Here is a 57,671-nt window from a genome sequence, read left to right on the forward strand (position 1 = left end):
TGCTGCGCTATTAACCCGTGTCGCAGGTCTATCAACCACCATGGCACAAAACATCGTGAACTACCGCGATGATAATGGCCGCTTCGAAGCACGCACTACTTTAAAGAAAGTCGCTCGTTTAGGACCAAAAGCATTTGAACAATGTGCTGGGTTCTTGCGAATTATGGATGGTAAAAACCCTCTTGATGCCTCATCAGTGCACCCAGAAGCTTACCCTGTCGTTAAGGCCATTGCAGAAAAAAACAGTAAAAAAGTTCAAGGGCTAATTGGTGACAGTCAGTTCCTCCAAGGCTTGAAAGCCGTTGACTACATCAATGATACTTTCGGCTTACCTACCGTCACCGACATCATCAAGGAATTGGACAAACCCGGTCGAGATCCTCGTCCCGAGTTTAAAACCGCCACCTTTGCTGACGGGGTAAACAAGGTTTCTGACTTAGAAATCGGCATGGTTTTAGAAGGCGTGGTTTCTAACGTTGCCAACTTTGGTGCCTTTGTTGATATCGGCGTGCATCAAGATGGTTTAGTGCATATTTCCGCACTAACGGATCGCTATGTATCCGACCCTCGTGAAGTGGTAAAAGCGGGCGATATTGTAAAGGTTAAGGTAATGGAAGTAGATGCACAACGTAAGCGAATTGCGCTTACCATGCGCCTGACTGACGAACCCGGTCAAGATAACCGCAGCCAACGTAGCGGCAGTGAGCGACCAGCGCAAAATCAAAAGCCTCGTCAACAGGCTTTAAGAGACAATGCCCGCAATCAAAACCGTCAAGATTCGTCGAACGCCCCAATGGGTGGCGCATTTGCTGCGGCGTTTGCTAATGCGAAGAAGAAATAGAGCAGAATACAGAGTCGTCGTAATGCTCAACTAGAAGCTAGACCGCTTCGCTGCTAGAAACAATAAAAGCAAAGAGCAAAGAGCAAAGAATCAGCGCCTGCTGTTTTTTTTGCTCTTTTTGTTTCTAGTAAGCGAATCGTATTCTGTATTCTCCGCTTACTCTATTTCTTCGCTTTTTTAAACGTATAGTTACCCTTTATTTTCCGCCATAACCCAAACACGTCTGTTCTAGGGAAGATGGCAATACGACGAATTTGTTGTAAGTCTTGGTGAAAAGCCAATGGGCCTGAATTAGTTGCAACACTAAATGGATAACCCGCTTGCTCTGCCAACTGTTTAGTTTCTTCGCTTAAGTCGCCGTAGGGGTACGCAAAAGAAAATAACAATTTCCCAATCAACTCTTCCAGTTGTCGTTTATTTTCTTCAATTTCATATTGTTGTTGCTCTCTTCCCAGTTTGCTCAACTTAGGGTGAGTCAAAGTATGACCACCAATCTCAACATGACCAGAGTCAACCATCGCCTTTAATTGCTCAGCACTCATCAGCGGTACTTTGTTGTCAGGTTTATCCACACCTTCAACATCCCAGCGATTAAAGTCCTCTCCTGTCACCGCATATACCACGGCTTTAAAGTCATATTTTTTCAATAGTGGTAGCATTAGGTGATAGTTGTCCTCATAGCCATCATCAACTGTAATCATAATATACCGCTTACCAGCCTCTAAACGATGCAAGACTCCGTTATCAGCGAAATCGGCAAAGGTTAGCGTTTCAAAACCCATTCTTTTGATCAACTTAAAATGCTTTTCCAGCATATCAACGTGCAAATATGTGCCATTTACCCCCGCTCCACTCCCGTCACGAATAAAGCGGTGATACATAATTACTGGCATTTCACTTTGCAACTTTTCAACTATCACATCTTGATAAATATATTCAAGATGATCGACAACCTTAGATAAATCATAGTGAGATCGAATCGTATCTGATACACCACTTTGACAATTTGACTCCAATAACGCTTGTTCAACTTGATGACTAATAATGGAGAAATCGATATCCAAATCTTTAGGGCCGATATCACCAAAATTAGTCGCCATCGCCTGAACTACATTATCGTTAGTCACCACACCGATAGAATTTGCTTCACCTATTGCAAACGTAGGACGTCCGCACAGTAAAGACTCCATAGCAACCCGACCAGCACCGATAACAAGGTCGGACTTAGCCAGCATCGTAGGAACATCATCGGTATAGCCCGTAAATTCCACCTGATTCAAAAATGGCTTAAATCGTTCTGTAACCGCGCTACCAGTGACGACCTTTATATGGTTTTGCTCACTATCAAGACACTCGCTCAATAACCGAAAACACAGATCACCTTTTGGCCCGCTAAGTCGACCGATAATTGTAATGATAGGCTTGTCGTTGGTAGGTGTCGGCATTTGTTGAAACTGAGTTGTTTCAATACCGTTACGACTTACTTTTAGCTGCGATTCAGGTACATCCAATTCTTGAATTAGTTGCTGGCGTATAGCTTCACAAACTGGGAGTGCTTTATCTCCCATAGCATGAAAATGCTTACGAGAAGCATGCACAGGTTGGCGCCCATGTACCGTTGTAACCATTGGAGTTCCAGTCAGCTTACAAGCAATATGACAACTCCAACTTGAAGCGCGTGAATGGGCATGAACCAATTGAATGTTATGTTTTTTAATAAGATAAACCAAATACCCTACATGCCAAAAACGACGAACAATACTACGCTTGTTGAAGCGTAACTTAAAAAATTCACCTTGATACGGTTTGGTCAAGGTATCAGAAACATAAAACACATTATGCCCACGCGATGTTAGTTCATCACCTACTGTCGTCGCGTAAACTTCCGCTCCCGTAACCTCTAACTGAGACAATGCCATTAAAACATTCATATCTTTATACCAAATCCATCAAATTTTGTAACTTCGATACCCTACCATCAGAGCATTCCAATCGTTTTGCTGCCAATGAATAGCGCGCTTATTAAGTTCTTTATTAAACGAGCGCTGTAAGCGATCTAAGTTTGAGGTTTTCCACTGCTCGCTGCCTTGTTTAGCGCACTTATCAAAATCAATAATCCATACTTTGTATTCGCTATCGAGCAAAATATTATGGATATTAAGATCGGTATGGTTCACGCCTGCATTGTGCATCAAGCGAATTTGTTCACCTATACTGCAATAGGTTTCTGCTGATAAGTTTGAATCTTGTAAAATGGTCACCAAATCTCGTGCGTTGGCGATTTTTTCACTCAAGATATCGGCTTGATAACAAACAGTACGTTTCTTTGCGATAGCCGCAATTGGCCTTGGCACATTCACACCTGATTCTCTTAAGTGCTTTAGTAACAACAACTCTTGATAGCAGCGAGTGGTCTCCCAACCAGTAAACCAATAGTGGTCTTTCACCAACTTACCAAACAGCCCGCCACGGCGATAATGCCTAAGAGCAGCCTGCATACCATCGAGTTGTACAAACCACGTAGTTCCGCGACCTTGCGCACTCCCGACCACCTTACCCAACCGCTGCCAATGCTCACCCTCAAAATGCTCAGACGTTGGATTAATGATAAGTGAAGCGTCATACCAGATGATCTGCTTATGTGATTCGATAGATTGAAGCATGGCTCTTGGTCAATTAGATGAGTATGAGGGTATTGTACAGGTTAGAAGCGGAAGGCGGAAGGCGGAAGGCGGAAGGCGGAAGGCGGAAGGCGGAAGGCGGAAGGCGGAAGGCGGAAGGCGGAAGGCGGAAGGCGGAAGGCGGAAATGATTTTCGAGCAAATACTGATAATATCAACTCTTTTCCTCTGCCTTATGCCTTATGCCTTATGCCTTATGCCTTATGCCTTATGCCTTATATAGCTTAAATCGGTTTTGTGCACACTACGTAATAGCAATGACTTCTGACGGGTTATGTGGAGCAACCGAATGACCATAATGATATTTAATGACCGTTCTGCGCTTTTCCATTCGCCCTTCTTTTATCGCAGCGTTAAGTACACTGGGCGGTAGTTTAAATCGCATGGTGTAACCTAAGCCTTGTTGCTCACTGTATGTTTGTAGCGCTATCAACTCGAACAATCGCTCAAGGGGACTTTTTGGTTCTGTGTGAAACTCTTCTTTTTCGTCTAAGTCATATTCGGGGTGTTCAGACGGATTCCAAGCTGCTCGCTTACGACGCTTTTCTTCTAACGTCGCTTTACGTTCAGGGTTGGATTTCGTCAAGTGGACCGTTGGTGTTACCGGTTCCCGAATCTTATTATCCCTTGCTGCTTGTTCAGTTTGCAGATTAACCGACGGGGCGATCAGTGGAACACTGGCGCTGGTCGGGGTTACTACCATAACAAACCTCCCTAAGATGCATGACATCCACACTGTCTAGGCTCAGTAGGTTCACTTACCCAAACAGTCTCAATAACTCACGCCAGTAATTCGTTACCTTTGCGTGCTACCTGGTTATCTTATCGGCAACCTGCCTGTTTTATTTATAGCCGAATTGTATAATTTGCGCACAAAATGTCTCTAATTCTGTCATAAAAGGCGCATGAGACGATTCTAAGAAGACAAACTGCTCACTGGTTTCATGAATGCGATCGACCGTACTGGCCACCTTTATTGGTACGAGTCCGTCTAAGCGACCATATAAGCGCAAGAAAGGTTTTTCTATGTGGGCCAGTTGATCTCGTAAGTCTACTTCTGCAAGCATTTTAAGCCCTGCAATGAGGGCGTCTTGATGAGGCAATGGCCTTGCCAGTACCGCCCGCTTTAATTGTTTCACATCTTGACGAGCAGAAGGGCTACCCATAGCTTGCAGCGCCATAAAGCGCTCTACTGTGGTTTCAAAATCTTCGACTAGTTGTTCGGTAAACGCACTCAAAACATTAGGCTGAATACCACGCCAAGGCTTATCTGCGGCGAACTTAGGTGAACTGGCAACCGTAATCAATTTATCCACACGTTCAGGATGATGAATCGCAATGTGGGTCGCGACTAAACCACCGAGCGACCAACCAAGCCAAATTGCAGTGTCAGGCGCTTGAGCAAGGATCAACTCCGCCATGCTTGCCATATCTTCGCAAGGGTAATCGCCACTGTGGCCATAGCCGGGCATATCGACAACATGAACCGTAAACTGCTGGGCCAGCTTTTCTTCTACTTGATGCCAAACCGCGCCATTCATCCCCCATCCATGCAACAAAACCAAATCAGGGCCGTTGCCTGTTGTCTGCCAATATAATGGTGCGGTCATGATCTCTTCCTTTGATACTTATCTGGTTCAAAACACATCGTTGATTTTTCAATAGTATCAAGAAGTGCATTAATTGGGAGGTCGAACATGACAAAATGGCTTAGGAAAACCATACATCGCAGCTTTAAAAGTCATTGCCATTTATGTGGCCTTAGCATCGAGTCTAGCTATAGCCAAGGTAGGTGGTGCCAACACTGTCGTACTTTATTTAACGCGGAGCCTAGATGCGCGACTTGTGGGCTGCCGAATATCATAAATGTCGAACGCTGCGGTCAATGCATTTCTTCACCTCCACTATGGCACCGCCTTTATTGCGTTGGCGATTATCAAGCGCCCCTATCCCACTACGTTCATCAAATGAAATTTAATCGTAAATTTTGGTATGCGAAAGAGTTAGCAGAGTTATTAGCGCCACGAATTACAGAACCCGCTCAGGTTATTACTAGCGTCCCTCTTCATTGGCGTCGCCAACTTCTCCGAGGGTATAATCAAAGCGATCACCTAGCAAAAGCACTGTGTGAACAGTTATCGGTGCTTAACCGATACGATCCCAACCTTTTTGTACGAACTCGGCCAACAAAAACTCAACGAGATTTAAGTAAAACAGAACGGCAAATAAATTTAGCTCGCGCCTTTAAACTCAAAACTCCCCCAAAAACAAACCACGTAGCGATTGTTGATGATGTGGTCACGACAGGCAGTACCATCCGACATTTATGTCAATTATTGCTTGAAGTTGGTGTCGAAAAAATCGATATTTACTGCATATGCCGGACTCCTGAACCTAGCTAAGATCCATTTCTTGCCACATCTAGCGGTAAAAACACTGGATCGAAAGCGCAACAGGAGTAAAATAAATCGAATAGTTTACAAAAACACTCAGGTATTAGTCGTGTCGAATTCCATTATAGTTACAGAAAATGCTCAAGTTCACTTTTCTAAGCTGTTAGAACAGCAACCTGAAGGCACTAATATCCGTGTCTTTGTGGTAAACCCAGGTACTCCAAACGCGGAGTGTGGCGTCTCTTACTGCCCACCAGAAGCCGTTGAAGCTTCTGACACAGAATACCCATTCAGTGCTTTCTCTGCTTACGTTGATGAGCTAAGTCTTCCTTTCTTGGAAGATGCAGAAATCGACTACGTAACAGACAAAATGGGCGCTCAGTTAACACTAAAAGCACCTAACGCTAAGATGAAAAAAGTGTCTGATGACGCTTCGTTGGTTGAGCGCGTTGAATACGCCATCCAAACCCAAGTTAACCCGCAACTAGCAGGCCACGGTGGTCACGTAAGCTTAGTTGAAATCACTGAAGATGGCATTGCTATTGTTGCATTCGGTGGTGGTTGTAATGGTTGTTCTATGGTTGACGTGACGCTTAAAGAAGGCATCGAGAAAGAACTGCTTAACCAGTTTGTTGGTGAACTATCAGCGGTACGTGATGCAACAGAGCATGACCGTGGTGAGCATTCTTATTACTAGGAAGTGCTAAGTGCTAAGTGCTAAGTGCTAAGTGCTAAGTGCTAAGTGCTAAGTGCTAAGTGCTAAGTGCTAAGTGCTAAGTGCTAAGTGCTAGATAAAATCAAAAGAAAAGCCAAAGCAAGATATTCTTACTTTGGCTTTTTTGTTTCTTGTCGGTATAGCGCATGCTGCGCTCACCTTTATTCCTGAACTAGAATTTCATTCCATGGCAGTTCTGTATCACCTAACACAATGAAGTTAGGATTTTCTAGTGTTTCTCTTAGGTTATACGACAGCGGCTCAAGTTGAGTATTCAGTATTTTCCCACCGGCTTCAGTGACAATACACTGCGTTGCTGCGGTGTCCCACTCTCCTGTTGGTCCCAGACGAAGGTAACAGTCAGCCGCCCCCTCTGCGACCACACACGCTTTGAGTGCCGCAGAGCCAAGTGGCATCAGCTCATAGTTCCAGTCTGCTGACATACGACGAGTAATGTTGTTGATGTCTTGTCTACGGCTAATGGCCATAGCAATTGATCGACTATCGGGCCCATGCTTATGTACTGCAATCGGCACGCTTTCATCAAGATCAGGGATCTTCCATGCACCTTGGTTATGGTAAGCATAATAAGTCACGCCAGAAACCGGAGCATATACCACACCCATGATCGGTTGGTTATTCTCAACCAAAGCAATAATCGTCGCAAAGTCTCCACTGCGAGCAATAAACTCTTGGGTACCATCAAGCGGGTCGACTAACCAATAGCGATCCCATTGAGAGCGCTTAGCCAAGCTAATATCGGCATCTTCTTCAGACAGTACTGGAATGTCTGGCGTCAATGCGCTGAGCTGCTCCATGATTTGCTTGTGCGCGGCTAAATCGGCACTGGTAACAGGCGTTGCATCCGCCTTGGTGTATTCTTTGTATTCTTTGTTTTCGTAGATCTCTAAAATCAATTGTCCAGCCGCACGAGCGATCTGTATAACGTCTGGGATCAGGGGGGAGAAATCTTGCGCCATCTTGTGCTCCTTACTTTGCCACTTGAGCCAAATAACGTTGTGCCAGCATTAAGGCCGTAATGCTTCGCGCTTCACTGAAATCTAGGTGGGTAAGCAAATCATCCGCTTGCAGCAAAGGCCAGCGAACTAATTGCAATGGCTCGGGCTCATCACCTTGTAGGGTTTCCGGATACAATTCTTGAGCAACAAACAATGTCATACAGCTTGAAAAATATGACGGAGCCAATACCACTTCTTTAAGTGCAATCATACTGTTTGCACCAAAACCTATTTCTTCTTTTAATTCACGTTGTGCGGCTTGTTCTGCTGATTCTCCCGGATCAATTAATCCTTTAGGAAAACCCAATTCATAGCGGTCTGTTCCCGCAGCGTACTCACGCACCATGAGCAAGTCACCTTGTTCTGTGACTGGTACTATCATCACCGCATGGCGCCCACTTGGCTTCATGCGCTCATAAGTGCGTTCTTCCCCATTAGAAAACCGCAAATCTAAAGACTCTATAGTAAAGAGTTTAGATTGAGCCACGGTGTTTGTAGCTAAAATTTCAGGCTTTTTAAGTTTTGCCATGTTATTTCCACTGTGCGCTAAATCGATAACTCAATATAGCATCAATTTATAAATCTATTTTAACACTGATGCAATAGTATCAATGCCGATCTTAAAGCTGTTTCTCTCACACCAAGAGCGTTAAAAAAAACCAGCTAAAGTGGGACTCGTCCTGCGTAATTCAGTTTGTACTGGCCTTGGCTATTTGGCGATCCTAGCCACTGTAACTGCCCCCTCATCCCCGCAGGAAAAGTTGCTCCTGGCTTAAACCAACCACTAGCTTTATAGGTCATATCTGGCGATAAGCTAGCTTCAAATTCGCTGCTTAACTGGTCGTTGTTTTGCCCACCTTTTGCTACGAGCTGGCTACTTTGGCATTGTATATTCGCAACGATTGGCCCAGCTTCTAATGCCCCTAATGGGCTATCTACTCGGCTTTGATTCCACACCACACTGCCCTGCGCACTCTGACACCAAGGTTGTGCATAAACAAAATGCTTGATGGCAACTTCTAACTGGCCGTCAACATCAATTGGTACTGGTAAAGTCGCGAACATTAACGCTTTTTCAGCTGGCATCGCCGCTAAGATATTTTCACCGTAGAAACCAGAAAGGCCTATGCCAACATTACCTTTGCCAGTAAGCTTAACGCTACTGCCACGACCGAACCTTAGCCTGAACTCCGCTTTGGCTTTTAACAATTGGCTTGGCTGAAAATCCCAGGTTAATTGCCCATAAGTACGCCCTTGCCAATGCACATTTTCTACTTGCCCTTGCCATACCGTACCCTGCACACCGGATAAATTAAGGCCACGAACCTTTGGCATATTGTCCACCAGCAACCCTGCTGGTAAGTGGGCCACTAAACTGGCTAACAGCACTACGACAAAAACCGAAATGTAACCAATAATACGTTTCAACTGATTTGCTCCGCTTTCATTTATTCGACTCGCTTTAATTGCAGTCTGTTAACTTCTACTTGCCCCAACGTTTCGGTACGGCTCAAATCTAAAAACTCCACATCAATGCCTTGCTGAGCTTGAATGTAAGCCAACCAATTGACTAATTGATTAAACGGAATGGGCTGAATCCACACTTGTAGACTTTCTCCGCGAGGTTGCATTCGAATCAACTCCACCTTGAATCGAGCGGTCGATGACGAAACGACTTGATTCAGTGGTTGAGTCGACGGGCTGGCTGACGAGCCATTCGCACCTCTTAAAGACACAATGGCATTGGCAGAGTTTTTCACCCATACCAACAACTGTTGCTCAGACTGAATTCGCGCTTTGGCGTTTTCTGAACGCTGATCGAGCGGTGATACTACCCCCCAATACAAGGCACCCAACAGCAGAACAATGCTACCACCTAGTACCATACGCTGCTCTCGTTGTGAAATAGAGTTCCACCATGCGATAACTTGATTCATGATTTTCTCCTAATCACATAGCTGCCGAACACGTCTGCTCCATTGCGATTCAACTGGCCTTGCTCAACACTAAAATGCTCAGATAATTCGCTTCTCACTGCTTCAAAAGATTGAAAGTCTTTGGCTTTGGCTTGAATTCTAATTTCATTACGCGTGCCGTCGAACCTCATACTGATCACTTCCATCGACTCCACTATAGTGAGCGATTGAGGTAATTGAGCAAGCCAAACCAATAAAGAATCTTGAGTCTGACCACCAGACAGGCGTGATTCTTCCGTGGTCATTTGTCTTTTAAGGTAACTCACGGTCGGGATTTTACGTTTGCCCGGAAATACGTCGCGGAAAATACGTTCACTTTCGGCTCGGTATTGCGCTGCTTGCTGTTCATAAAGCTGAACTTCAAACCAATTTTGAGCCACCATGACCGTTAGCAACAACACGGCAGCGACCGCAACTTTCTGCCACACTTTCCAATGCTTTAACCAAGAAGACGTTGCTTTAAACTCACCCGTCAGCAGGTTCACTTTAGAAAGCAGTGCGCCTTTGGTCAAAATGGCCATCACTAATTCGGCGTCACCTTGTTGCCAGTCGCCACTTAATTTCTCATGGTTTTCCGGTCGTGGTGTGTAAGCCGTGATCGTCACATCATGTTGAATCGGTGCGACTTCGTCTTGTTCATCAGTGTCATCTGATTCTTCAACCCGATTGTATTTTTCTTTAGGTAACACCGACGTCCATGCTGGGTCGTCCATGATGTTGAGCCAGTCGCTCTCTAGCATAAAACCCTGGTTTTCACCGGAGCGAAACAGCCATTGTTGCTCTATTTGCACCGCCGATACTTGCTGCCCAGCTAAGGCTTTGTTTTCTAAAAGGGGCAGAGCTAAGCAATCAGGTAATGCTTGTTTTACGTGAATACCATGCTTTTTAAAGGTCTCTAGCCAGTTTGCAAGGTAGTCTCGTTTCACAGCAGAAAATGACGCCAAATTGCCGGACTTTGCCAACACATTAAAATGCAGTTCATCGACATCTTCTGCAACATCGTCCTCGACTAAAAATGGCAACATAGCCGCCAATTGACGAGATGCACCCGCCGGTAATTCTATCTGCTTGATCAACACATCACTGCTGGGGATCAACATAATCGTTGGACGTTGTTTAGCGTATTCGCTCAGCTCACCAAGCTGCTCTGTGCTTTGCAATTCGCCACTGGCTATCACTTCTTGCTGGCTCACAGACCAGACTAGCCATTGAATTGGCTCGCATGCCTGACTATTTAGCCTGACGGTCAGAAACTCGCTCACTCATTCCTCCAAATCGGCGACGTACGATCACCGTTTTCTTTTTATCTTTGCTATAAAGCAGGCTACGTAATCTCACTCGTGATTGCTCAACTAAGATTTGCGCATCGACTTCAAAATACTGACTGTCCACCGACAAATAAGGCTTTGCCAATTTCCGTGTGTTTTCATTAACTGAACTGACGCTTGCTTCTGCTAAAAAGTCATCGACGCTTTGCCAACCATCATACTTACGGTTATTCACTAACTCTTTGGCATTTTGTTCACTTAAATAAGGCTGAAACAATGCAACTAAAATGGCCGACTGTTTTTCGTCTATCGTATTGACGTTCAACTTCCATTCTTTGGTCGGCAACGCACAAAGCAATGGCGACATATTATGCATAATTTCATTGCTGACTTGATTCACAGCTCGAAATTCACTGCTATCTGCGATGAACCCATTGGGTGCTAAATACGGTGGCTGCATGCTTTCATAGGTGCTGTCTTCTGCACCAGAATTCGACTGTACCGTGCTATTGCTATCAACGAACTCCCAACTAGAGTCTGAAATCACTTCTGACAAGTAAGGCTCTACACCTTGCTGCTCCAACAAAGATCGCAGCACTTTCACCAAATAAGGGCTTTGGTTATCGGTATTGTTATTCATATCGCTGGCTAACACATTGAGGTTAAAGCACGCTTGTTTGTCCACAACTTTACCAATCGCTTGCCCGTAATCGAGGGGATACTGCTGTTCTTCAATCGCCCATGGTTGGCTCAAGTTAATGGTGTCGTTGTCTTTATAACTTTGTTCGATACCTGCTTTTGCTAATGCTTCCACACCAACGCTATACCAATATGCTTGCTGGTGATTCACTTGGCTGGTTGCACGCTTAAAGTTGGTAAACAGCCGCTCAGACATGGTCGCCGCAATGGCCGTCATCACCGCCAACAGCAGTAACACCATGATGAGTGCAACACCGGATTGCTTGTGTCGCCCAGTATTTGGGTAACTTTGACGATTATTAGCTCTCATCGTCAGTCTCACTGCCTTTGGCTTCAAGCTCGCCAGCTGGCGTTAAGTAGATTCGCTCGACTTCGCCGTAATCTTTGAGCGTCAGTACAATAGAAACCGCCGCGGGTAATGCATTGGCTTTGGTCCACTCTTTAAGCCAGGCGCTGCCATCATAAAAAGTGGCGCTCATCGACTCAACGTCCTCTAATATCGGCCTAAAAATGGGTTCTTGCCCTGCGGGCGTATCCGCGTATCGCCACCACACTCGTTCTAGCTTTTCGTCACGGACTCGATAGCCAACTTTGGTGACTTCGCCCCGTGGAAATATCTGTTGTGGGTTCTGCCAGCCCAAACGAGAAAATACGATGCCCTTACCATCCGAATCTAATAGGTAATCACCGTATTGCAGTAATGTTTTCGATGCCGCTTCGCCATCAGTACGATGTTGACGCACCGCCATTTGACGAAAGTCATTGTCCATAAATACCAACGATCGCTGTAGCTGTTGCAATCGTGTTGTCTTTTCCAGTGAGAGCTCATTACTGCGCTGCACCTGATTCACCACTTGATAAGCCGCCATGCTCAGACTAGCAAACACGGTTATCGCCACCAGCACTTCAATCAGTGTGAAGCCTTGACTGAATTTTCGTTTTTTCATTGAGCGCTTAAGGTGCGACATAACTGCGCACCGTCACTAAACTGCTTTTGTATGCTTTGTCTTTACCCACCGATACGTCGACCGCATTGATGATGCCAAGCCCAGTATTAATTGGAGTAACTTTCCAATACCAGGTTTGGCCAGCCAATTCCGACTGACCTTTTTTTTCAGACTTAGGCGCACTGCCTAGCATGACTTTTGCCATTTGATTGTCCACGACCATAGCCGCAAAGGTCTTTTCTTCTAAATAAGCCAAAGTATTGATGTGCTGACTAACCGAACGCACCACGCTGATTGCTGCGGTTGCAAAGATCGCTAACGCCACCAGCACTTCAATCAAGGTCATGCCTTGATTGGCTTTTTTGTTCCCACGAGTTCGGTGCTTAAAAGCCATTTTTTGACTCCTCTGCATCCAAACTTTCACCCGGGGCATGCAAGGTTATGAGCCCAGCCTCCGAGACTTTAATTCGCCAGCCATCTTGGTCTTCATTACCTACATTAGGGTAAAAAGACAAAACAAACGGGGTGATTTCTCCGCTAGATAGCACCATGACTTGAGGTGGCGGCAAATTTTTCTTTTTCTTTTCTTCATCAGCGAACATGTCTTCATCAAACAGACCGCCGGGCTTAAACAGCCTCTCGTCTTGCGCCCAACCTTCATCGCCCATACGCAAAGAGAGTGCGAGTTCTGGCTCTAGCTCCATTTCACTGTAAGTGGGGTTGTCGTCGACCAGTTGCCAGCCATCAAGATTTAAGTACATGAAGCGATAGCGACCTTTCACATCGTCCGCCCATAAGCCGTAATCCTGGCCATTGAGTACTGCGTCTTCGTTCAACAATTGCAGGCGTTGATACAAACGGTATGCTTGTTCACTGGCAATATCTTCATTACTTTCAGGCAGGTTCACGATGACCGCCACCGCACTCAATGAGAGCAGTACCAGTACCAGCATGATTTCTATTAGGGTAAATCCCTTTTGTACGACTCGCATAACCTGCCTTGGTAAGGCCCCGTAAACGAAGCCCATTATTATTACTGGAAGTCTTGCATGTTCCAGTTGCCAATATCCGCTTGAGCGCCTTCTCCGCCTTCTTGAGCGTCTGCGCCTAGAGTAAAGATATCGATGTTGCCATTATCACCAGGGCTCAAGTATTGGTATTCATTACCCCATGGGTCATTTGGCAAACGTCTGATGTAACCATCATTTCGGTAGTTACGCGGCTCTGGGCTTGCCGATGGCTTAGAAACCAACGCCTCAAGACCTTGATCCGTCGTTGGGTATACGCTGTTATCTAACTTATACATATCCAGCGCGTTCTCGAGTGCAACGATGTCAGTGATCGCTTTTTGTTGATCCGCTTTTTCTTTGTTGCCTAACAAGTTAGGGACAACAACACTCGCCAACACGCCAAGGATCACTACCACTACCATGACTTCAAGTAGCGTAAAGCCAGACTGTTTTTTATTCATTTTATGATTCATTTTTCCTCCGAACGAAAAGCATCATGTTTCAAAACGACATGAGGCCAAAAATATTGTGTAGAAGTTCTAAAAGCTAAGTTCTAAAAGCTAAGTTCTAAAAGCTAAGTTCTAAAAGCTCGATGAAAGCAAAGGTGGAGAAGCGAAGCAATGTCGCAAAGCGTTTTACCGAAGATAAACTCTAAGTATTCAACGTCAATAACTTAGCGCTTCTTTTTTAATGCTTAGCTTTTCGTGCTTCGAATTTCGCTTTTATCTCTTAGTACTTCCTGACACCAAATTGTTCAATTCCAATATCGGCATCAAGGTTGCGATCACGATAAACAACACGATGCCAGCCATAAATACGATCAGCAAGGGCTCGAATATACCCAAGGCCATTGCCACTAAGGACTCAAAATCTCGGTCTTGATTATCCGCCGCTCGTGTCAGCATTTGTTCTAGCTCACCACTTTGTTCACCACTGGCAATCATGTGTAACATCATGGGTGGGAACAGCTTGGTTTGTTCTAGTGATTTACGCAGACTGGCGCCTTCGCGCACCTTATCTGCAGCAATCAATACCTGTTCTTTCACGTACTGATTGCTCATTACATCGGCCGCAACTTTCATACCATCCAGCAATGGAATGGCACTTGAAGTACAAATAGATAAAGTACGTGCAAAACGAGAGGTATTGAGCCCTCGTGCTACTTTGCCTATTACCGGTAAGTACAGTATTCGCCTGTCCCACGCTAAACGGAACTTAGGGCGGCGCAATGCAACTTTCAGCAACATAATGAGGCCGAGAATAACCAGCACCAACACGATGCCCCAGTTCTGCACAAAATTACTGGCAGACAATAAGATTTCGGTCGATGTCGGCAGCTTTTGCCCCATTTGAACAAACTGGTCGACGATTTTTGGCACGACCGTCGCAAGCAAGAACGCCACCACGCTGACCGCAATTAACGTCAGCATGACAGGGTAAATCAGGGCTTGTTGCAACTTAGAACGCATTTTCTGACGATTTTCAGCGTAGTCTGCAAGACGATCTAATACGGTGTCTAAGTGACCGGATTTCTCTCCAGCCGCAACCATCGCTCGGAATAAATCATCAAACACATGCGGGTAGTCGCCTAAGCTGTCTGATAAGGTGTAGCCTTCAACAACGCGAGAACGCACCGAGACCAGCATGGTTCGAATGCGCGGTTTGTCGCTTTGTTCAGCAACGGCTTTAATGCACTCTTCTAAAGGCATCCCGGCCTGCACAAGCGTTGATAGTTGACGAGTGATCAAAGCCAACTCGTTGGTGCTGATGCCACGCTGAAAGGTGAATCCACTCGCACTGGCTTTTGCTGCCTTTGCTTTGGTTTCAATCACTTCAACGGGAATAAGCCCTAACTCTTTTAGTTTCTGGCGCACCTGACGAGCGTTATCACCTTCGATCGCCCCTTTTTTCTGTTTGCCTTTTGCGTCAAGCGCTTTGTATTCAAATGCTGCCATTAGACTTCCTTGGTGACTCTCATCACTTCTTCAAGTGTGGTAATCCCTTGGCGAACCTTTTTCAATCCATCATCCCTAATCGTCGGGGTGTTGTCTCGAATGGCTTTTTCAATGCTTTGTTCACCGGCTTCATTGTGAATCAGTTCTTGTACCGCATCATCAATCACCAGCATTTCATGAATACCGGTTCGGCCTCGATAGCCTTTATGATTACAGTGTTCACAACCCACCGCTTTGTATAATTTCAATTCTTCTTTTTTCTTTAATCCGAACAGTTTTCTTTGCGTCTTATCCGCCTTGTACGGTTCTTTGCAGTTTGGGCATAAAGTACGAACAAGCCGCTGAGCTAAGACACCCAATAACGAAGATGAAATAAGGAAAGGTTCAATACCCATATCACGTAAGCGAGTGATAGCACCTACAGCGGTATTGGTGTGTAGGGTCGACATCACCAAGTGGCCAGTCAGTGAGGCTTGTACGCCAATTTGAGCGGTTTCGAGATCTCGAATTTCACCGACCATCACCACATCCGGATCTTGACGCAAAATAGCACGCAATCCACGAGCAAAGGTCATGTCCACTTTTGGGTTCACTTGTGTTTGTCCGATGCCATCGATATCAAATTCGATCGGATCTTCTACTGTTAAGATGTTGCTTTCAGTGCTATTGAGCTCTTGTAGCCCCGCGTACAGAGTGGTCGATTTACCTGAGCCCGTTGGGCCTGTGACCAAAATAATACCGTGAGGACGTTTTATCAGGCCTTGGAATGCCACATGATTTTCAGGTGTCATGCCTAGGCTGTGTAAATCTAAGCGGGTGGCGTTTTTATCCAGCAAACGCATGACCACTCGTTCGCCATGAGATGATGGCATGGTAGATACACGTACATCGACCGCTCGGCCACCAATACGCAAAGAAATACGACCATCTTGTGGAACGCGTTTTTCAGCAATATCCAGCTTCGCCATGACTTTTACACGAGAAACCAACAAAGGTGCTAACTTACGGCTAGGCGCTAAAACTTCACGCAAAACGCCGTCAACACGAAAACGAATAGAAAGTGACTTTTCGAACGTCTCAATGTGAATGTCCGATGCCCCTTCTTTAATTGCTTCACCTAACATGGCGTTGATCAATTTGATGATGGGCGCATCGTCTTCCGATTCTAAAAGGTCTTCATTTTGCGGTAACTCTTCCGCTAACGAGAAGAAGTCGTCATTGTCGGCGCCGATGTCTTCCATCAGTTGACGCGCTTCTGATGAATCACGCTGATACAACTCCGTCAGCTTCACATCAAACTCAGCCAAACTTAATTCAACCGGCGTAAACTTGCCTTGGCTCACTCGACGAACTTCGGTCAATGTGGCCAAATTCAAAGGGGCAACATAGTACAAGCTCGGTACTTGCTCAGGATGTTCAGAGCTTTCCATTGCCACTTTATGACGGTTAGCAAAGGCAAATGGCAACCGAATATAGTTACCAGAAACCACTAAAGTGTCGGCCATTACTTCGCCTCCAACTGCTCGATAAAGGCTTGAATTTCAGCAGGATGTTGAATGTCATCACCGAACTTAGGCAAAACAGGAATGTTTGAATCATCCATCAGTTTCAACCCTTGATCGGCTTTAAATAATTGCTCAGCACGAATGTAGTTGTATTTACGCTGGCTAATACCATCTGCTGTCACGCCATCACGGATGATGGTTGGTTTAATGAAGACCATTAGGTTTTTCTTCTCAACCTGGGTGCTGGTCGACTTAAACAAATGGCCAAGTACGGGTATATCACCTAGGAATGGGATTTTAGATTCACTTTCTAATGCACGCTCATCAATCAAGCCACCAAGCACCAGCATTTGACCATCTTGTACCATGACAGATGTGTTTAACTGACGTTTAGCAAAACGTACATCAACGGCACCTTGTGCGCCCAAAACGTTTGATACTTCTTGCTCAATGACCAATTGCACCGAGTCGCCTTCGTTTATTTGTGGCACTACTTTCAGCTTAATGCCCACTTCTTTACGTTCAACGGTTTGGAATGGATTACTGTTGCTAGAGCTTGCGGTTGAACCTGTGATCACAGGAACTTCTTCACCAACTATGAACGACGCTTCGCCGTTATCCATTACAGTAATACTTGGTGATGAAAGAATATTGGAATTTGAATCGCTGGAAACGGCACTAATAAGGGCTGTCCAGTCACCAAGCATCACGCTCACTGCTGCGCCGTTAACGCCACCTAAAGCGGTAGCGAGCGCACTATAGTCACCTTTTGTTGTCGTGGTTTCGTTTCTTAAGAATTTACCATCAGAATCATAAACCGCTTTGACAGTTTCTGTATCTTTGGCTTTTTCCATACCTACCATGACACTACCAATTGGCGCTCCAGTATTAGAATACTGAATCATAGCACCGGTGCTCATGTTGCCCCATTGAACACCCAAATTCGCACCGTCGCCTTCGGCCATTTCAACGATCATCGCTTCGATCAGAACTTGAGCGCGGCGAATATCCAATTGAGCGATCACTTCTTCAAGTGCCCCCATGATATCGGTTGGCGCCGTTAGCACTAACGCATTGGTGCCTTTGTGCGCGGCAATCATCACTTCATCTCGTTTCGTTGATGATTTACTGCTGCTACTTTTGCCCGCTTGTAGGTTTTCAGATACACCTTTGAGCACTTCTACCATGTCTTCCGCTTTTGCGTACTTAAGGTAAACAACGCGGTTATTGCCCTTTGATGCCATTTCTACATCAAGTTGTTCGATTAACTTTTTGATGCGCTGACGAACTTGTGGGTCACCAGAAATCAAAACGGAGTTCGTGCGGTCATCGGCCACCAATTTAGGCTGTAAAAAGGCAGGGGTATTTTTCGCATCGGTCGATTTATTCAAGGCTTCGACGATTCTCACCATTTCCGCTGCTGAAGCATTTTCTAGCTCAACGACATCAATGCCTTTATCACCAGCACGGTCGACACGTTCAATGATTTCAGCAAGTCTATTAACTACCGCTGCTCGTCCTGTAATCAAAATGATGTTGGCTGGGTCGTAGTGCACTACGTTACCCGCACCGGCATTATCATTTAGCTGTCGAAGCAATGGCGAGAGTTCTCGCACGGAAACATTACGAACCGCGACAACCCGTGTAATAACGGCATCACCTTCTACACGTGTTTCATCGCCCACGACGGGAATCGCTGCAATTTTGGCGTCTTTATCACGAATGATTTTTAGAACGCCGTTTTCCATTTCAACTGCAGCAAAGCCGTACACTTCCAAAACGTTTAGAAAAAAGTGGTAGTACTGCTCTTCATTTAACACATCGTAGCTGCGCACATCAATATTGCCTCGAATTGCAGGGTCAACAATGATGGTTTTTTCTAAATTACGTCCAACGATATTAATGAATTCTTTAATATCTGTGCCTTTAAAGCTGGCGCTGAATTCATTTGCCATAATAGGCGAACAAACTAAGCTTCCTGCTAACAGCCATGTGCCCTTGTTAAACCAACGTTTCACTTTTTGCTCCTGATACATCGACTTGAATGGTGGCCACTCAAGTTAAAATTCAATAAATATGTCGTGCTGCTGACCATTGCGATCTACGGTTAAATTTAACTCGGTAAGATCTGAAATGGATTGCCATATTTTGCCCATGGCAGCAGGATCACTTAAGTCGGCGCCATTCATTTGGGTGGCGATGTCCCCTTGCTTTAACCCGACAGAATCAAACAGCTCTCTGTTTTTTCCTGGGCCCACACGGTAACCCACCACTCGGCCATCTTTTTTTACTTGAGACAAACGAATGTATTGCATAATTTGCTGAGGATTTTGTGTAATTTCACGACGAATTTGTTCAAGTTGTTCTGCGGGAAGCCCTGTTGATTGAGCAGATTTAACCGGTTGATGAGCCTGAGATTCAGAGAGCTTGCTGTACTTCACACCTTCAAGCATCAGGGTTTCATCTTGACCTTGGTTTTCTATGATCACACGATCAATCATGACCACTTTCAACACAGCTCTTGTGCCATCAATGGTTTCACCGATGCCATAAGTATTCTGTTTGCCGCGATTAGCCACTACCGCCAAACTTTTATCACCAGAACTACTTGCAACCGCCCCTACTAAAACGAGGTTTAGACGTGTCTTTGGTGCATCAACCACTTGCTGTACTACGGGTTTCGGCGCCGCTTGTTGCGAATAGTGACCAAACAGATGCGCATCCAACAAACGAGTAACCGCTTGCTGTTGACCTTGGCTGGCCACATTAGACGAAGAATGGCCATTCACAGGGATAGGAGTCCAGCGTGTAACTTGCTGATCTTGATAAGCCAAGCCCCATGCTAATTGCCCCACCAGCCATGCCGATAAAGCAATAAACAGTAGAGTGAGCAATAAGCTAATTTTTCCTTGCGCTTGAGTTGCGAATTCGATGGCTTTGTTCGCGGTGCGATTAAGTTGAAATTTCTGCACCAATTGAGAAGGCATTAGCGGCGCTCCCTGTCCCCAGATAAAACTTATAAAAATTTAGCTCGCCAGCGTACACAAAGGCTTTGGCTATGTCATATTAATTTACAATTCGGAGGCAATAAGCGAGCTGCATGCCTCATTCCGTCCACTTTCCATTCCGTTTCCGTCACGAATGAAAGGTTGAATTTCGTATTATTCGTCACCATTATTTATTTCAGTAATGAAGTCAATCGTTAGAGGCCTGATTTAACTATGAGTTCAAATAGTAATGCCGTAAGGCTAGATAAATGGCTTTGGGCTGCCCGTTTTTATAAAACACGCTCAATCGCACGAAATATGGTTGATGGCGGCAAAGTCCATTATAATAAGCAGAGATCAAAGCCGAGCAAGATAGTAGAGCTTGGTGCCATTGTGCAACTCAGACAAGGCAACGAGGAAAAAACCGTCGTCATTGAAAAGATTTCCGATCAACGACGTGGGGCTCCTGAAGCGCAAACTCTTTATAGAGAAACCGATGAGAGTATCGCCAAGCGCGAAGAAGACGCTCAGAAGCATCGCCTTAACGCGTTGCATAGTCCAAGCCCAGATCGACGTCCTGATAAAAAGCAGCGTCGAAATATCATTAAATTTAAACAGCAATAAGCCGGAGCCCATCGCATGGCCAACAACCTTTTGCATCGCTACCTATTTGACAACCTATCTGTTCGTGGCGAATTGGTACAATTGGACGACACATACCAACAAATTATTTCAAGCAAAGAATACCCAGCGCCGGTAGAACGACTTCTGGGTGAATTGCTTGTCGCAACCACACTCTTAACAGCGACTTTAAAGTTTGAAGGTTCTATTACTTTGCAATTGCAAGGTGATGGCCCTGTCTCTATCGCTGTGATTAATGGTGACCACGATCAAAAAATTCGTGGTGTTGCTCGCTGGGAAGGCGACATCGCAGAAGACGCGACTTTGCATCAGCTCATGGGCAAAGGTCACCTCGTGATCACAATTTCACCAAAAAAAGGTGAACGCTATCAGGGTGTGGTCGGTTTAGAAGGCGAAACACTTTCTGAAGTGCTTGAAGGTTACTTTGAACGCTCAGAACAACTAAAAACACGCCTTTGGTTCCGTTTAGGTGAGTTTGATGGCAAACCACATGCCGCTGGTATGCTACTTCAAGTGATGCCAGATGGCACAGGTACACCGGATGATTTTGAGCACCTAGAGCAGCTGACTAACACCGTAAAAAATGAAGAACTTTTCAGCTTGCCTGCCAATGAGATTCTTTACCGTTTGTATAATCAAGAAACGGTTCAACTGTTTGATCCGCAACAAGTTGAATTCTTTTGTGGCTGTTCAAGAGAACGTAGCGGAGCGGCGATACTGACTGTAGCACGTGAAGAGCTAAACGACATTTTAGCCACTGAAGGATCAGTTTCTTTACATTGTGATTACTGCGGCACGAATTACGCGTTCGACGAAAAAGACGTATCAGCATTGTTTATAGATGCCGATAACAACAGTGGAACCGTGCATTAATTAAACATTTTTAATAAGCCAGTCAAAAAACGATTAAAGCCAGCGTAACGCTGGCTTTTTTTGTTATTTACCTCACAAAATCACACACTTATCGATATCATTTGTGCACTTATTTTTTTCAAAGTATTAATTCTTTTGATCTAGCGCAAAGGTTTGCTTTGCCTATAAAATGGACAAGCTAAAACTGTGAACAGGGTTATGATTCCCCAAAAAATTCAGGGCTATTCTTTGATGCATATCCCTGTTTTATCTTAGTCCTGTTGTTAGCATGGTGAGCAGATAAAAAAAATTATTACAAAATCCCTACAAAAAAATATCCTACAAGGAGCACCTATGACTGTTATGGAACATACTAAGGCTGCACAACTAGATCTAACTAAATACGGTATTAACGGCGTAACTGAAGTTCTTCGGAACCCAAGTTTTGACCAACTATTCGAAGAAGAAACGCAACCAGAGCTAGAAGGCTACGAGAAAGGCGTAGTGACTGAGCTGGGTGCTGTTGCTGTTGATACAGGTATTTTTACAGGTCGCTCACCAAAAGATAAGTACATCGTTAAAGATGAAACCACTGCCGATACTATGTGGTGGTCTGATCAAGGTAAAAACGACAATAAACCTATCGACTTGAAAGTATGGAATGAGTTGAAGCAACTCGTGACAACCCAGCTTTCCGGTAAACGTCTTTTTGTTATTGATGGCTATTGTGGCACCAATGACGACACACGACTTAAAATTCGTGTCATTACAGAAGTAGCGTGGCAAGCGCACTTCGTGAAAAATATGTTCATTCGTCCTACTGAAGAAGAGCTCGTAACTTTTGAACCTGATTTCGTTGTGATGAATGGCGCAAAAACCACCAATGAAAAATGGCAAGAGCACGGGCTTCATTCTGAAAACTTCACGGTGTTTAACCTAACGGAAAAAATGCAGTTGATCGGCGGTACTTGGTACGGCGGCGAAATGAAGAAAGGCATGTTCGCTATGATGAACTACTTCCTTCCTCTTCGTGATATTGCGTCTATGCACTGTAGTGCTAACGTGGGTGAAGAAGGCGATGTTGCTGTATTCTTCGGCTTGTCTGGTACCGGTAAAACAACACTTTCTACCGATCCTAAACGCCAACTAATTGGTGATGATGAGCACGGTTGGGATGACGAAGGTATCTTCAACTACGAAGGCGGCTGTTACGCAAAAACGATTCGTCTATCCAAAGAAGCCGAGCCAGACATTTACAACGCTATTCGTCGCGACGCACTATTAGAAAACGTCACTGTGCGCAACGACGGCTCCATCGACTTTGATGACGGTTCTAAAACGGAAAACACCCGTGTTTCTTACCCAATTCATCACATCGAGAACATCGTTAAGCCCGTTTCTAAAGCCGGCCACGCTGAAAAAGTAATCTTCCTTACCGCGGATGCATTTGGTGTGCTTCCTCCAGTAGCTAAGCTAACTCCAGAGCAAACGAAGTACCACTTCCTTTCTGGCTTTACCGCTAAGCTAGCAGGTACTGAGCGCGGCATCACAGAGCCAACGCCAACGTTCTCTGCTGCATTTGGTGCTGCATTCCTTACCTTGCATCCAACCAAATACGCTGAAGTATTGGTGAAACGCATGGAAGCTGCAGGCGCTCAAGCTTACTTAGTGAACACTGGCTGGAACGGCACAGGCAAACGTATCTCTATTCAAGATACTCGCGCCATCATTGACGCTATTTTAGATGGTTCAATTGATAAAGCCGATACCACGCAAATCCCTGTGTTTAATCTAGAAGTTCCTACTGATCTTCCTGGTGTAGATAAAGGCATTCTTGACCCTCGTGATACCTATGTTGACCCTCTACAATGGGACAGCAAAGCGGAAGACTTGGCTCAACGCTTTATCAAAAACTTCGCTCAGTACACTGATAATGACGAAGGTAAATCACTGATTGCTGCAGGGCCTCAGTTAGACTAATGACGTAAATAGATACCAAGCCCCTCATTTGAGGGGCTTTTTTGTTGAATCTATTCGCTATTTGAGCCAGTCTGGATGATATCGATGTTAAAAAGTCGACCAGCACTAGCATCAACCGCGTTAAAGGAATCAACGAATGAGAAAAGCTCTTGCACTTATCATCCTGATGATCAGCTTATTGCTTATCTCTATATTGGTTCTGTTTGCTAGTCTGCACACTCGATACGCGACACCCGTCGTGAATTTCATTTTTAAGCACGCATCATCGCAAACCATTCGTGCTGACCTGATCGAATATCAATCCCCTTATCATTTTACTTTCCATGGTTTAGAGCTTTCGACCAACCCTGAACCTCTCTATATTGAAACGGCACAACTTTGGTTGAATCAAAGCCTTATATCACAAGGAAAACTGGCGATAGATAGCGTGCTTTTAAGTGGCTTTCAACTCCAACAAGGGATCCCAGAAATCACACCCTCGCCTTATGTTTCCATCGCTCAAGTCGCGGTGGATCATTTAGATTATTCCGACGATGCGTTGATCGTTCGCGATCTGAGCTTTCAAATAAAGCAGCCGGAATACGCACCTTCTGCTGATTGGCCTTTACGCGGCGAAATTCAATTGTCAGCAGAGCAGATGTATTGGCACAACGAGGCATTTGATCAGGTTCTGCTGGATGCCGATGTATTACCTGACGGAGCGAAAGTCTACGGCTTATCGTTTAAATGGAATCAAGCTAACGTTGCGACTCAGGCGGAATGGCTAAACGATCAATGGCACCTCATTAATGCGTCGATTACAGGCTTAAAGTTAGGGCCTGAACAATGGAAGGAAGTACAATCGAACCAAGTGCTTGAGCACTTTAATACTCCGGTTTTTATTGAGAGACTCGACTTACTTTCAACCACCATAGCCAGTGATGCACTCTCGTTGACCGCGGCAGATCTCACTCTCGACAACATTCAGTACCCCGTTAACGTTTGGCAGCAAGATGGCCGCCTCTCTGTAAATGCCGAAAGCATTACACTAGGGGAACAAGCTTTACTTGAACCGACGTTAAGCCTGCGTTTAACCCCTAACAAAATCACCATCGATGACCTTAATATCGGCGTCAAACGCGGATATATTCAGCTTCAGGGTTACCTAGATCCAAACGCTATTTCGCTAGAAAACTTGACTATATCGGGCTTGGAATGGCTAGTTAACAACGTTGAAAATAGCAGTGGATCCATGCGTGATGATTTAGAATCGCTAGGGTTGAATACGCTCATTGATGAGTTCGATCAACTGCGTCAACCAAGGTCGGTTACCATTGAACGATTACGAATTAAACGTAGCCAGTACATTGACTTAGCCAGCACACCGAAGCGTCAGGTGTCTGGATTAAATGTCTCTGGCGATCACCTGATTTTAGTGAAAAACAGTAAACTTGGCTTATGGAATGGCACCCTAACTCTATCAGCCAATAGTGCCAGCATAGGCGAGCTCATCGCTTCTCAATCTCTTATTGAGGCGCACGCTCAAGATGGCGTGAGTTATTTAGACAAACTTGTGGTGCCATTGGAGCACGGTTTAATGCGTGCACAAGGGAAGATTGATTTCACACCATTGAGCCAGCCTTGGCAGCTTAAGTTTCAAACTGATGGATTCCCACTGCAAACACTTGGCTACTGGCGAGCAATCCCTTTGGGTATGAAAGGTCTGGCGGAAGTGGAATTCGATTTGAACGGTTTAGCTGGCGACGAAGCCATGCTCAATTATTCTCTGAGTGGCTTTGCTAATATCAGCCTACGCAATACCAGTATTGAACCTGCATTCAACCAAATAATGAAGCCTAACGCGGATCAATTGATCTTGGCATCTCCTATCACGTTTGACGACTTCAGCATCCAAATGCAACGGGGCAAAATCGACTTAACCCACACCAATATAAAGGGTGACGGCTTTTCAGGAGACTTAGAAGGGAAGCTCGACTTGGTAGCGGATGACATAGGTAAACTGACTCTGTCTTTAGCGAATCACTGTGGACAAGTACGTGTTGATTTACTGGCAGGACAACAAGAAATCAACAACGTAGATTGTAAAACAGGTGCGATTCAAACCGAAAAAGTCATTATTCCGATTGATTGAAGGTTCTAAAGGCTAAGTTCTAAAGGCTAGATTACGGACACAAGTGTCTAAGTCCAACAGTAACTTCACGTTTCTTACTTCGCTTTTAGCACTTCGCTTTTAGTACTTCGCTTTTAGTACTTAGAACTTCACCTACCCTCGGTAATTCGGCAACAACATATAAGTGCCGACAAATTCTACGGCCGCTTGCTCACCGCTGAAAATGGTCACACTGATGATCACACGAGCTTTTCGCCCTGTTGCTAATCTATCTAAATCACCACTGATCCCATCTAATGATGTTGCAGCAATAGGGGCATGCTCTACTGGGTGGCGATAACGTATTTGGCTATCGGCTAAAACAATATCCGCTTCAAGCCCACGTTCTTTCATCAACAACCACGTCATGCCCCAACCAGTCAGTGTCGCCAGAGTAAACGCAGATCCGGCAAACATGGTGTTATGAGGGTTTAAATTAGGATTAAGCTGCGCTGCACATTCAAAACGATAACCTGTGTATTGGTTTATCTTGATGCCCATTTTGTCACTAATTGGTATTTGTTGCTCCCAACGCTGCTGCAGGTCGGCGCACCACTCTGGGCGTCGCAATACGTTGGCTAATGGGTCTAACGACTTGATCATCTGCTGATGACGAAGTGGGCCTCTTTCATCGCTGAGTTCACCCTGACTTTCAAAGCCGTTTTTCTCGTAAAACCTGATCGCATCTTCACGCGCATTGATCACCAATCGCTTTACGCCCTCTTGACGAGCAAACGACTCCAGCGCCACCAGCACTAAAGAACCAACGCCTTTATTTCTTCGGTTTGGTTTTACCGCCATATAACGAATTTGACCTTCATTATCTGGCGTAATGTACAAACGCCCCACCGCCATCGGACGACCTTTGCCATCGACAATCATACGGTGGTGACTCATTTCGTCGTATTCATCACGTTCAGAACCAATAGGCATACGCCAAGGCTCTCGCAGCATCTGCCAACGAAAATGGTAATACTTATTCTGTTGATTCGCCGTTTTTGGCGTGATCAGTTTAAACATGGAAATCCTTTTAGTGGTGAAATACTAAAAGCGAAGCTCTAAAAGCGAAGCTCTAAAAGCGAAGCTCTAAAAGCGAAGCTCTAAAAGCGAAGCTCTAAAAGCGAAGCTCTAAAAGCGAAGCTCTAAAAGCGAAGTGTGATGCGCGGAAATAAAAAGCGAAAATAAAGTTTCAAAAACTTCGCTTTTAGTACTTCGCACCTAGCACTTCCTCACACCTGCAACCAAAACGTTACTGGGCCATCATTCACTAGCGATACTTTCATATCCGCACCGAAACGGCCTCGTTGCGTGTTAATCGTCTCTGCGCATTTATCGGCAAAAAAATCGTACCAATGTTCGGCATCGGTTGGGTTAGCGCCTTTAGAAAACCCTGGGCGTGTGCCCTTTTTTGTGTCTGCGGGTAATGTAAATTGAGACACCACCAAAACACTGCCGTTCACTTGTTGAACATTTAAGTTCATTTTTCCGGCATCATCTTCGAATATACGATAAGTCAGAACTCGCTCTAATAAGCGCTTTGCTTTGGCTTCATCGTCTTCTTTTTCTACCCCAAGCAACACCAATAAACCTTGGTCAATTTCTCCGGTAATTTCACCGTCTACTTTGACCGATGCTTCACTTACTCGCTGTATCAGTGCTATCACTTTTTGTTCCTTGCTGTTCCATTATAGATGCGGATTCCAACTCGAGAGGTTGGCTCGATACATCCATTGCTTCGTTTTGATTTTGTTCAGAATACCACAGCTTCTGCTCACCAAGGCTCGCGGTAACTTCAGCCCCTAATAAGACAATCAACCAGCACATGTATACCCAAACAAATAAAATAGGGATAGCGGCAAGAGCGCCATAAATAAGCTGATATGAGGGAAAATGTGTGATGTAAAGAGCGAACCCTTTTTTACTCAACTCAAATAAGACAGCTGCAACCAACGCACCAATCACCGCATCACGTAACGCAACCTTGGTATTTGGAACCAACAAGTAAAGGCCAACAAAAGCAAAGAAAGATAGGATAAACGGCAACCAACGCAAGAAATAGGTGTAAACCGTCGAAATGGCTTCGCTATCTAAAAAATTAAGTGACGTAATGTAAGAGGTTGCAGCAATACTTGCTCCCACCATGATTGGCCCTAGAGTCAGCACCATCCAATACATTGAAAACGAATACACGCTGCGGCGTTTGTCTTTTACTCGCCAAATAAAATTCAAGCTCTTATCAATATTAGAAATCAACATCAGCGCAGCTACAAACAAGAAAGCACCGCCTACTGCGGTCATTTTACCGGTATTCGCTACAAAGTCGGTCAATGCGGATTTCACGGCAATGCCCGCCGCAGGAACAAAATGCGTGATAACGAAATCTTGCAATACGTCTCCAACGTCAGCAAACAGCGGAAAAGAAGACAGCACCGACAACAATACGGTTAACAACGGGACGAGCGATAGCAGCGTAATATACGCCATATAACCTGCACTCACGGTTAAACGATCGTGAGAAACTCGGTTCACCAAATATTTGGCAAAGTTTTGAGACTGAATAACCATCTTGTTTAGCGTCAACTTGTATCTCCCTGCCAAGTCGTTCATAGTTTTGAATATTGACGCGCCCAATAGGACGCGGACTTACATTCTATACGAAAAGGAAATTCGAATGCGTTATTTGTTGCCATTATGCATTGCACTATTTGGCCTAACTGGCTGCCAATCCACTTATTATTCAGCAATGGAAACCGTGGGCGTGCATAAACGAGACATCATGGTAGACCGCGTCGAAGACGCCAAAAAATCCCAACAAGATGCGCAAGAGGAGTTTTCTAGTGCGCTTGAAGCCTTGTCCAGTCTAACCAATTTTGATGGTGGCGACTTAGAAGGTATGTACAACAAAATCGATGACAAATACCAAGACAGCGAGAAAGCTGCTGAAGAAGTTGCCAGCCGTATCAGCGCCATTGAAGATGTATCCGAAGCTCTATTTGATGAATGGCAGGACGAGCTAGAACTGTACACCAGCAGCAAACTTCGCCGCGATAGTGAAGCCAAATTAAAGCAAACTAAAGCATCTTATAACGACATGTTACGAGCGATGAAACGCGCGGAAAACAAGATGACTCCCGTATTAAATACGCTACGCGACAATACCTTGTATTTAAAACACAACTTGAATGCCAACGCGATTGGTTCACTGCAAGGTGAGTTCATGAGCTTAGAAAAAGACATCAGTGTTGCGATTAAAGAAATGAAAGCCGCAATTGCTGAGTCTGATAAGTTTTTGGCAAAGTTGAAGTAAGGGAAAAGCGGGACGCTGCGCTTAGGCGGAAGGCGGAAACCTAAATGCTTTAAGTTCAGTTAGCAGTATGAATTATGTATCCTAATTAGCATGCTTTTTATTATGGATTGCTTCACATGCTACCTATCATCATCACTGGCGGGCCAGGGGCGGGTAAAACCACCCTGGTTAACGCGCTGGGCCACCTAAACTATACAATCTACGCAGAAGGGTCTCGTACCCTAATCGAGCAGCAGAGTGTAATAGAGGGCGGAATTTTGCCATGGCACAACCTCGGTGGTTTTGCCAAATTGTGCTTGGAATTAATGTCTCGCCAAAAAACGGAAGCCATCGAGGGAAGTGACATCTCGTTTATGGACCGTGCGATTCCTGATATTTGTGGCTATCTCACCAAAGGTGGTTTACCCGTACCCGAATCCTATCGCCAAGCAAGCCTTGGTTATCACCCACAAGTGTTCTTCTGCAAGCCATACGCAGACATTTACGTTCAAGACGATATAAGACCCTACCCGTTTGAAGAAGCGTTAGAGATCCACAAAGAGCTCGTTACAAGCTACCAAGCTTTAGGTTATGAAGTGGTTGAGGTGCCTTGGGGCACGGTAGAGCAACGGGTTGAGTTTGTGGTTGAAGGCGTGAGGCGTGAGGCGTGAGGCGTGAGGCGTGAGGCGTGAGGCGTGAGGCGTGAGGCGTGAGGCGTGAGGCGTGAGGCGTGAGGCGTGAAATTGTGTTTGTTCGCTTTTGGATGTCAAACTCTCTTTCCAATAGCTCGGATCTCAGTGCTTTATCTTTTGATCTCGTCTTTAGCCTTTAGCCCTTCGCCTTAAGCCTGCCTCTTAACAAAAAAAGCCCCGCTATCACTAGCAGGGCTTTCTAATTTCTACACGGTCTTGCTAACTAAAAAATTAGTCTTTAGCTGGACGTGCTGCGCGCTTACGCTCGTTTTCAGTAAGAAGTTTCTTACGAATACGGATGCTTTCAGGCGTTACTTCTACTAGCTCATCTTCGTCGATGAACTCAAGAGCTTGCTCTAGAGTGTGACGGATTGGCGGAGAAAGAACCTGTGCTTCATCAGTACCAGATGCACGAACGTTAGTTAACTGCTTACCTTTCAAACAGTTTACAGTAAGGTCGTTAGAACGGTTATGAATACCGATTACTTGGCCTTCGTAAACTTCGTCAGCGTGCTCTGCAAATAGACGACCACGAGCTTGAAGAAAGAACAATGCGTAAGTCAAAGCTTTACCAGTAGCGTTCGAAACAAGAACACCATTGTTACGTTGACCAATTACGCCGCCTTTGTGAGGACCGTAGTGATCGTACGAGTGGTAAATAAGACCAGAACCAGACGTCATTGTTAGGAATTCAGTTTGGAAACCGATAAGACCACGAGAAGGCATCATGAAGTCCATGCGAACACGGCCTTTACCATCTGGTGCCATGTCAGTTAGCTCGCCTTTACGTAGGCCGATGCTTTCCATGATTGCACCTTGGTGCTCTTCAAGAACATCGATAGTAACCGTCTCAAACGGTTCCATTTTCTGACCATTTTCTTCACGGATGATTACTTCTGGACGAGATACTGCTAGCTCGAAACCTTCACGACGCATGTTTTCAATCAGGATAGATAGGTGAAGTTCACCACGGCCTGATACACGGAAACGATCTGGGCTTTCTGTTTCTTCAACGCGCAATGCAACGTTGTGAACCAGTTCTTTTTCAAGACGCTCAAGGATGTTACGTGAAGTAACGAACTTACCTTCTTTACCAGCAAACGGAGAAGTGTTTACTTGGAAAGTCATGGTTACTGTTGGTTCATCAACAGACAATGCTTCCATTGCTTCAACATTGTTTTGGTCACAGATAGTGTCTGAAATTTTCAGCTCACCAAGGCCTGTGATTGCAATGATGTCACCCGCATTAGCTTGTTCAACTTCATGGCGGTCAAGGCCAAGGTAACCAAGAACTGTACCGACTTTACCGTTACGTTTTTTGCCTTCAGCATTGACGATAGTTACTTGTTGGTTTGGTTTAACAGAACCACGAGTAACACGACAAACACCGATAACACCTACGTAAGAGCTGTAATCTAGTTGAGAAACTTGCATTTGAAGTGGGCCGTCAAGGTCAACTTGAGGCGCTTCTACTGTATCAACAACCGCTTGGAACAATGGTTCCATGTCTTCGCCAACAACGCCTTCTTCCATTGTTGCCCAGCCGTTAAGAGCTGAAGCGTAAACAGTAGTGAAGTCTAGTTGCTCATCAGTAGCACCTAGGTTGTCGAAAAGGTCAAAGATTTGATCCATAACCCAATCAGGACGAGCGCCTGGGCGGTCAATCTTGTTGATTACAACGATTGGCTTAAGACCGTGTGCGAACGCTTTTTGCGTTACGAAACGCGTTTGTGGCATTGGGCCATCTACTGCGTCAACGATCAAAAGAACAGAATCAACCATCGACATGATACGCTCAACTTCACCACCGAAATCGGCGTGTCCTGGGGTATCTACGATGTTAATGCGGTAGTCATTCCAGTTAATTGCGGTGTTTTTCGCAAGAATGGTAATGCCACGCTCTTTTTCGATATCGTTCGAGTCCATGACGCGCTCTTCAGCTTCACCACGAGACTCAAGCGTACCTGATTGCTGTAGCAATTTGTCAACCAACGTTGTTTTACCGTGGTCAACGTGCGCGATAATCGCGATATTTCTTAACTTATCAATCTGTGGAGTAGCCATGGATTTCGATTCACTCATAAAAGTAGCCGCGTCTTATTAACAATTAATAAGTGCCGCTCACTTGATTTTAAAAACGGCCAATAATGTATCAGATTTTGGCGAAAAACCTAGAAATATGTGATCTATTTCCGCTTATTTCTTATTTATAGCTTATAAATCACATAATACCCTGCCCTATAGACCAGCAAAATTAAGCGCGCGAACATTTTATGAAATGGGAGACTGAATCCAGAGACAAAAAGGAGATTGACAAAATACAAAATTGATTGCTGAATAACCTTGGCTTGGTTAGGTTTATTACTCACCTTTAAGTTGCACCATCTTGGTGCCTTTAGGGATCATTTTGGTGCAACCAAACGCACCAAAATAAACGTTAATTACATAACGAGCTGAATATAAAGGATTATTTTTTTTGGCACGATTTTAGCTTTAGTAGAACAGTCATCGATTAATATCAATTTTTGAAAAGATTAATCAATGCCGGTTTAAACAAAATTGTGCATTATCAAATTCATAACACTGGAGGTTATCCAAGATGTCAGTAGAAAATGTTGTATCACTGATCCAAGAAAACGAAGTTAAGTTTGTTGATTTACGCTTTACTGATACCAAAGGTAAAGAGCAACACATCTCTATCCCTTCTCACCAAATCGACGCAGACTTCTTTGAAGAAGGCAAAATGTTCGACGGTTCTTCTGTAGCGGGTTGGAAAGGCATTAACGAATCTGACATGGTAATGATGCCTGACGCGACAAGCGCGGTACTTGACCCATTCACTGAAGACGCAACGCTAAACATTCGTTGTGACATCCTAGAGCCTGCAACAATGCAAGGTTACGACCGTGACCCACGCTCTATTGCAAAACGTGCTGAAGAATTCATGCGTGCATCGGGTGTTGCTGATACGGTTCTTATCGGCCCTGAACCAGAATTCTTCCTATTTGATGATGTGAAATTCAACACAGACATCTCAGGTTCTTTCTTCAAAATTGATGATATCGAAGCGTCTTGGAACACTGGCGCTGACGTGGAAGGCGGTAACAAAGGTCACCGTCCTGGCGTTAAAGGCGGTTACTTCCCAGTTGCTCCTGTTGATTCATCTCAAGACATCCGTTCTGCAATGTGTCTTGTTATGGAAGAGATGGGTCTTGTTGTTGAAGCGCACCACCACGAAGTGGCAACTGCGGGTCAAAATGAAATCGCAACTCGCTTTAACACATTGACTGAAAAAGCCGATGAAATCCAAATCTACAAGTACGTTGTTCATAACGTTGCTCACGCATTTGGTAAAACTGCAACCTTCATGCCTAAGCCACTAGTAGGTGATAATGGTTCTGGTATGCACGTTCACATGTCTTTGAACAAAGACGGTCAGAACCTGTTTGCTGGTGACAAGTACGGCGGCCTTTCTGAAATGGCGCTTTACTACATTGGCGGTATCATCAAGCACGCACGTGCTATCAATGCCTTTGCTAACGCATCAACTAACTCGTACAAGCGTCTTGTACCAGGCTTCGAAGCGCCAGTTATGCTTGCATACTCTGCACGTAACCGTTCTGCTTCTATCCGTATCCCTGTGGTACCAAGCCCGAAAGCACGTCGTATCGAAGTTCGCTTCCCAGATCCAACAGCAAACCCATACTTAGCGTTCGCATGTATGTTAATGGCTGGTCTTGACGGTATTAAGAACAAGATCCACCCAGGTGAAGCAATGGATAAAGATCTATACGATCTCCCAGCTGAAGAAGCAGCAGAAATCCCAACAGTTGCAGAATCACTACAACAAGCACTTCAAGCGCTTGATGATGACCGTGAATTCCTAACAGCTGGCGGCGTATTCTCTGACGACTTTATCGATTCTTACATCGCACTTAAGTCTCAAGACGTTGAGCAAATCAACATGGCAACTCACCCACTTGAGTTTGAACTGTACTACTCAGTATAAGTTCAGCACAGAGTTTATTCTCGGTGTAAAGCCAATCGTATGATTGCATAAATATTAGGCTCACCTCGCAGGTGAGCCTTTTTTATTTTATTCAAATAATTCATTCTATAACATGAGGTTAACTTATACTTCTCATTTGGTAAGTTACCATGAAATGCATACTCATCTGCTTTATCTCTTTGGTTTTATGCTCATACTCGCTCGCACAAACCGTTTATACATGGACGGATAACAAGGGGGTATTACACCTCAGTGACACACCTCCCGAGAGTGCGTCCAATCTAGATAGCTTTGATATTATTGAAGATAATCCGACCGTTATCGCGCCAACGGACGACCAATCCCTAAGCAACAACTCAAGCCATGAAAACCAACAGTCAAGGCAAACCACATCCAAAACGGTACCAATACCACTAACGATTCAATTTGAATCACCAATGCCTGAACAAACTATTCGAGACAACCAAGGCCGCATCCAAATTTCACTCCAAACTAGCCGAAAGCTCTCGATTGATGAAACGCTTCAATTAGTGCTCAACAATGAGGCATACGGTGCACCTCAAACCCAAAAAAAGTGGACCTTGATCAACGTAGACAGAGGCACCCATACCTTTATGATCAAAGCCTTACGAAGCGGCAAGCTTATTGCATCTACAGATACTATATCGGTGCATTTACATCGAGCTAAGGTTAATTAGAGAGATAACGCACAAAAATAAGGGCTGTTATTCCACATAACGCTTTTTGTTCTCTGATCAATGTTTCATACTTAGCTAACGATGCACCATAATAGTGCAATGGAATTTATGCCGTTATTTCCAGCACGCTAAGGTAGGGACCATGCTAGTGAACGATCAGTTATCCTCCAATATTTTAGATCACATCGTCACCGCGACCTTGATGCTTGATGACGCGCTCATCATGCGGTTCGCCAACCCTGCTGCTGAACAATTATTTGCTCAAAGCTCCAAGCGTTTGATTGGGGCTTCTCTGGCAAGTCAAATCCAACACAGTTCGATGGATTTGAACCTGCTGACTCAGCCTTTGCTGTCAGGGCAAAGCATTACTGACAGTGAAGTCACCTTTGTGATTAATGGCAAGCCCATGTTATTAGAGGTGACGGTAAGCCCCATTTCATGGCAAAAAGAAGTCATGTTGATTCTTGAGTTGAGAAAAATTGATCAACAAAGGCGCTTAAGCCAAGAGCTCAACCAACATGCTCAACAACAGGCCGCTAAAGTACTGGTGCGTGGTTTAGCTCATGAGATAAAGAACCCATTAGGCGGCTTGAGAGGAGCAGCACAGCTGCTTGCTCGCATGTTGCCCGACCCAGCACTCAAAGAATATACCCAGATCATCATTGAGCAAGCCGATCGGCTACGAGCACTAGTAGACCGCCTGCTTGGTCCACAAAAACTGGGCCAAAAGAAAGATGAAAATCTCCATCTAGTCCTTGAGAAAGTGCGCCAATTAGTTGAATTAGAAGCTGAAAATAAACTGGTAATCCAGAGGGATTACGATCCCAGCCTGCCCGACTTTTTAATGGACCCTGACCAAATAGAGCAAGCACTTCTTAATATTTTAAGCAATGCAGCTCAAATACTCGCACCACAAAGTGACGGTGAAATACTCATCCGCACCAGAACGGTGCATCAAGTCAATATTCATGGCACGAGACACAAGCTAGCCGCCAGTATTGAAGTGATTGATAACGGGCCCGGCATTCCACCAGCCCTGCAAGATACACTGTTTTATCCAATGGTCAGTGGACGAGAAGGCGGCACAGGATTGGGGCTTTCCATTTCTCAAAATCTCATCGACCAGCATAAAGGCAAAATAGACGTTATAAGCTGGCCGGGACAAACTAAATTCACCATTTTATTACCGATTTAAATTTTTCGGCCATTTGGCCTTCGCTACGCTGCGGGAACAGGAATTATCATTATGAGTAAAGGCTTTGTTTGGGTCGTAGATGACGACAGCTCAATTCGTTGGGTGATGGAAAAAACGCTCTCTTCTGCGCAGATCCAATGTGATACGTTCGCAGATGCAGAAAGCGTCCTGCTCGCCTTAGAAAGACAAGCGCCTGACGTCATTGTCTCGGATATTCGTATGCCAGGGATGGATGGGTTAGAACTCCTAAAACAAGTACAACAGCAATACCCAGATTTACCCATCATCATCATGACCGCACACTCAGATTTGGATGCGGCGGTCAACGCGTATCATGAGGGCGCCTTTGAATACTTACCCAAACCATTTGATATTGATGAAACCTTGGCCTTAGTTGAACGCGCCATTGCACACAGTCATGAGCAACGCAAACACCTGCCGGCTGACAATGAGTCGCTGACATCCAATGCGCCGGAGATCATCGGCGAAGCACCGGCCATGCAAGAAGTTTTTCGAGCGATTGGCCGCCTGTCTAGATCGTCGATTTCGGTGCTCATCAACGGAGAGTCTGGAACCGGTAAAGAATTGGTCGCACATGCCCTTCACCGCCACAGCCCGAGAGTTAAAAACCCGTTTATTGCCCTAAACATGGCGGCCATTCCAAAAGATCTGATTGAGTCAGAACTATTTGGTCACGAAAAAGGCGCTTTTACTGGTGCGAACGCGGTACGCCAAGGCCGCTTTGAACAAGCCAATGGCGGCACCTTGTTTTTAGATGAAATTGGCGACATGCCATTAGACATCCAAACACGATTATTACGTGTTTTAGCAGACGGCCAGTTTTACCGAGTGGGTGGTCACTCTCCGGTCAATGTAGACGTGCGAATCATTGCCGCCACTCACCAAGATTTAGAACAACTGGTCAACAAAGGGGGCTTTCGGGAAGATTTATTTCACCGCCTGAACGTAATTAGAGTCCACATCCCCTCCTTAAGAGAACGCCAACAAGACATCGAAAAGCTGACCATTCACTTTTTGCGTTTGGCTGCAGAAGAGTTAGGGGTAGAAATGAAAACTTTGCACCCAGATACCGTAACCCAACTTAACCAACTTGAGTGGCCCGGCAATGTCCGTCAATTAGAAAATGTTTGTCGCTGGCTTACCGTGATGGCCAGTGGTAATGAAGTTTTGCCGACGGATTTACCAAGGGAGTTGCTCGACCATAGCCCATCGAAATCAGACAATACCGACAACATAGGTTGGCAACAACAATTGGAACAGTGGGCTAGAAAATCTCTGCAAAAAGGTGAATCATCGCTATTGGCATACGCACAACCTGAATTTGAACGTATACTTTTAAAAACAGCACTCGAACATACCAATGGACATAAGCAAGACGCCGCTAAATTACTCGGTTGGGGCCGTAATACCCTAACGAGGAAATTAAAGGAACTTGATATGCCATAGTATGAATTATCGTCATGATTGTTTAATAGCTAATCAAGTCTTACGTGCTATTATGACTATTGACAGTATCATTTAAAAATCAAAGCGATGGCCCATAAAAAACTAACCCTACGAACGGCAGTTATCCTTCCACTTGTCATAGTGTTTCTATTCACACTAGGGGTTATCGCATTTGTCCAATACACCAGTTACGAGAATATGGTGACCAAGCTCAGCCATAAACAACTGATCGCCTTTACTGAAAATACCAACACCAAGCTCAAAGTTTTTCTAAACGAACCTTATAAAGCCAATATCGCCTTATCCAGGACCATTGCTTTCAGCGATCTTTATCAACAGAATGACATGACCCAAATTCAAGACTTCTTTGAAATGAGCTTTGGCCATTTGTACAAAGAAGTCGAACATCTCGATGTCATTGGTTTTGGCGGTATCAACGGTGAATACATCGGTTTTCGCCAAGAAAACAGCGACAAAATCACCTTAATGCTCAAAGACCAACGCACTGAGGGTGAACTCAGAATCTATCAAGGCAGAGACACGCTTTCAGGTGTTCGCTCTCAATTTCAAAATTATGACCCGAGAGTACGGCCTTGGTATAAGCCAGCTGCTGAATCGTTAAAACCGTCTTGGTCTAAAATTTATGCGAATGCCGACGAAAGACAAGAAATCACCTTGTCGGCTTTAAACCCAGTCATGAAAGGTAACGTGCTATTAGGCGTATCGGCCACCGATGTTCAAATCGACACTTTTAACCAATTTCTGATTGAACAGAAAGACCGAACCTCATCTTCAATCTATGTATTCGACAAAGATAAAAGGCTGATCGCTCATTCAGAGTCCGATAGCGTTGTCTCAATGGGCACCACTCAATCAGCCAAGAGTATGCGCTTATTAGCAACGGAGAATATCAACCCAATATTGAGTGAAAGTGCCGAATTTATTGACTTAGAACGACTAAAAACCCCCTATTCAGCGTTTATGTTTGACTATGAATTAGATAACGAACGCTATTTCAGCAAGCTATCTCGATTTAATAATGACTTCGGCCTTGATTGGTACATCATGGTTATTGTCTCTGAAACCGACTTGCTGGGCGATCTACCAAAACAGCAACAAACGGGATGGATGATAGGTTTAGCGGTCAGTTTTGTTGGCTTGTTATTGGGCTTACTGGCGTTCAATCGCATTACCCGCGCCATTACCAGCACCGCCAAAGCAGCCAATGACATTGCGGCTGGCGATTGGGATGCTACCATGCCTGAACCAGGCAATATCCATGAAACCAGCATGTTGGTTTCTGCATTTAATAACATGACCCACAACTTGCAAAACTCCTTTGAAGCACTGCGGTCTCAATTGGTATACGACTCTCTGACTCAACTCTATAGTCGACAAGGTTTAATTGAAGCGAGCTGTAAGATCAACAGCCTAGATAACGGCTCATTAATCCTAATCGGTATCGACCGATTCAGAGACATTAACGACAGCTTAGGCCACTACAGTGGTGACCAATTGCTGATTATTTTAGCAGAACGCCTGAAGCATCAGTGCCAGCCTGACTCCATGCTTGCTCGTGTATCTGGCGATGAATTTGCGATTTTCCAACCAGATAGCAACAGCATGTCTAATGTTGATGAAATGGCAAACCGAATTAAGCAGGCATTAAGCTCACCTTTTCAAATGGGCGATGAAACCGTGGTGATCAACATCTCAGTTGGCATGGTGACAACAGACAGCCTCGCGAGCATGAGTACTTGGCTACGAAATGCCAGCATTGCATTGAGCCATGCAAAACAAGAGTCGTTACGTGTGGCGCACTACCGCCCTGAAATGGCCGATGCATCACGTAAGAAAACTCAAACCTTAGCAGAAATGAACCAGGCGATTGTCCATAGCGAATTCGTGCCCTTTTATCAGCCCATTGTGGATCTAGAAAGTGGCCAGGTATTAGGTGCTGAAGCCTTAGCTCGTTGGATCTCCCCTGAACGAGGTGTCATCCCACCTTTTGAGTTCATTCCTATTGCAGAAGAAAGCGGGTTAATTGGTGATATTGGCCATCAAATATTACTCAAGTCCTGCACTGACACAGCGCAGGCGATTCACAGCGGCCAGTGGCCTAAAGAATTCAGCCTGCACGTTAACTTATCGGTTAATCAGCTATCTCAACCTGAATTCATCGTTAATTTGAAGCAAATTTTACTCGATACTAAGCTCGCCCCAAGCAACCTAACTCTTGAGATTACTGAATCTCGAATTGTCGATAACGACCCCGTCATTTTAAAAAACATGCAAACCATCAAGCAATTAGGCATCAAGATCGCCATTGATGATTTTGGTACCGGCTATTCATCATTGGCCTACCTACACAAACTGCCTTTCGATTGCTTGAAAATAGATCGTTCGTTCATCATGCAACTCAATAAAGACACCATAGACACCTCTATTGTGGCCGCCATCGTTAACATGACCAAAGGCTTCAAATCTAATCTGGTTGCAGAGGGGGTAGAAACGATTGAGCAAGCTGATATTCTTCGACAGCTCAACTGCCCACAAGCCCAAGGCTATCTGTTTAGCCATCCATTGCCTTTCGCGGAATGGCCAACAGAATTAGTTAACATGAAGCAAGATTCCGCATAATGGCTGATTTTCTAGCGATTGCCTGCTGACATCAAGAACATAGGTTCTTATACTTAGCTGAATAATTAGCGACTGGGATATTGATAATGATTACTAAAAACCTGCCACTTACCGATCTTCACCGCCACCTTGATGGCAATATCCGTAGTCAGACCATTTTAGATTTGGGCAAAAAGTTTGGTGTAGCATTACCGGCTTACGACCTAGAAGCACTCCGCCCTCACGTACAAATCGTAGAAGCTGAGCCTTCACTTGTTGCTTTCCTATCTAAGCTAGACTGGGGTGTTGCAGTGTTAGGTGACTTAGACGCTTGTCGTCGTGTTGCCTATGAAAATGTTGAAGATGCATTGAACGCTCAAATTGATTACGCTGAACTGCGTTTTTCTCCATACTACATGGCGATGAAACACAACCTCCCTGTCGCCGGTGTTGTAGAAGCGGTAGTCGATGGTGTGCAAGCAGGTGTACGTGACTTTGGCGTGAAAGCAAACTTAATTGGCATCATGAGCCGCACATTTGGTCAAGATGCTTGTCAGCAAGAATTAGATGCTCTGCTTACGCAAAAAGATCACATTGTTGCTATCGACTTAGCCGGTGACGAACTAGGCCAACCAGGCGAACGTTTTGTTTCTCACTTTAAGCAAGTACGTGATGCAGGCCTTCAAGTCACCGTTCATGCTGGTGAAGCTGCTGGCGCACAAAGCATGTGGCAAGCCATTCAAGAATTGGGCGCGGTACGTATCGGCCATGGTGTTAAAGCGATCCACGACCCTAAATTGATGGATTTCCTAGCAGAAAATCGTATCGGTATTGAGTCTTGCCTAACGTCTAACTTCCAAACCAGTACGGTTGAGACACTCGCTAATCACCCTGTGAAGCAATTTCTTGAGCATGGTGTACTCGCATGTCTAAATACCGACGATCCGGCGGTAGAGGGCATTGAGCTTCCATTTGAATACGAAGTTGCAGCGCCTCAAGCAGGATTAAGCCAAGAGCAAATTCGCCAAGCACAAATTAACGGCCTAGAACTGGCGTTCCTTTCTGATGCTGAAAAAGCAGAACTGAAAGAGAAAGTTAAGGGTAGAGCTTAGAAGCGGAAGGCGGAAGGCGGAAGGCGGAAGGCGGAAAAGAAAATATTCCCCTAACCTTTCATGCCTAACGAAAAATAAAAAAGCCGACATAGTCTCCTATGTCGGCTTTTTGTTTTGTTCCATCCGCTCTTTTGCTCTAACCTGTAACCTGTAACCTGTAACCTGTAACCTGTAACCTGTAACCTGTAACCTGTAACCTGTAACGCAGCGTCCCTCAGCCTGATCTTAAATCACTCTCGAAAACTGCTGTTGTCTTGCGCGGTTACGTAGGTATTTATCAAAACACATACAGATATTACGAATCAACAAACGACCACGTAGAGTCACGCGGATCTCATTGTTATCATGTTCAACCAGTTCGTCATCAATGAAGGTTTTCAATAACCCTAAATCTTCTTTGAAGTACTTATCAAACTGAAGATTGAATTCTTGCTCTATCGCACGGGTATCAAGCTTAAAGTTACAAATAAGCTGCTTAATCACTTCACGGCGGATCAGGTCATCTTGATCAAGACACACCCCTTTCCATAACGCGTGGCGCATATCCGTCACTTGTGCGTAGTACTTCTTCAGATCTTTTTGGTTCTGAGCATAGCTGTGACCAACCATAGAGATCGACGATACGCCGAAGCCGACCAAATCACACTCACCTTGGGTGGTGTAACCTTGGAAGTTACGATGAAGAATGCCTTCACGCTGTGCCACGGCTAATTCATCGTCAGGAAGCGCAAAGTGATCCATGCCTATGAATTGGTAGCCGGCCCCAGTTAATGTCGCAATAGTATCTTGCAAGATAGCCATTTTCACTTCTGGTGCAGGTAAATCTTCATCTTTAATTTTACGTTGTGCCGCAAATAAATTGGGCATATGCGCATAATTAAAGACGGATAATCGGCCTGGTTTCATCTTCAGAACCTGAGCCATAGTTTCTGCAAAGTTTTCTTTGGTTTGCTTTGGTAGCCCATAAATCAGATCTAAGTTGGTCGAACGGAACCCCAACTGTTTGGCGCGCTCTACCATGGCAAAGATAAACTCTTCATCTTGTTCACGGTTAACTAATTTCTGCACTTCTTTATTAAAATCTTGGACACCAATGCTCAGACGATTAAAGCCTTCGCTACGCAGGTGATCCAACATATCTAATTCAAGTTCACGTGGGTCTACTTCAATGCTGATTTCAGCATCCGCTTCAAAGTGAAATTCTTCACGCAACAATGTCATTAAGCGAGTGACTTGCGCTTTGTTCAAGAACGTTGGCGTGCCGCCACCAAAATGCAATTGGGTTACACCGCGGCCAGCCAATAACGACGCTCTTTGACGGATCTCTAACTCTAAAACATCAAGATAATCGTCGGCCTTATGCTGATGGCGAGTGATCACTTTATTGCAGCCACAGTAGTAGCAAAGCTTGTGACAAAACGGAATGTGCACATACAGTGACAATGGGCGTTCAGGGTAACGAGTGCATGCCATATCAAGCTCTGAGATGGTGTATGCTTCATGGAACTCTAACGCGGTTGGGTAAGATGTATATCTTGGCCCAGAATAGTTGTATTTATCTAATACCGCTTGATCCCAAACTATTTGATCACTAGACATGCTGTACTTCCATTTTATTTTTCTATGGACGGGTATTTTGCCACAGCCTCATTAGCTGATGATGTGGAGATACTTAAATTAAACTAGAAATGTGCGAAAGTGCTAGTTTGATCACTAGCACTTTCCATATTTTGACTCAGTCTCAGCGACTAATGAACGATCTGCGTGACCGCGATTTGATTATTGAGGGGTTTAATACGCTTTTGTAGCGTGGTTAACTCAACCACAATGGTATCTGACAAGCGTGCTTCAGCTTTCGTTCTGAGCAAGTTTTGCTTCATACGATCTTGCTTAGCTAACGCTTGACGAGCATCTCCTCGCTCCATATCTTTTACTATGGTGTGCAGCTCGTTCAGTGCTGGGTAGTCGACAGCAACATCCACTTTTTCGTCTCCTTGGACATAATCCAAGATCCCACATACACGGATACTGATTTCCGATAGGTCGCACTGCCCTTGAATGCCTGCGGCACAAAGCGCATCAACGTTTTCAAAAATATTCGCGTTACGTTTAGCAATGGCGATAGCTTGATGTTGCTGCTGCAGTTCCTTCTGCTTTTTAACTTGCAGTAATAGGTAACCAGCATAAGAGCCAAGGCCGATAATTATCAAACCGCCCAGTGAGGCTAACAAAGTTACTGACATAAGCTAAAACTAGTCCTTGAATTCGTTAAAATCGTTCAAATCGATGCCTTCAAATTGAGACAATAGATCATCTTCTGAGCTCGATTTCTTTTTCGCAACAGGTGCTGGCGCTTCAATTTCCGCTTCTGGTTCTTCTTCTTCGAATAGACCCAATTGCTTCATTAGCACTTCAATACGATCCAATTTCTCATCAACGTATTTTTGTAAACCGCCACCTAGGCTTTCACCACTTTCTAAGCGGTCAAGCAATACCATCAGTTGTGCATCTTGCTCTAGCATTTCAAGCTCTTGTTCAGCAGACAGTTTACGCTGTTGTTTAGTCGGCTTTTGCTTCGGCTCAATAATCAGTGGGATTTTTTTCTTGCTGCCTAAACGAGGATCACGTGCTTTACCACCATTCCCTTGCTTGCCTTGCTCTACATCAGAGTGGCGGCTGCCAGATTTTAAGCCTTTACGATTTTTAACTTTTTTACGTAAACGACCTTCTACATTTGATTCGCTACGGTTACGTGTAACGATAACTTCAGGAGCGCCTGACGCTCCTGGCTTTCTTGATTTTTTACTACGACTCATTACTGGGCTTCCTCAGTAAAATTACATCATTGCCAATAAATTCGAGTTGGAGTCCATCCCGCGCTGCCAAGTATTTAAAGGTAGCTTGGCTAAAAAAGCTCACGTGTGTGAGATCATTCTTATAATGCCATCCGGCGAACGCTTCCACGTCTTTTACTAGTTTGGTCATCACACCAATCCAGCCGCCTGGTTTGACTAAACTCAACCATTGCTGCCATACCGATTTAGGATCATAAAGATGCTCTATTACTTCGGTTGCAGTCATAAAGTCATACGTTGTGTCTAATACCTGCTTATCGGGGTAATAGTAGATATCGTATAACGCCATGGTGTGCCCCTGCTCTTCCATCATAATTGACAAAGTTGGCCCTGGACCACATCCAAAATCTATCCCATTAGAGGGCACGATTAAACGTTCCGCCATTGGGTCAGCCATACGGCTCAAAAACCGTCGGTAACCTTGGTCACTTGGATCGTTTTCATGCAAATCATAGTGCGCTTTTTCTCTTTCTGCATTTAACCTTTGTTGTGGATCCACAAAGACAAACTGGCATTGGGTACATTGTAAGTACTGCCTGCGTTTGTCAGCAAAATAGTCTATGACATGAGAGTGTTCACAAAGTGGACATATGTGCATTCTGACATCCTCCGTTAGGGATGCGCAAGATACCAGAAAGTGATGCTAGAGTGGAGTTTTATTGAGCACTTCCACAAAAATTAGTAATGAGAACGTAAAAAAGCAGCAGATTAGACTGCTGCTTTCAATTCTAAGCCAATTCCACTTCCGAATACTGGTTATCGGAAGAGGTGCCTGGCCACTTTAATTAATGTAAGCCACCAACGTATTTCGACAAAATTTCGATATCATCATCAGTGAGCTTTTTAGCAATATCACTCATCATGGCATTCATATCGTTACTGCGTTCGTCTGCTCGAAACTTAAGTAGCTGTGCTTTTACGTAGTCTGCATGCTGGCCGGAAATCTTAGGGAAGCCCGACAACTCAGTGCCATTACCACGAGGGCCATGACAGGCAATACATGCCGTTACACCACGGTCAATGCTACCAGCTTGGTAAAGAACCTTACCTTTAGCAACCACATCTTCTGGCGTTGATGTGTCAGAAATAGGCAGAGAAGCATAATAAGCAGCGAGATCAGCCATGTCTTGTTCGCTTAATGGCATTGCCATTGCGCTCATCACGGGATCGTATCGACCTTGCTTACCTGCAGTTTCAGCGCCAAGCTTTAGATCTTTGAGTTGTTTTTCAAGATACTTAGCATGTTGCCCTGCTATTTTAGGATAAGTCGTAATCAGACTGTTGCCATCTGTACCATGACAGGCGGCACACGTTACGGATTTTGCTTTGCCAGCTTCAATACTACCTTGAGCCCACGCAGTGCAGCTGGCCAATAAACTCAAGATTAGCGCTATTTTCTTCATGACATTCCATTATTATTATTAAGCTTCCAGTACCACGTTAAGTGGTTGCTCATGGTACAATAGGCGACCTTATACCGATCACGGTTATTTTACACAATTTAACGAAAAAGTAATCATTCGACTACACAAAGACGAGATGGAGTTAACAGTGAGCGCAAAAATTCATTACCAAAATACGCATTTTATTACGAGTGCTCCCGATATTCGCCACCTTCCTGATGATATGGGTGTCGAAGTTGCGTTTGCTGGACGCTCTAATGCGGGTAAATCAAGTGCACTCAACCGACTGACAAACCAGAAAGGTTTGGCAAAAACCAGTAAGACACCTGGTCGTACTCAGCTGATTAACTTGTTTAAAGTTCATGACAATTGCCACATTGTGGATTTACCGGGTTATGGTTTTGCACAAGTACCATTAGAGCTAAAAAAGAAATGGCAGAAATCCTTGGGTGAATACCTACAGAAACGTGAATCATTAAAAGGCTTGGTCGTTTTGATGGATATCCGTCATCCAATGAAAGATCTCGACCAGCAATTAGTGTTCTGGGCTGTGGATTCTGGCATTCCTGTTCAGATTTTACTGACTAAAGCAGACAAACTTAAAAGTGGTGCACGAAATGCGCAGCTCCTTAAAATTCGTCAAGATGCACAAGGCTTCGGCCCTAATGTGGAAGTAGGTATGTTTTCGTCACTGAAAGGCATTGGCGTTGACCAATTAAGAGCTAAGCTTGATGAATGGTTTGCACCCGCGCTTCTTCAAGAAGAAACCGAAGACGATATTGATACAAACGAATAGATACGTCGCCCATATAAAATTGCAACGTTTATAGAAGTACGACCATCTCTATAGTATCCAAATAAGTCCCCACCTTGTATAGGTGGGGCAACGGGAGAGAAAAATATTTTATAGTTATGGCCTAAAATTCTCGACTACCCATCAACATAATTCAAGATTTTTCGATCAGTTTGTCTTGAAAACTTGCACTTCTACCCGTTTCTTATCTTTATTACACCACCACATCAAATAACATACCTCTGACCAATGTTTCGCTAGCCCAGAATACTGCAACTTATTTATCTAAAAGAAATATTCACGCTTTTAAAGGATGTTTATTACATCAGGCCATTCTATTCGAAATCACACTTTGTATGTAAATTGAACAGCCTGAGCTTTTATAAAGATACGTAATGTTGAGACGTGTAAGTGAAAATTTAAAACTTAGATGGAAACATCGAGATGAGAAAGGATAACAAGATACAATGTAAGCTTTTGTTTTGGCACAATAAAAAACGCCCCAGTCAAAAGCTGACTGGGGCGGCTGAATCAGCCTAATCCAATAACGTGAAACAAAAGGTCTGAAAGATAGAACATCTTACCTCTGTACCCTACAAGAGATAATGTACAACAATCACTCAGAAATGGAAACTGTTTTCGTAATTTATTTTCATTATTAATTACTAAAATTACGAAAGGCAAGGACGCTCAAAGAACTTTATTAACATAAAAAAAAAGCCAGCATGTGCGCTGGCTCAAGTTAGTTATTCAATTTCAGTTAAAAAACGTCTAATGAGCCTGATCCCAGTTGTCACCATGACCAGATTCTGCGACCAGTGGCACATCCAGATCTGCAGCTGATTCCATCAATTCTTGTACTTTACTTTCAATCTCAACCAATGCAGATTCTTCTACTTCTAACACCAATTCATCGTGCACTTGCATTAGTAACTTTACGCGACCGTTACCTTCGGCTTCTATCCATTCATCAACCAACAGCATTGCTTTCTTAATGATGTCGGCAGCCGTTCCCTGCATAGGGGCGTTGATTGCAGCACGTTCTGCCGCTTTTCTGCGCATACCATTTCGAGACGAAATTTCTGGTAGATGTAAACGACGGCCCCATATGGTTTCTACGAATCCCTGCTCAGACGCTGTTGAACGTGTGTCTTCCATGTATTGCATTACGCCTGGGTAGCGCTCAAAGTAAGTATCCATGTAGTGTTGTGCTTCACCACGAGGAATGCCCAATTGCTTCGCTAAACCAAACGCACTCATGCCATAGATAAGACCGAAGTTAATGGCTTTAGCTCGGCGACGTTGCTCTGAGGTGACTTGTTCAATGCTAACGCCCATCACTTCTGCTGCCGTTGCTGCGTGAATGTCTTTTCCGTTGGCAAACGCTTCTAATAACGCTTTATCTCCTGAAAGGTGAGCCATGATGCGCAATTCAATTTGAGAGTAATCGACAGCGAGAATCTTCCAGCCATGTGGTGCGATAAACGCCTGGCGAATACGACGACCTTCTTCGTTGCGAATAGGGATGTTCTGCAAATTTGGATCGGTCGAAGACAAGCGTCCCGTTGCCGTCACCGCTTGATGGTAAGAAGTATGAACACGACCCGTTGTTGGGTTAATCATCTTAGGCAGTTTATCTGTGTAAGTAGATTTTAGTTTCGCCAGCCCACGGTACTCTAAGATGAGTTTTGGTAGCGGGTAATCCAACGCCAGCTCTTGCAATACTTCTTCATTAGTAGAAGCAGCGCCAGATGGGGTTTTCTTTATAACGGGAAGCCCCATTTTTTCAAATAAGATCGTCTGCAGTTGTTTGGGTGAGCTTAAATTAAATTCTTGCTCTGCAACTTCAAATGCTTTTTTCTCTAACTCGTCTAATCGAGCCGCAATTTCTTGCGATTGAGCCCCAAGCATCATATCGTCGACTAGCACTCCGGTGCGCTCAATGCGTGAAATAACCGGAACCAAAGGAATCTCAAGCTCGTTATAGATGCGACTTAACTTCTCATCTTGTTCAATATTGTCGTAGATACGATTATGCAGGCGTAAAGTTACATCGGCATCTTCAGCGGCGTAAGGCGATGCTTGCTCCAAATCGATTTGGTTAAAAGTCAGCTGCTTTTTGCCTTTTCCTGCCAACGACTCAAATGAAATACAGCTATGCTGAAGAAAACGCAACGCTAAGCTGTCCATATCATGCTTGCCACCAACGCTGTTAAACACGTAAGAAGCCAGCATGGTGTCGTGTTTGATGCCTTTCATGTCAATATCATAACGAGCTAAAACGCTCGCATCGTATTTAAGGTTCTGCCCTACTTTCGATACATTTTCATCTTCTAAAAGCGGCTTTAATTGTGCCAACACCCAATCCCGTTCAAGCTGTTGTGGCGCATCCAAATAATCATGAGCAACAGGCACGTAAGCAGCTTCACCCTCGCCAATCGCAAAAGAGAGCCCAACTAAGTTTGCCACCATGTAATCTAGGCTATCGGTTTCAGTATCAAACGCGATGAGTTCTGCTGTTTTTAATTTATCTAACCAAGCATTAAAGCTGTCTTGATCTAAGATGGTTTCATATTTACTGCGATCAATAGAGACAGCCGATGTTTCCATCGCAACTGCCGTTGTATTACTCGCACCAACGGACGACGGTGAACGCTCAATCGCTTCTACTTCACCCGTCCCACCTTCTAATAACTCATTTAACCAAGATTTGAACACCATTTGACCATACAATTTGATCAACTCATCGGTATTCGGCGTTGCTTTAACTAAAGACTCAGGGGTTTCTTCTAGCTCAACATCCAGCTTAATCGTAGCCAGCTTATAAGACATCAGTGCATCTTCTTTATTGTCCGCAAGCTTCTTCGCCATGGTTTTCGAACCTCGGAAACCGAGCGCTGCAATATCACCTAGATTGTCATACAGCTTATCCATACTGCCAATACCTTGCAGCAAAGCCGTCGCCGTCTTGTCACCCACACCAGGCACACCAGGAATGTTATCGACCTTATCACCCATCAGCGCTAAGTAATCAATGATCAGCTCTGGTGGAATACCGAACTTTTCGATCACACCTTCTCGATCCATCACGACATTAGTCATGGTATTAATCAGTGTGACGTTCTCATCCACCAGTTGAGCCATGTCTTTATCGCCCGTACTAATCAAGACCGGCATGCCCGCTTTAGATGCTTGCGATGCCAATGTACCAATAACATCATCCGCTTCTACACCGGGAATAGAGATTAATGGCAAGCCCATTGCACGAATCACGTTATGCAATGGCTCAATTTGGCAACGAAGATCGTCTGGCATCGGTGGGCGGTTTGCTTTGTACTCTGAGTACATGTCGTCGCGGAAGGTTTTGCCTTTAGCATCAAAAATAACGGCAATACGATCAGATGAAAATTGGCGCATCATACTTCGTAGCATATTAACAACGCCATACACTGCATTTGTTGGGATTTCACCATTGCTCATTGTGCCCGGGTAGGCATGAAAAGCTCGATATAAGTAGGATGAGCCATCGATAAGAATAAGCGGGTTTTCAGGTATGGTAGCCATAATCTAGTTGATCCAAATGCAGTGTATTAGTTTGTGTGCTTAGGATGCCATGACTCTCATTCTGATGCCATGTATTCTCTTTTGAATACAAGACAAAGCTTGATTAAGTCGAAGCGATGATAATGGTTACCCCATTTCATCGTTTCATTCTTCCGTTGCGCAACAAAAACCAACCCTAATTGTGGATAACTCTGTTGGTAAAACTTATCCACTGATAATTAACAGTAAAAAAATCTGGCTAAAAGAACACACTACTCATTTAAAAACAATCACTTAATAAGATACAAAACCAAAGATCTTTGATCTTATAACGATCCTGCCTTGTGGAAAATAATTTAGTTCTATGAAGTTATCGGAATATACAGGAAATGATTGTTTGCTGAAATAACGGACAAATAGTGGTGATTTAATGATTAGATCGTGCAGAAAAAAAGAAAGCGACATCAGAAGATGTCGCCTAGCAAAAGTGGCCAAAACCATAAACAGTTAGTGCTGTTATCGCTTTGCCTTAAAGCTTAAATTACACTGGAAGCAATGTGAGCAATGTCGTGTCGTTCAAGAAAGAACCGTTCAACCTAACTACTCCATCTGGGGCTTAATTAGGTTGTTTGCTTTCTCCCGAAGACAAGTTAATAATAACCATTCTCATTTAATAATCAACCCCTAAATGATAATTTATCTCATTTAATTTTATCGTCGATCGTTTTCGCCCCAGAAAAATGACAAAAACCGAGCAAATGCCCGGCTTAAACGTCAATGACTATGTTGAATCAGTCTTGCTTTGAATTCTTTAAAGGCTGAGCCCCCTCTTCCGCTAACCATTGCGCCACATCTTTGGCAAAATAAGTCAAAATACCATCGGCACCTGCGCGTTTAAAACACAGTAGAGATTCTAAAACCGTTTCTCGTTCTTTTAACCAACCATTTTGAATCGCGGCTTTATGCATCGCATATTCACCCGATACTTGATATGCAAATGTGGGTACTTGCAACTCGCTCTTTACACGGCGGACGATATCTAGATACGGCATGCCAGGCTTAACCATGACCATATCTGCACCTTCGTTAATGTCCATCGCGACTTCATGCAGTGCCTCATCACTGTTGGCAGGGTCCATTTGGTAGTTTTTCTTATCACCACCTTTGAGGTTAGCAGCAGAACCAACCGCATCACGGAAAGGTCCATAATAACAAGATGCGTATTTTGCTGAATAAGCCATGATTTGGGTGTGAATGTAACCCGCCTCTTCTAGCGCCTCGCGTATTTTACCAATTCGGCCATCCATCATATCTGACGGAGCCACAACATCAGCACCAGCTTGTGCATGAGACAGCGCCTGCTTGATTAAGATTTCCGTTGTTTCATCATTTTGCACATAGCCCGTTTCATCAATAATGCCATCTTGGCCATGAGTAGTGAACGGATCTAAGGCAACATCAGTGATCACACCAATCTCAGGCACATGTTCTTTCAATAGACGAACAGCACGTTGCACCAAACCATCAGGGTTATAAGATTCAGCGGCACAGATGCTTTTGGCATCTTGAGTCACAACAGGAAAGAGGGCGATAGCTGGCACACCCAGTTGTGCAAGGTATTGAGCTTCTTCAAGCATCAAATCAATGGAAAGACGCTCTACCCCTGGCATGGACTCCACGACTTCTCGGCGATTTTTACCCATCAATATAAACATTGGGTAAATCAGATCGCTGGCACTCAATTGGTTTTCTGCCATCAAACGACGGCTAAAGTCGTGTTTACGCATACGACGCATGCGGCGTCCTGGGAATTGACCTTGGATTGAAACAGACACGTGATTCTCCTTGTCTGGGTGTAATACTGGCAGAAACTATAACTACTCCGGCTTTAAGTGACTAGCCTTAAAGCTAAAAAGTGCTTTGATACGCAAATAACACCTACTACACCACGTTCACCGCAGTGCTATTTATGATTAGCTGAATTATAATTTTTGCTCACCCCAACAACCGATAACCAATATGATAGATACCCACGCTCACATTTATGCCTCCGAATTCGATGCCGATCGCAAGCAAGTCGTTCAACGCGCTGTTGAACAAGGGGTATCCCATATCTTGTTACCGAACATTAATCTTGACTCCATTGAACCCATGCTTAAGACCGAGGCTGATTACCCTGAGATCTGTCGATCTATGATGGGGTTGCACCCTTGTTATGTGGATGAGAATGTAGAGCAAAACCTCGCAGTTATGCGCAGCTGGTTTGAAAAGCGCAAGTTTGTGGCTGTCGGTGAAATTGGAATCGATCTTTACTGGGATAAGACTTTCAGAGCCGAGCAGGAACATGCATTTGCGACACAACTAGGCTGGGCCAAAGAATTGGGCTTGCCAGCAGTCATCCACACACGAGATTCCATCTCTGAAACCATCGAGGTTCTAAAAACCGTTCAAGATGGCAGTATTCGTGGGGTTTTCCATTGCTTTGGTGGCAGCGTCGCAGAAGCAAAAGCAATTACTGAACTTGGCTTTCATCTTGGTTTAGGTGGCGTAACCACATTCAAAAACAGCGGCATGGATAAAGTCATTCCAGAGCTAGACCTAACCCGTGTGGTACTCGAAACAGACTGCCCTTATTTGGCTCCCGTACCCCATAGAGGGAAACGCAATGAGCCAAGCTACACTGCGCTCGTGGCTGCCCGTATAGCCGAGTTAACAGGGTACTCACTCGACAGCATCGTTGAACAAACTAATCACAACGCATTTAATCTATTTGACATAAAACAATAACCAAAAAGAATTACATATAATAAATTAGACGCATAGCAGACAGGTGCACTTTGTAAGTAATTGTTTGCCTCTCAATAATATTACATAAATATCAAAAGGTTATTACCTATGTGATTTCCATTCCACATTTGATTCTTTCATATTCATCCTGTAGTATACCGCCTTCAAAACAGAATGAGGACTGGTGTTATGCACTGTTGTGGAGAAACCTCACACTTATTAAGACAACGTCGAACCATATTTGAAAGGCTAATGGGAATAAAAGAGAAATACGTTTGCCAGCATTGTGGAAAAGTCATAAAGATTAAGTGAAAAAAATCCCAAGCCAATGCTTGGGATTTTTTTCACTAAACTTAACCAGCCATTACTCGACTTGTTCTGATTCTTCGTCTTCTTCGGGCTTACGCACATAAAAGCGTGCAAAGAACAGTCCGACTTCAAATAACAAACACATTGGAATAGCTAACAGGGTTTGAGAGATCATGTCTGGTGGCGTAAGCATCATACCAGCAATAAAAGCGGCAACGACGATATACGGCCGTTTCTCTTTTAACGTTTTAACATCCGTTGCCCCGGTCCAGCACAATAAAATGATGGCTACCGGCACTTCAAATGCAATACCAAACGCCATAAACAACGCCAATACAAAGTCTAAGTAGTTCGCGATATCTGTCGCAAACTCTACGCCACCTAATGAAATGGCAGTAAAAAAGCCAAACACCAATGGGAATACAACGAAGTACGCAAAAGCCACACCGCAATAGAACAAAATAGAACTAGAGAACAGCAGTGGCATAATTAGGCGACGTTCATGCTTGTACAAACCAGGCGCAACAAACGCCCAAACTTGGTACAAAATTAGCGGAACAGCGACAAAGATAGAAGCGACTAATGTCAGCTTAAGTGGCGTAAAAAACGGTGACGCAACATCGGTTGCGATCATCGTTGCCCCTTCTGGCAACCTTTCAATCAAAGGCGCAGATACAAACTCATAGATATCATTGGCAAACCAAATCAAACCAATAAATACCACTAGCACCGCCAATAAGGCTTTCATAAGACGGTTACGCAGTTCAATCAGGTGACTAATTAAGGGCTGCGTTTGTTCAGCTGAAGACATATCTACCTCAACAAACGGGATCAAAAAGAGCTGCTAAGCAGCTCTTTACTCATCGGCTTTTTTTTCAGGAGTGGCCGTTTCTTCTTTCTTGGCATACGGCCGTTGAACATCCTGAGCCGCTTTTTTAAGCTCATTAACGGAGGCCTGCAAGTCGGGAGACAAATCGTTCATGCCCATTTGTTCCGCTTTTTTTAAGTTTTCTTGCAGCTCTTGAACTTTTAATTCATGTGACAGTTCATCTTTTACGCCATTTGCCATGCTTTTAGCCGCGCCAATAAAACGCGAAACACTACGAATAGCAACAGGTAAACGTTCAGGCCCGAGAACGACGAGCCCAACCACAGAAATTAATACCAGTTCCCAAAAACCGATATCAAACACGCCTTACGCCTGCTCTTTGTCTTTTTTGCTGTCCACAGGCGTTTCTGCTGCTTCCTGCTTCTGCTCAATATTCTGCTGTTCGAAATCGGCATCTTTTTTCTTTTCAGCTGCGATTTCGTCTTCGCTCATCGCTTTTTTGAAGCCTTTAACAGCGCTACCTAAATCACCACCGATGTTGCGCAGTTTCTTTGTCCCAAACAACAAAATCACGATAGCGGCAATGATCAATAATTGCCAAATACTAATTCCACCCATGTTATTTTTACCTCGGGTTAGTTTTAAAAACAGTCTTAAGAAATTCAGTCTAACGCTTAATCGCGATAAGCTCGCCAACTAAGCAACCAAAATGTGACACCAGCTATGCCGCTGCCTAATGCAATTTGTGAAAACCCACCAGAAACCAGTATTGCTCCACAAATAATCAGGGTTGCGCCAACACCAAACAAGAAACGTCCTGTCGCTTGTTGTCGTTTGCTTGCACGGTAGCCTTGATAGAGCTGATCCATGCGTTGATTAAGTGATTTACCTTGCTTCAAGCTATCGTATAGCAGCTCAGGAAGCTCTGGTAATTTTTCAGCCCAGAATGGCGCTCGTTCTTTGAACGCATTCACCACTGCTTGAGGTCCGACTTGATTCGCCATCCAATTTTCTAAGAATGGTTTCGCCGTTTCCCATAAATCAAGCTGAGGATACAACTGACGCCCTAAGCCTTCAACATAAAGCAGCGTTTTTTGCAGTAATACTAGCTGTGGCTGCACTTCCATGTTGAATCGACGAGCGGTATTGAACAGATTCAGCAATACATGACCAAAAGATATCTCACACAATGGTTTCGCAAAAATCGGTTCGCATACCATGCGTATCGCAAACTCAAACTCTTGGATATTGGTATCAGCCGGAACCCAACCAGAATCCACATGTAACTCGGCTACTTTTCGGTAATCTCTGTTAAAAAACGCCAAAAAGTTTTCAGCCAAGTAGCGTTTATCTTCACTATTTAAAGTACCAACAATGCCACAATCTAATCCGATCCACATTGGATTTTCAGGATGTTCCGGATTAACAAAAACGTTGCCTGGATGCATATCCGCATGGAAAAAACTGTCGCGGAATACTTGTGTAAAGAACACGCTCACACCACGTTCGGCCAGCAGTTTCATGTTGGTGCCATTGGCCTTTAAGGTATCGATATCAGACACCTGAATGCCATAAATCCGCTCAGACACCATTAGGTTTTCACTGCTGAGATCAGAAATCACCTCAGGCACGTAAAGCTCTTCACTGCCTTCAAAGTTTCGTCTTAGTTGAATCGCATTCGCCGCTTCTCGGCGTAAATCTAACTCATCAATTAAAGTTTTTTCGTATTCCCTTACCACTTCAACAGGCTTAAGTCGCCTTGCTTCTGGTAGAGCTTTCGCTACGATGCGCGCCATGCGATACATCAGCTTTAGATCGGCATCAATAACGGGCTTAATATCGGGGCGAATGATCTTTAAAACAATCTCGCGACCATTATCTTTCAATTTAGCCGTATGAACTTGAGCAATTGAAGCCGACGCTAACGGTTCAATATCAAAACCTGTAAACCAATTATCTAGCGACCCACCCAATGCTAATTCCATTTGCTCTTTTGCTAATTGACCATCAAATGGAGCAACTTGGTCTTGCAACAATGCAAGTTGATCAGCAATGTGAGGCGGAAACAGATCGCGACGAGTCGACATCATCTGACCGAACTTAATCCAAACAGGCCCTAGCTCTTGTAATGCAAGACGTAAGCGCTCACCTAACGGCTTCTCTGAATGTTGATTTTCAAGCCAGAATAGACCTTTTCGTGCTAACAAAGGGGCTTTTGTTAACTGGTGGTTTGGCATTAACTCGTCCAAACCATATTCAAGCTGTACCTTTATAATTCGATACAAACGCCGTAGTTCTGTTGGTGTCATGATTGCTCCAACAAACGCTGAAAGCGTATTTCTAACTCAGTATACTGCTTTGAAACGTCGTCCACTTGATCGCAAAAATGGGCGACTTCAAGCGGAGCAGGGGCAATAAGCCACTCTTCCGTTAGCACTTGTGCGAGTTGGTTTTGTTTGTTCTGGCCACTTTTCTGTAGCCAACCAATACTCTGTTTAACCCCAGAAACTAAGGTGTGTGCAACCACATCACCGGTAAGGCGTGATAACCATTCTTCAACGTCTGGTTTGGCGTCTGTCAGCAGTTTTGCAAAGTTTTGTGACAGTTGAATGTCACCTTCCAATTCAAGTTTATCTTGCTTGATCAAACGGGTGATATTGGATTGCTCTCTCAATTCAGGCAGCACCGTTAGATTCAAGCTTAAGAAGCAATCTGGCACACCTTCATACTGAGCGAGTACATCTACCTGCTGGCTAAATACGAAAGTCAGTCTTTTGCCAAGCTCTCTCATCTCAACTTGAATCACCTGACCCTTCAAGCGCCCCAAGCGGCGTACCAACTGCGGATCGTCTTTAATCAAGGTATTGAGCGTAGTTTCAATTGCTGCCGTTACCAGTGGATCAAATGGCATAATTACCTCAGAACTTGTAACCGCGGTGAAGAGCAACAATACCACCGGTTAAGTTGTAATAGTTGGTCTTTTCAAAGCCTGCGGTTTCCATCATGCCTTCCAAGGTTTTTTGGTCTGGGTGCATACGAATAGATTCCGCTAAATAACGGTAGCTGTCTGCGTCATTGGCAATGATTTCACCCATCTTGGGTAGTAAATGGAATGAATACGCATCGTAAATCTTCGATAATGGCTCGAGTACCGGTTTTGAAAATTCGAGAACCAATAAGCGCCCACCCGGTTTCAATACGCGGTACATTGAGCGCAGTGCTTTGTCTTTATCGGTGACATTACGCAGGCAAAAGCTAATGGTAATGCAGTCAAAATAGTCATCAGGGAAAGGCAGTTCTTCCGCATTGGCTTGTACGTAATGTACGTTACCAACAATACCAATATCGCGTAATTTGTCGCGGCCTACATTCAACATTGAATTGTTGATGTCGGCTAAAATGACATGGCCTTTCTCACCCACAATTCTTGAGAACTTCGCTGTTAGGTCACCGGTTCCGCCGCCTAAATCCAACACTCGTTGACCAGGGCGAACGCCACTGCAATCAATAGTGAAGCGTTTCCATAGGCGATGCACACCACCAGACATCAGATCGTTCATGATGTCGTATTTCGCCGCTACAGAGTGGAATACTTCGGCGACTTTGGCGACTTTTTCTTCTTTGGCTACGGTTTCAAAGCCAAAATGCGTTGTTTCTTGTTCTTGTTTTGTTGAGTTCAATTGAGCGCTTACTTCTGTCATGATCCTTCCTCGTTAACAATTCCATATCCAAGAATTGCGATCATCTAGTCTACTTTATCCTCAACCTGTTGTCTTTCCACTAAAACGTCATTTTGTGTAATTTCCAACATACGTGGTGATATCGAGCGTTTCACTTCCACACCAAGTTCTTTAAAGCTTTCAGCTTGACGCAAGACATTGCCCCGCCCGGTCGCCAATTTATTAATGGCACCTTGATAATTTTGATTGGCTTTGTCTAATGCGCCGCCAAGGTTTTCCATGTCATCCATAAACAAACGCAATTTATCGTACAGTTTGCTCGCCCGTTCAGCGATGACTTGGGCGTTCTGGTTTTGTCTCTCATTACGCCATAGGTTATCAATGGTACGCAATGCCACCAATAAAGTGGTGGGGCTGACCAGGATGATATTTTGCTCCATTGCATCTTTGACTAAACTTGGGTCCGCTTGAATGGCCACTTGAAAAGCCGGTTCTACCGGGATAAACATCAGTACATAATCAAGGCTCGAGATACCTTTTAGCTTATGGTAGTCCTTAAGGCTTAAACCTTTAATATGGCTTCGCAGAGCCACAAGATGTTCACTTAATGCCTGATCGCGATCAGCGTCGGTATCAGCATGGAAATAACGCTCATACGCCACCAGCGCCATTTTGGAGTCAACCACCACTTGTTTCTCGTGAGGTAAGTGAACTATCACATCCGGTTGATAGCGTTTGCCAGCTTCGTTTTGTAAATTCACCTGAGTTTGATACTC

General features: G+C 44.4%; 53 protein-coding genes and 1 pseudogene (2 of these 54 running past the window's edge). 17 read left to right on the forward strand and 37 right to left on the reverse strand.

Translation table 11 applies throughout. The annotated features are described in order from the left end of the window. On the forward strand, nucleotides 1-841 hold the 3' portion of the coding sequence (locus QWZ04_RS04240) for a Tex family protein (protein WP_290325282.1). It extends 1,505 nt beyond the left edge of the window; 841 of the gene's 2,346 nt are visible here — the last part of the coding sequence; its start codon lies off the left edge, out of view; its stop codon occupies nucleotides 839-841. 161 nt (nucleotides 842-1,002) lie between these two features. On the opposite strand, the gene QWZ04_RS04245 is transcribed toward QWZ04_RS04240, so the two are convergent. The 4 genes from QWZ04_RS04245 to bioH all read right to left on the reverse strand — a co-directional run bounded on the left by QWZ04_RS04245 (nucleotide 1,003) and on the right by bioH (nucleotide 5,131). Then, nucleotides 1,003-2,772 (reverse strand): bifunctional glycosyltransferase family 4 protein/polysaccharide deacetylase, encoded by a 1,770-nt coding sequence (locus QWZ04_RS04245; protein ID WP_290325284.1) that lies wholly within the window; start codon nucleotides 2,770-2,772, stop codon nucleotides 1,003-1,005. Between the two features lie 18 nt (nucleotides 2,773-2,790). Beyond that, nucleotides 2,791-3,504 (reverse strand): 3-deoxy-D-manno-octulosonic acid kinase, encoded by a 714-nt coding sequence (locus tag QWZ04_RS04250; protein WP_290325286.1) that lies wholly within the window; start codon nucleotides 3,502-3,504, stop codon nucleotides 2,791-2,793. Between the two features lie 261 nt (nucleotides 3,505-3,765). Then, nucleotides 3,766-4,224: an ATP-dependent Lon protease gene (locus tag QWZ04_RS04255; protein ID WP_290325288.1), complete on the reverse strand. Its 459-nt coding sequence runs from the start codon at nucleotides 4,222-4,224 to the stop codon at nucleotides 3,766-3,768. A 139-nt stretch (nucleotides 4,225-4,363) separates the two neighbouring features. Continuing rightward, a complete protein-coding gene (gene bioH, locus QWZ04_RS04260) occupies nucleotides 4,364-5,131 on the reverse strand; it encodes a pimeloyl-ACP methyl ester esterase BioH (protein ID WP_290325290.1) in 768 nt (255 codons plus the stop codon). 87 nt (nucleotides 5,132-5,218) lie between these two features. Between bioH and QWZ04_RS04265 the strand changes: the two genes are divergently transcribed. Beyond that, on the forward strand, nucleotides 5,219-5,923 hold the full coding sequence (locus QWZ04_RS04265) for a ComF family protein (protein WP_290325292.1): 705 nt from the start codon (nucleotides 5,219-5,221) through the stop codon (nucleotides 5,921-5,923). 100 nt (nucleotides 5,924-6,023) lie between these two features. After that, nucleotides 6,024-6,611, forward strand: a complete 588-nt coding sequence (nfuA, locus tag QWZ04_RS04270) for a Fe-S biogenesis protein NfuA (RefSeq protein ID WP_290325293.1) — start codon at nucleotides 6,024-6,026, stop codon at nucleotides 6,609-6,611. A 179-nt stretch (nucleotides 6,612-6,790) separates the two neighbouring features. On the opposite strand, the gene cysQ is transcribed toward nfuA, so the two are convergent. The 14 genes from cysQ to gspC form a co-directional block, all read right to left on the reverse strand. Then, nucleotides 6,791-7,609 (reverse strand): 3'(2'),5'-bisphosphate nucleotidase CysQ, encoded by an 819-nt coding sequence (cysQ, locus tag QWZ04_RS04275; RefSeq protein WP_290325294.1) that lies wholly within the window; start codon nucleotides 7,607-7,609, stop codon nucleotides 6,791-6,793. Between the two features lie 10 nt (nucleotides 7,610-7,619). Then, a complete protein-coding gene (gene nudE / locus QWZ04_RS04280; protein WP_290325295.1) occupies nucleotides 7,620-8,177 on the reverse strand; it encodes an ADP compounds hydrolase NudE in 558 nt (185 codons plus the stop codon). 134 nt (nucleotides 8,178-8,311) lie between these two features. Then, nucleotides 8,312-9,076 carry a type II secretion system protein N gene (locus tag QWZ04_RS04285; protein ID WP_290325297.1) on the reverse strand — a complete coding sequence of 255 codons (765 nt, stop codon included), beginning with the start codon at nucleotides 9,074-9,076 and terminating at the stop codon, nucleotides 8,312-8,314. Between the two features lie 20 nt (nucleotides 9,077-9,096). After that, the gene (locus QWZ04_RS04290) at nucleotides 9,097-9,585 is read right to left on the reverse strand and encodes a type II secretion system protein M (protein ID WP_290325300.1); all 489 of its coding nucleotides are present in this window, start codon (nucleotides 9,583-9,585) and stop codon (nucleotides 9,097-9,099) included. Continuing rightward, nucleotides 9,582-10,886 carry a type II secretion system protein GspL gene (gene gspL / locus QWZ04_RS04295; protein WP_290325302.1) on the reverse strand — a complete coding sequence of 435 codons (1,305 nt, stop codon included), beginning with the start codon at nucleotides 10,884-10,886 and terminating at the stop codon, nucleotides 9,582-9,584. Before gspL ends, QWZ04_RS04290 begins: the two co-directional genes overlap by 4 nt. Continuing rightward, nucleotides 10,855-11,901, reverse strand: coding sequence for a type II secretion system minor pseudopilin GspK (gspK, locus tag QWZ04_RS04300; RefSeq protein ID WP_290325303.1), 1,047 nt, complete (start codon nucleotides 11,899-11,901; stop codon nucleotides 10,855-10,857). The genes gspL and gspK overlap by 32 nt, the downstream gene beginning before the upstream one ends. Next, on the reverse strand, nucleotides 11,891-12,559 hold the full coding sequence (gene gspJ, locus QWZ04_RS04305) for a type II secretion system minor pseudopilin GspJ (protein ID WP_290325305.1): 669 nt from the start codon (nucleotides 12,557-12,559) through the stop codon (nucleotides 11,891-11,893). Before gspJ ends, gspK begins: the two co-directional genes overlap by 11 nt. Beyond that, nucleotides 12,546-12,932 (reverse strand): type II secretion system minor pseudopilin GspI, encoded by a 387-nt coding sequence (gene gspI, locus QWZ04_RS04310; protein ID WP_290325307.1) that lies wholly within the window; start codon nucleotides 12,930-12,932, stop codon nucleotides 12,546-12,548. The genes gspJ and gspI overlap by 14 nt, the downstream gene beginning before the upstream one ends. Next, nucleotides 12,922-13,530, reverse strand: a complete 609-nt coding sequence (gene gspH / locus QWZ04_RS04315; RefSeq protein WP_290325309.1) for a type II secretion system minor pseudopilin GspH — start codon at nucleotides 13,528-13,530, stop codon at nucleotides 12,922-12,924. The genes gspI and gspH overlap by 11 nt, the downstream gene beginning before the upstream one ends. Before the next feature lie 41 nt (nucleotides 13,531-13,571). Further along, on the reverse strand, nucleotides 13,572-14,021 hold the full coding sequence (gene gspG / locus QWZ04_RS04320; RefSeq protein ID WP_290325311.1) for a type II secretion system major pseudopilin GspG: 450 nt from the start codon (nucleotides 14,019-14,021) through the stop codon (nucleotides 13,572-13,574). A gap of 249 nt (nucleotides 14,022-14,270) precedes the next feature. Further along, nucleotides 14,271-15,503, reverse strand: coding sequence for a type II secretion system inner membrane protein GspF (gene gspF, locus QWZ04_RS04325; protein ID WP_290325313.1), 1,233 nt, complete (start codon nucleotides 15,501-15,503; stop codon nucleotides 14,271-14,273). Then, on the reverse strand, nucleotides 15,503-17,008 hold the full coding sequence (gspE, locus tag QWZ04_RS04330; RefSeq protein WP_290325316.1) for a type II secretion system ATPase GspE: 1,506 nt from the start codon (nucleotides 17,006-17,008) through the stop codon (nucleotides 15,503-15,505). The genes gspF and gspE overlap by 1 nt, the downstream gene beginning before the upstream one ends. Further along, nucleotides 17,008-19,026 (reverse strand): type II secretion system secretin GspD, encoded by a 2,019-nt coding sequence (gene gspD, locus QWZ04_RS04335; RefSeq protein ID WP_290325318.1) that lies wholly within the window; start codon nucleotides 19,024-19,026, stop codon nucleotides 17,008-17,010. Before gspD ends, gspE begins: the two co-directional genes overlap by 1 nt. 42 nt (nucleotides 19,027-19,068) lie before the next feature. Beyond that, nucleotides 19,069-19,995: a type II secretion system protein GspC gene (gene gspC / locus QWZ04_RS04340; RefSeq protein ID WP_290325319.1), complete on the reverse strand. Its 927-nt coding sequence runs from the start codon at nucleotides 19,993-19,995 to the stop codon at nucleotides 19,069-19,071. A 234-nt stretch (nucleotides 19,996-20,229) separates the two neighbouring features. On the opposite strand from gspC, the gene hslR reads away from it, so the two are divergent. The 4 genes from hslR (at nucleotide 20,230) to QWZ04_RS04360 (ending at nucleotide 25,600) form a co-directional block, all read left to right on the forward strand. Then, the gene (gene hslR, locus QWZ04_RS04345) at nucleotides 20,230-20,619 is read left to right on the forward strand and encodes a ribosome-associated heat shock protein Hsp15 (protein WP_290325321.1); all 390 of its coding nucleotides are present in this window, start codon (nucleotides 20,230-20,232) and stop codon (nucleotides 20,617-20,619) included. 15 nt (nucleotides 20,620-20,634) lie between these two features. Continuing rightward, nucleotides 20,635-21,510 carry an Hsp33 family molecular chaperone HslO gene (gene hslO / locus QWZ04_RS04350; RefSeq protein WP_290325323.1) on the forward strand — a complete coding sequence of 292 codons (876 nt, stop codon included), beginning with the start codon at nucleotides 20,635-20,637 and terminating at the stop codon, nucleotides 21,508-21,510. 333 nt (nucleotides 21,511-21,843) lie between these two features. Then, nucleotides 21,844-23,469, forward strand: coding sequence for a phosphoenolpyruvate carboxykinase (ATP) (pckA, locus tag QWZ04_RS04355; protein WP_290325325.1), 1,626 nt, complete (start codon nucleotides 21,844-21,846; stop codon nucleotides 23,467-23,469). Nucleotides 23,470-23,605: 136 nt separating this feature from the next. Next, nucleotides 23,606-25,600, forward strand: a complete 1,995-nt coding sequence (locus QWZ04_RS04360; RefSeq protein ID WP_290325327.1) for an AsmA family protein — start codon at nucleotides 23,606-23,608, stop codon at nucleotides 25,598-25,600. Nucleotides 25,601-25,732: 132 nt separating this feature from the next. On the opposite strand, the gene QWZ04_RS04365 is transcribed toward QWZ04_RS04360, so the two are convergent. From QWZ04_RS04365 to QWZ04_RS04375, 3 genes are all read right to left on the reverse strand, one after another. Then, nucleotides 25,733-26,638 (reverse strand): bifunctional GNAT family N-acetyltransferase/hotdog fold thioesterase, encoded by a 906-nt coding sequence (locus QWZ04_RS04365; protein WP_290325329.1) that lies wholly within the window; start codon nucleotides 26,636-26,638, stop codon nucleotides 25,733-25,735. Between the two features lie 209 nt (nucleotides 26,639-26,847). Beyond that, nucleotides 26,848-27,282 carry a D-aminoacyl-tRNA deacylase gene (gene dtd, locus QWZ04_RS04370; protein ID WP_290325332.1) on the reverse strand — a complete coding sequence of 145 codons (435 nt, stop codon included), beginning with the start codon at nucleotides 27,280-27,282 and terminating at the stop codon, nucleotides 26,848-26,850. After that, the gene (locus QWZ04_RS04375; RefSeq protein WP_290325525.1) at nucleotides 27,254-28,183 is read right to left on the reverse strand and encodes a virulence factor BrkB family protein; all 930 of its coding nucleotides are present in this window, start codon (nucleotides 28,181-28,183) and stop codon (nucleotides 27,254-27,256) included. The genes dtd and QWZ04_RS04375 overlap by 29 nt, the downstream gene beginning before the upstream one ends. Nucleotides 28,184-28,289: 106 nt before the next feature. On the opposite strand from QWZ04_RS04375, the gene QWZ04_RS04380 reads away from it, so the two are divergent. Together QWZ04_RS04380 and QWZ04_RS04385 are read left to right on the forward strand one after the other, a co-directional pair. After that, complete coding sequence (locus tag QWZ04_RS04380; RefSeq protein WP_290325334.1) at nucleotides 28,290-28,925, forward strand: DUF2959 domain-containing protein; 636 nt, start codon at nucleotides 28,290-28,292, stop codon at nucleotides 28,923-28,925. Between the two features lie 116 nt (nucleotides 28,926-29,041). Then, nucleotides 29,042-29,575 (forward strand): AAA family ATPase, encoded by a 534-nt coding sequence (locus QWZ04_RS04385; protein ID WP_290325337.1) that lies wholly within the window; start codon nucleotides 29,042-29,044, stop codon nucleotides 29,573-29,575. 252 nt (nucleotides 29,576-29,827) lie between these two features. Here QWZ04_RS04385 and typA read toward each other — a convergent pair whose 3' ends face one another. Beyond that, on the reverse strand, nucleotides 29,828-31,660 hold the full coding sequence (typA, locus tag QWZ04_RS04390) for a translational GTPase TypA (RefSeq protein ID WP_102523480.1): 1,833 nt from the start codon (nucleotides 31,658-31,660) through the stop codon (nucleotides 29,828-29,830). A 535-nt stretch (nucleotides 31,661-32,195) separates the two neighbouring features. On the opposite strand from typA, the gene glnA reads away from it, so the two are divergent. The 6 genes from glnA to add all read left to right on the forward strand — a co-directional run bounded on the left by glnA (nucleotide 32,196) and on the right by add (nucleotide 40,696). After that, complete coding sequence (gene glnA / locus QWZ04_RS04395; protein WP_290325340.1) at nucleotides 32,196-33,605, forward strand: glutamate--ammonia ligase; 1,410 nt, start codon at nucleotides 32,196-32,198, stop codon at nucleotides 33,603-33,605. A gap of 149 nt (nucleotides 33,606-33,754) precedes the next feature. Further along, the gene (locus QWZ04_RS04400) at nucleotides 33,755-34,303 is read left to right on the forward strand and encodes a DUF4124 domain-containing protein (protein WP_290325342.1); all 549 of its coding nucleotides are present in this window, start codon (nucleotides 33,755-33,757) and stop codon (nucleotides 34,301-34,303) included. Between the two features lie 142 nt (nucleotides 34,304-34,445). Further along, nucleotides 34,446-35,498, forward strand: coding sequence for a nitrogen regulation protein NR(II) (gene glnL / locus QWZ04_RS04405; protein ID WP_435433582.1), 1,053 nt, complete (start codon nucleotides 34,446-34,448; stop codon nucleotides 35,496-35,498). A gap of 51 nt (nucleotides 35,499-35,549) precedes the next feature. After that, the gene (gene glnG / locus QWZ04_RS04410; protein WP_290325344.1) at nucleotides 35,550-36,965 is read left to right on the forward strand and encodes a nitrogen regulation protein NR(I); all 1,416 of its coding nucleotides are present in this window, start codon (nucleotides 35,550-35,552) and stop codon (nucleotides 36,963-36,965) included. Between the two features lie 87 nt (nucleotides 36,966-37,052). Continuing rightward, a complete protein-coding gene (gene gepA, locus QWZ04_RS04415) occupies nucleotides 37,053-39,605 on the forward strand; it encodes a phosphodiesterase GepA (RefSeq protein ID WP_290325345.1) in 2,553 nt (850 codons plus the stop codon). 86 nt (nucleotides 39,606-39,691) lie between these two features. After that, nucleotides 39,692-40,696, forward strand: a complete 1,005-nt coding sequence (add, locus tag QWZ04_RS04420) for an adenosine deaminase (RefSeq protein WP_290325347.1) — start codon at nucleotides 39,692-39,694, stop codon at nucleotides 40,694-40,696. A gap of 225 nt (nucleotides 40,697-40,921) precedes the next feature. On the opposite strand, the gene hemN is transcribed toward add, so the two are convergent. From hemN to QWZ04_RS04445, 5 genes are all read right to left on the reverse strand, one after another. After that, complete coding sequence (gene hemN, locus QWZ04_RS04425) at nucleotides 40,922-42,295, reverse strand: oxygen-independent coproporphyrinogen III oxidase (protein WP_290325349.1); 1,374 nt, start codon at nucleotides 42,293-42,295, stop codon at nucleotides 40,922-40,924. Nucleotides 42,296-42,444: 149 nt separating this feature from the next. Further along, nucleotides 42,445-42,939 carry a DUF2489 domain-containing protein gene (locus tag QWZ04_RS04430; RefSeq protein WP_290325351.1) on the reverse strand — a complete coding sequence of 165 codons (495 nt, stop codon included), beginning with the start codon at nucleotides 42,937-42,939 and terminating at the stop codon, nucleotides 42,445-42,447. Nucleotides 42,940-42,948: 9 nt separating this feature from the next. Beyond that, nucleotides 42,949-43,512 carry a Der GTPase-activating protein YihI gene (yihI, locus tag QWZ04_RS04435; protein WP_290325353.1) on the reverse strand — a complete coding sequence of 188 codons (564 nt, stop codon included), beginning with the start codon at nucleotides 43,510-43,512 and terminating at the stop codon, nucleotides 42,949-42,951. Next, on the reverse strand, nucleotides 43,502-44,149 hold the full coding sequence (locus QWZ04_RS04440; protein WP_290325355.1) for a class I SAM-dependent methyltransferase: 648 nt from the start codon (nucleotides 44,147-44,149) through the stop codon (nucleotides 43,502-43,504). Before QWZ04_RS04440 ends, yihI begins: the two co-directional genes overlap by 11 nt. A 187-nt stretch (nucleotides 44,150-44,336) precedes the next feature. Then, a complete protein-coding gene (locus QWZ04_RS04445; RefSeq protein ID WP_290325357.1) occupies nucleotides 44,337-44,954 on the reverse strand; it encodes a c-type cytochrome in 618 nt (205 codons plus the stop codon). 148 nt (nucleotides 44,955-45,102) lie between these two features. Here QWZ04_RS04445 and yihA point away from each other — a divergent pair, with 148 nt between their 5' ends. Beyond that, nucleotides 45,103-45,750, forward strand: coding sequence for a ribosome biogenesis GTP-binding protein YihA/YsxC (gene yihA / locus QWZ04_RS04450; protein ID WP_290325359.1), 648 nt, complete (start codon nucleotides 45,103-45,105; stop codon nucleotides 45,748-45,750). A 528-nt stretch (nucleotides 45,751-46,278) separates the two neighbouring features. On the opposite strand, the gene spfP is transcribed toward yihA, so the two are convergent. The 3 genes from spfP to hemB form a co-directional block, all read right to left on the reverse strand. After that, nucleotides 46,279-46,326, reverse strand: a complete 48-nt coding sequence (spfP, locus tag QWZ04_RS23585) for a small protein SpfP (protein ID WP_438356636.1) — start codon at nucleotides 46,324-46,326, stop codon at nucleotides 46,279-46,281. 192 nt (nucleotides 46,327-46,518) lie between these two features. Then, nucleotides 46,519-49,311 (reverse strand): DNA polymerase I, encoded by a 2,793-nt coding sequence (gene polA, locus QWZ04_RS04455; RefSeq protein ID WP_290325360.1) that lies wholly within the window; start codon nucleotides 49,309-49,311, stop codon nucleotides 46,519-46,521. 770 nt (nucleotides 49,312-50,081) lie between these two features. After that, nucleotides 50,082-51,125, reverse strand: coding sequence for a porphobilinogen synthase (gene hemB, locus QWZ04_RS04460; RefSeq protein ID WP_290325362.1), 1,044 nt, complete (start codon nucleotides 51,123-51,125; stop codon nucleotides 50,082-50,084). Nucleotides 51,126-51,309: 184 nt separating this feature from the next. On the opposite strand from hemB, the gene QWZ04_RS04465 reads away from it, so the two are divergent. After that, nucleotides 51,310-52,077 carry a TatD family hydrolase gene (locus QWZ04_RS04465; RefSeq protein ID WP_290325364.1) on the forward strand — a complete coding sequence of 256 codons (768 nt, stop codon included), beginning with the start codon at nucleotides 51,310-51,312 and terminating at the stop codon, nucleotides 52,075-52,077. Nucleotides 52,078-52,441: 364 nt separating this feature from the next. Here the strand turns inward: QWZ04_RS04465 and tatC are convergent, their stop codons facing one another. From tatC to rmuC, 7 genes and pseudogenes are all read right to left on the reverse strand, one after another. Continuing rightward, nucleotides 52,442-53,197: a twin-arginine translocase subunit TatC gene (tatC, locus tag QWZ04_RS04470; protein WP_290325366.1), complete on the reverse strand. Its 756-nt coding sequence runs from the start codon at nucleotides 53,195-53,197 to the stop codon at nucleotides 52,442-52,444. Nucleotides 53,198-53,254: 57 nt separating this feature from the next. Next, nucleotides 53,255-53,578, reverse strand: a pseudogene (gene tatB / locus QWZ04_RS04475) (Sec-independent protein translocase protein TatB); the annotation flags it as partial. Nucleotides 53,579-53,581: 3 nt separating this feature from the next. Further along, nucleotides 53,582-53,833 carry a Sec-independent protein translocase subunit TatA gene (gene tatA, locus QWZ04_RS04480; RefSeq protein WP_290325369.1) on the reverse strand — a complete coding sequence of 84 codons (252 nt, stop codon included), beginning with the start codon at nucleotides 53,831-53,833 and terminating at the stop codon, nucleotides 53,582-53,584. 56 nt (nucleotides 53,834-53,889) lie between these two features. Continuing rightward, nucleotides 53,890-55,524 (reverse strand): ubiquinone biosynthesis regulatory protein kinase UbiB, encoded by a 1,635-nt coding sequence (ubiB, locus tag QWZ04_RS04485; protein WP_290325371.1) that lies wholly within the window; start codon nucleotides 55,522-55,524, stop codon nucleotides 53,890-53,892. Beyond that, entirely contained in the window at nucleotides 55,521-56,126 is a 606-nt protein-coding gene (locus QWZ04_RS04490) for a ubiquinone biosynthesis accessory factor UbiJ (RefSeq protein WP_290325373.1), read from the reverse strand. Before QWZ04_RS04490 ends, ubiB begins: the two co-directional genes overlap by 4 nt. A gap of 7 nt (nucleotides 56,127-56,133) precedes the next feature. Beyond that, nucleotides 56,134-56,916 carry a bifunctional demethylmenaquinone methyltransferase/2-methoxy-6-polyprenyl-1,4-benzoquinol methylase UbiE gene (gene ubiE, locus QWZ04_RS04495; protein ID WP_290325375.1) on the reverse strand — a complete coding sequence of 261 codons (783 nt, stop codon included), beginning with the start codon at nucleotides 56,914-56,916 and terminating at the stop codon, nucleotides 56,134-56,136. 44 nt (nucleotides 56,917-56,960) lie between these two features. Further along, nucleotides 56,961-57,671, reverse strand: partial view of a DNA recombination protein RmuC gene (rmuC, locus tag QWZ04_RS04500; protein ID WP_290325377.1) — the final stretch only. 792 nt of this gene lie beyond the right edge of the window; 711 of the gene's 1,503 nt are visible here — the last part of the coding sequence; its start codon lies off the right edge, out of view; it ends in the stop codon at nucleotides 56,961-56,963.

This window comes from Vibrio tapetis subsp. quintayensis (genome assembly GCF_030409945.1).
Taxonomy (GTDB): domain Bacteria; phylum Pseudomonadota; class Gammaproteobacteria; order Enterobacterales; family Vibrionaceae; genus Vibrio; species Vibrio quintayensis.

What these genes read in the sequence shown, in the direction of transcription:
- QWZ04_RS04245 (WP_290325284.1), bottom strand. Translation starts at nt 2,772, where the DNA reads ATGAATGTTTTAATGGCATTGTCTCAGTTAGAGGTTACGGGAGCGGAA.
- QWZ04_RS04250 (WP_290325286.1), bottom strand. Translation starts at nt 3,504, where the DNA reads ATGCTTCAATCTATCGAATCACATAAGCAGATCATCTGGTATGACGCT.
- QWZ04_RS04255 (WP_290325288.1), bottom strand. Translation starts at nt 4,224, where the DNA reads ATGGTAGTAACCCCGACCAGCGCCAGTGTTCCACTGATCGCCCCGTCG.
- bioH (WP_290325290.1), bottom strand. Translation starts at nt 5,131, where the DNA reads ATGACCGCACCATTATATTGGCAGACAACAGGCAACGGCCCTGATTTG.
- QWZ04_RS04265 (WP_290325292.1), top strand. Translation starts at nt 5,219, where the DNA reads ATGACAAAATGGCTTAGGAAAACCATACATCGCAGCTTTAAAAGTCAT.
- cysQ (WP_290325294.1), bottom strand. Translation starts at nt 7,609, where the DNA reads ATGGCGCAAGATTTCTCCCCCCTGATCCCAGACGTTATACAGATCGCT.
- nudE (WP_290325295.1), bottom strand. Translation starts at nt 8,177, where the DNA reads ATGGCAAAACTTAAAAAGCCTGAAATTTTAGCTACAAACACCGTGGCT.
- QWZ04_RS04290 (WP_290325300.1), bottom strand. Translation starts at nt 9,585, where the DNA reads ATGAATCAAGTTATCGCATGGTGGAACTCTATTTCACAACGAGAGCAG.
- gspK (WP_290325303.1), bottom strand. Translation starts at nt 11,901, where the DNA reads ATGAGAGCTAATAATCGTCAAAGTTACCCAAATACTGGGCGACACAAG.
- gspJ (WP_290325305.1), bottom strand. Translation starts at nt 12,559, where the DNA reads ATGTCGCACCTTAAGCGCTCAATGAAAAAACGAAAATTCAGTCAAGGC.
- gspI (WP_290325307.1), bottom strand. Translation starts at nt 12,932, where the DNA reads ATGGCTTTTAAGCACCGAACTCGTGGGAACAAAAAAGCCAATCAAGGC.
- gspH (WP_290325309.1), bottom strand. Translation starts at nt 13,530, where the DNA reads ATGCGAGTCGTACAAAAGGGATTTACCCTAATAGAAATCATGCTGGTA.
- gspG (WP_290325311.1), bottom strand. Translation starts at nt 14,021, where the DNA reads ATGAATCATAAAATGAATAAAAAACAGTCTGGCTTTACGCTACTTGAA.
- gspF (WP_290325313.1), bottom strand. Translation starts at nt 15,503, where the DNA reads ATGGCAGCATTTGAATACAAAGCGCTTGACGCAAAAGGCAAACAGAAA.
- gspE (WP_290325316.1), bottom strand. Translation starts at nt 17,008, where the DNA reads ATGGCCGACACTTTAGTGGTTTCTGGTAACTATATTCGGTTGCCATTT.
- gspC (WP_290325319.1), bottom strand. Translation starts at nt 19,995, where the DNA reads ATGCCTTCTCAATTGGTGCAGAAATTTCAACTTAATCGCACCGCGAAC.
- hslR (WP_290325321.1), top strand. Translation starts at nt 20,230, where the DNA reads ATGAGTTCAAATAGTAATGCCGTAAGGCTAGATAAATGGCTTTGGGCT.
- hslO (WP_290325323.1), top strand. Translation starts at nt 20,635, where the DNA reads ATGGCCAACAACCTTTTGCATCGCTACCTATTTGACAACCTATCTGTT.
- pckA (WP_290325325.1), top strand. Translation starts at nt 21,844, where the DNA reads ATGACTGTTATGGAACATACTAAGGCTGCACAACTAGATCTAACTAAA.
- QWZ04_RS04360 (WP_290325327.1), top strand. Translation starts at nt 23,606, where the DNA reads ATGAGAAAAGCTCTTGCACTTATCATCCTGATGATCAGCTTATTGCTT.
- QWZ04_RS04365 (WP_290325329.1), bottom strand. Translation starts at nt 26,638, where the DNA reads ATGTTTAAACTGATCACGCCAAAAACGGCGAATCAACAGAATAAGTAT.
- QWZ04_RS04375 (WP_290325525.1), bottom strand. Translation starts at nt 28,183, where the DNA reads ATGGTTATTCAGTCTCAAAACTTTGCCAAATATTTGGTGAACCGAGTT.
- QWZ04_RS04380 (WP_290325334.1), top strand. Translation starts at nt 28,290, where the DNA reads ATGCGTTATTTGTTGCCATTATGCATTGCACTATTTGGCCTAACTGGC.
- QWZ04_RS04385 (WP_290325337.1), top strand. Translation starts at nt 29,042, where the DNA reads ATGCTACCTATCATCATCACTGGCGGGCCAGGGGCGGGTAAAACCACC.
- typA (WP_102523480.1), bottom strand. Translation starts at nt 31,660, where the DNA reads ATGGCTACTCCACAGATTGATAAGTTAAGAAATATCGCGATTATCGCG.
- glnA (WP_290325340.1), top strand. Translation starts at nt 32,196, where the DNA reads ATGTCAGTAGAAAATGTTGTATCACTGATCCAAGAAAACGAAGTTAAG.
- QWZ04_RS04400 (WP_290325342.1), top strand. Translation starts at nt 33,755, where the DNA reads ATGAAATGCATACTCATCTGCTTTATCTCTTTGGTTTTATGCTCATAC.
- glnL (WP_435433582.1), top strand. Translation starts at nt 34,446, where the DNA reads ATGCTAGTGAACGATCAGTTATCCTCCAATATTTTAGATCACATCGTC.
- glnG (WP_290325344.1), top strand. Translation starts at nt 35,550, where the DNA reads ATGAGTAAAGGCTTTGTTTGGGTCGTAGATGACGACAGCTCAATTCGT.
- gepA (WP_290325345.1), top strand. Translation starts at nt 37,053, where the DNA reads ATGGCCCATAAAAAACTAACCCTACGAACGGCAGTTATCCTTCCACTT.
- add (WP_290325347.1), top strand. Translation starts at nt 39,692, where the DNA reads ATGATTACTAAAAACCTGCCACTTACCGATCTTCACCGCCACCTTGAT.
- hemN (WP_290325349.1), bottom strand. Translation starts at nt 42,295, where the DNA reads ATGTCTAGTGATCAAATAGTTTGGGATCAAGCGGTATTAGATAAATAC.
- QWZ04_RS04430 (WP_290325351.1), bottom strand. Translation starts at nt 42,939, where the DNA reads ATGTCAGTAACTTTGTTAGCCTCACTGGGCGGTTTGATAATTATCGGC.
- yihI (WP_290325353.1), bottom strand. Translation starts at nt 43,512, where the DNA reads ATGAGTCGTAGTAAAAAATCAAGAAAGCCAGGAGCGTCAGGCGCTCCT.
- QWZ04_RS04440 (WP_290325355.1), bottom strand. Translation starts at nt 44,149, where the DNA reads ATGCACATATGTCCACTTTGTGAACACTCTCATGTCATAGACTATTTT.
- QWZ04_RS04445 (WP_290325357.1), bottom strand. Translation starts at nt 44,954, where the DNA reads ATGAAGAAAATAGCGCTAATCTTGAGTTTATTGGCCAGCTGCACTGCG.
- polA (WP_290325360.1), bottom strand. Translation starts at nt 49,311, where the DNA reads ATGGCTACCATACCTGAAAACCCGCTTATTCTTATCGATGGCTCATCC.
- QWZ04_RS04465 (WP_290325364.1), top strand. Translation starts at nt 51,310, where the DNA reads ATGATAGATACCCACGCTCACATTTATGCCTCCGAATTCGATGCCGAT.
- tatC (WP_290325366.1), bottom strand. Translation starts at nt 53,197, where the DNA reads ATGTCTTCAGCTGAACAAACGCAGCCCTTAATTAGTCACCTGATTGAA.
- tatA (WP_290325369.1), bottom strand. Translation starts at nt 53,833, where the DNA reads ATGGGTGGAATTAGTATTTGGCAATTATTGATCATTGCCGCTATCGTG.
- ubiB (WP_290325371.1), bottom strand. Translation starts at nt 55,524, where the DNA reads ATGACACCAACAGAACTACGGCGTTTGTATCGAATTATAAAGGTACAG.
- QWZ04_RS04490 (WP_290325373.1), bottom strand. Translation starts at nt 56,126, where the DNA reads ATGCCATTTGATCCACTGGTAACGGCAGCAATTGAAACTACGCTCAAT.
- ubiE (WP_290325375.1), bottom strand. Translation starts at nt 56,916, where the DNA reads ATGACAGAAGTAAGCGCTCAATTGAACTCAACAAAACAAGAACAAGAA.